Genomic DNA, 43,683 nt, shown 5'->3' with positions numbered 1-43,683 from the left:
TTTTGCTTTGATGGAGTAATACTATTATTGCTGACTTATAAATTCCAAAATTTTACTTTCCAGATCCGGAGTGTTTAATTGAAGATCCCCTCTTTTAATATTACCTTTAGAATCCATAAAGATAAGTTTGTTTAAATAATTTTTTAAAAGGTTTTCGTCTACCCTTATTCTAGTTGCTTGAAAATGCAATTTAGGATCGAATGAATTATTTTTAATAACCTCGAGCCATTTATCAGAATCGCCCATATCTAGGTTGATGCCTATAAATGCCACTTCTGGATATTTAAATTGCAGATTCTTTATAATGTCTTGTTGCCATTTATAATGAGATGGAGACGAGCTCATCCATCTGTAGGTAACCATGGGTTTTCTGGTAAAACTTTTAAGCTTAACCGTATCTTTCTTGGTGTTTATATAGATTTTATCGCCAAGTGAATTACCAGGTAAAAAATCTGATTGAATTCTGGCCATCTGAGTTATTCCATTCTGCATATTTCCGGAATAGTTCATTTTTTTTAATAAATTCAGAATCAGTTCTACATTCTCTTCTTTTTGAGAATAAATAATTCCTTGAGAAGCCAACCGGTCTAAAAATGTATTCTTAATATTTTTATTCTGGATTAAGGAATCTACCAGTTCTATGCGGAATCTTATATTTTCAAAACTATTTAAATTAGTACAGTTTTTATCTTTTGATTTTTTTTCGGCACAATTTTCTAGAGATTTTGTTCTTAAAAAATCATCTATAAAATTTAAATATACATAGGAGTCTTCTAAAGCTTCATTGTTAAAAGAAACATCTTCTCTATATGCATGAAAATCTGAAGGGATCTTATCTGCCAGGCTAGGGTTATATTTTCGAATTAAAAATGCGTAGCGTTCTCTAAGATCGTAATATTCGTAATTAATACTGGCATTTGCGATCTTGTAAAAATCCTGAGAAATCTCAAATTTTTCTTCAAGATCTATTAGCTTTTGCTTTCTATTAGCTTTTATAGAATCTGTTTTCTGAGCAAATTCAGATGGATCAGATTTGTAGTAAGATAAAACCAGATCGTTGTCCTGCTGATTAAGAAGATACAAATCGGTTAAAAAATTGCTTTTTTCGGAACCTCTTCCGCTGAAATTCAAAGATTCATCGAACTCTAGTGTATTTAACCAAACGAAGGAGCTATCTCCAGGCTCTAAATAGATTATCTGGTTTTCTGGTGGATGTCTAAAAACGTATAATCCGGCTTCAATATTTTTAAGAGTGCCCTCAAAGCGATTACTACTATCCAATTGTAGGGTATCAATAGTTGTGTTATTCTTAGAAATAACAACATATTTACTGCTAGGATTTGCTATTTGTCCCTTTATAAAAACTTCTTTTGAAGTTTTAGTATCCATGTCACAAGAGAGAAAAATTAAAGAAATAAATAGTAAAAGGGGTAATTTTAATTTCATTTGAGGTATTTATAGCTTGTTCCTTTAAAGTAATTATGCTATGTATGCAAGCAAATATAGATTTTGAGATATACGCTCCGTGTTAAGCCATCGTTAAAAGGATTATTTAAAACGTTAATGTTTTAGAACGTGGACAATAATGGCTATTTTTGCAAAAATTTACAAGAAGAAAACAATATAATATGCTATCAGTTTCTAATTTATCGGTTCAATTTGGTAAACGAATATTATTCGATGAGGTAAATACGGCCTTTACACAGGGAAATATTTACGGAATAATTGGAGCCAATGGTGCCGGAAAATCTACTTTTTTGAACATTCTTTCCGGGAAAATGGAGCCTACTAGTGGGCACGTTCATTTAGAGCCGGGAAAAAGAATGTCTGTTTTGGAACAAAATCACAACCTGTACGACGAAAACACGGTTTTGGAGACGGTTATAATGGGAAATAAACCATTGTACAAGATTAAAAACGAGATGGATGCGATTTATGCCAAAGAAGATTTTAATGATGCCGATGGGGAAAGAGTAGGAATCCTTCAAGTGGAGTTTGAAGAGATGAATGGTTGGAATGCAGATAGTGATGCCGCCGCTTTACTTTCAAATCTTGGGATCAAAGCAAATCATCATTATACGCTAATGAAGGATTTGGACGGAAAACAAAAAGTAAGGGTATTACTAGCTCAGGCTTTATTTGGAAATCCGGATGTGCTTATTATGGATGAGCCAACGAACGATTTGGATTATGAAACTATTTTATGGTTAGAGAACTTCTTAGCCAATTACGATAATACTGTAATTGTAGTTTCTCACGACAGGCATTTTTTAGATGCGGTATGTACTCATATTTCTGATATTGATTTCGGAAAAATAAATCATTTTAGTGGGAATTATACTTTTTGGTACGAGTCCTCTCAGTTAGCAGCAAGACAACGTTCACAACAAAATAAGAAAGCTGAAGAAAAGAAAAAGGAGCTTGAAGAATTTATTCGAAGATTTAGTGCAAACATGGCTAAATCTAAACAGGCAACTTCTCGTAAAAAAATGATCGATAAGCTTGATGTGGAAAACATTAAGCCTTCAAGTAGAAGGTATCCTGCAATTATATTTGAAAGAGAGCGCGAGGCGGGAGATCAAATTTTAAATATTGAAGGTCTACAAGCTTCCATCGATGGGGAAGTGGTTTTTAGAAATGTAGATATCAATCTTAAAAAAGGAGATAAAGTTGTGATTTACTCTAAAGATTCTAGAGCTTCTACGGCATTTTACGAAATCTTAAATGGAAAACAAAAGGCAGACGCCGGAACTTATAGTTGGGGTGTTACGACGAATCAATCTTATTTGCCATTAGATAATTCAGAGTTTTTTGAGAATGACTATACGTTAGTAGATTGGTTAAGACAATGGGTTAAAACCGAAGAGGAGCGTGAGGAGGTTTACATCAGAGGATTCCTTGGTAAGATGATCTTTAGTGGTGAGGAAGCCTTAAAGACATCGAGAGTGCTTTCTGGAGGAGAGAAAGTGAGATGTATGTTGAGTAGAATGATGATGATGCGTGCTAATGTTCTAATGCTAGATGAACCCACAAATCACTTAGATCTAGAGTCGATTACGACATTCAATAATTCGCTTAAGAATTTTAAAGGAACAGTATTATTTACCACCCACGATCATGAATTTGCACAAACAGTTGCAAATAGAATTATAGAACTTACTCCATCAGGTGTAATCGATAGGTATATGACCTTCGATGAATATATGGAAGATAAAAAGATAAAAGAGCAACGAGAGAAAATGTATGCCGTAGAAGCATAATTTTTTACAGCTCTCAAGATTTTAGAAAAGCCCAAAAAAACAATGTTTTTTGGGCTTTTCTTATTTCATGCCTTTGTAATATTTATAGAGATCGTAAATTCCAAAAGCTATAAAGCCAATTGCAATTACATATCCAAATGTATTATCTTCTTGATTTGTGCTTAGGCTGTACAACTTATAACATCCATAGATAAAAAATAGAATTCCTAATACTAGGTGCCAAATATTACGGTTTTTAGGGATACTATTCTCCATCCTTAAAATCTTCTGGGAATGTAGATTTTGCAATCTCTAAAGCTTCCGTAAGGTGAGAACTAATCACAAATAATTGCACTTGCCCCGGTAGTCCTCCTCCAAAACCGGCTCGAAGTCCGGAGTCGAAATCATTTTTTACCATATTAGATAAGCCTGCTTTATTAAAAAGTTCTTGTAGATATTGGACATTTGTTTCCGGTCCTGTATATACATGCTCGTAACCTTGATCTTCACTCATGATATAAGAATTAGTACGACTAAGTTAGTTATAGAAATTTAAATAAGTACCAGTTTGGACTATTTTATATACTACGCATTGTAAAATTTGCTTCTCCAGATGGCTTCACTAAAATTCTTGCCTTTTTTAAAACCAAAGAACAAGGCTAATCCAGCTACCCACTTAAACATGAAAAAAAAGATCATAATAAATTCTGCGGTAGTCGCTTTTTGGCTGAACATTCCCTGAGGAATGAGTGTAGTAAGAATTAGACTAATAGCAAGTAAAAGCACCATGAAGTTCTCTAATTGCTTAAATGGCCACATCATTAATTTTCTGAAAGGATGCAGGTCCTTCCCCCAAGAATGAATCAAGTAATAATATTGATTCCCAATGGGAGCAAATAGAAGAGGATCGTCTGCGTTTTCTAGTTTGAAGAGTTTAGCCGGCGCCATAATTTTAAAACCCTCCAGCTTGGTTTCATGAATTTTTTCTAAATGTTTTATTTTTGAAATTGCCTCGAAGGGAAGCTCTGCTTTAAAATAATTAGAGTTTAAGAATCGTAACCTATAATCTATACAGATTTTTTCTATATCTGTTAAATGATAAATTTTAGAAGTCTCTAAAAGATCGAATTTAAATAAGTTGGAATCTGCTTCAGCTCCTTCTTTAAGTTTTTTGAGAATGAGATCTTCTTTAGCTTGTTCTTTTTCGAAGATTTCTTTTACTTCTTGCAATAAGTGCTCTTCAGAAATTCTTTTATTTCTGCTTTGTAGAATCTTGTCAGGAATATGAGTGCCTTGCATTTCCATCTTCTCAATCATTAATTGTCTCTAATTTAAGTAATTGGAGCTAAACTAACAACGCATAATTAAACTTTAATCCCTCATTGAGGGTTTGATTTTTGGGAGGCTTGTAATTAACTATTTGACGTTTTTGTCTCCATGAGCGTCCCGAAAGCTTTCGGGATCGAAGGGTCAAAAAATAACATCTCGACTTTAGCTTGTATTGAACGAATCCGAATTGCTCGATGTGATTTGTTATAAAAAAGTTTTAGAGGTCAGTACTTGTGTCCATATCAAACTTATAATGCATAGTAGGGATGTCAGGTTGAGCGTCCCGATGCCTCGGGAGAAACTCTTTTTTAAGCTAAAAAGTTCTCGACTTCGCTCGAACAGACAAAACGAGATGTTTTAACTGTTTGAAAATTAATAAAATAAACAATAAAAATCGTATGTAGTTATCTGCTGACCTCTAAAAGTTTAATCAAAAAAAAAGCGCCCATTTCAATTAAGAAAAGGACGCTTTAAAAAATTATTGTATTAAAATTTATCTCAATTCTGCTTGCAGTTCTTTTTCGAAACGCTGTTGCAGTTTATTCATAATCTTGTCTACTTGTTTATCTGTAAGTGTGTTATTTTCATCTTGAAACTTGAAACTTACCGCATAACTTTTTTTTGCCTTTGGGTAAATTATCTCCTTGATACACATCAAATAAATTAACCGATTGCAATAAACGCTTTTCCGTTTGTTTGGCGATATCTTCAATTTGTTTGTAATTAACAACATTATCGATTAGCAATGCAAAATCTCTACGAACGGCAGGGAATTTTGGAATAGCGGTGAATTTTGTTTTCTGATTTTTTGCAGTTTCTTGCACTAGATCCCAGTTAAAATCGGCAAAAAGTACTTCTTGTTGGATCCCAAAATGTTTTAGAATAGATTTTTTAATCACTCCAAATTCTACCAATTTCGCTTTTCCTGAACTAATTGAAATTCCTTCAGAAAAAACATCCGATTTTGCTTCACCGGTTTTAATCGAATTTATGCCTAGTCTTTCTAAGATGCGTTCGATAGTTCCCTTTGTAAAAAAGAAATTTCCATTAGTGGTACCACTAATCCAGCTTTCAGAAAATTTATTACCTGTAACAAAAAGACTAAGATGTTTGTTTTCTATCCTTCCGCTTTCGTAATTATGATAGGTTTTACCGAATTCAAATAATTTTAGATCTGCCTGTTTTCTATTGATGTTGTAACACACAGCTTCCAACCCGGAAAATAGTAGGGATTGTCTCATTACTGAAAGGTCCTGACTCAAAGGATTAAGCATTACTACGTTTTGTTCTTCCTTTAACTGCTCAGATAATTTTATATATGCTGGCGTTGTTAAGGAATTGGCCATAGTTTCAAAGAAACCTTGTCCTACTAACTGATTGGCAATTAAATTTTGAAGTTTATAATCTTCAAACTTTCCTGAATTTGCGATGGAAGCATTCAGTTTGGTGCCAGATTCAATATTATTATATCCGTAAACACGCAATATTTCTTCAATAACATCAGACTCTCTTTGAACGTCTACCCTAAAAGAAGGAATAGTAAGTCCCATTCCGGTTTCGGTAACATTGTTCACTCGAATTTCCAAAGAAGCTAGAATAGACTTGATGGTTTCTTCTGCCAAATTCTGTCCTATAAGTTTGTTTACTTTTTCAAATGTTAGGAACACTTGAAAATCTTCAATTTTTTTAGGATATAGATCATCTATTTCACTCGTAATCTCACCGCCTGCAATCTCAGTGATTAAAACAGCAACTCTCTTCAGCGCATATTCTGTGATGTTAGGATCTACACCACGCTCAAACCTAAAAGAGGCGTCTGTATTTAATCCATGTCGCTTTGCGGTTTTACGAACGCTTATCGGATTAAAATAAGCACTTTCTATAAATAACTTGGTTGTGCTTTCTGTAACGCCACTGCTTATACCTCCAAATACACCTGCAATACACAAAGGTTTTTCTGTATCGCAAATCATTAGATCTTCAACATGAAGCTCTCTCTCTACTTCATCTAATGTGGTGAATTTTGTTCCGGCTTTTAAAGTTTTAACATGAATCTCATTCCCAATGATTTTTTCAGCATCGAAAGCATGTAGAGGTTGCCCCAGTTCATGCATTACATAGTTCGTTGCATCTACTATATTATTCTTAGGATTAATGCCTATTGCTTTTAATCTATTCTGGAGCCATTGCGGAGATTCTGAAACTTTAATCCCAGAAATAGTTACTCCACAGTACCTTGGAGCCAAATTAGAATCTTCAATATGAATGGGGATTTTTAAACTCCTACTATCTACATGAAACCCACTCACCGAAGGAGTAATAAGTTCTAAAGTTAAATCCTGTTGCTGGTAACCCGCTTTTAAATCTCTTGCAACACCCCAATGACTCATAGCATCGGCGCGGTTTGGCGTTAGTCCTATTTCAAATACCTGATCATCTTCTATTTCGAAGATTTTTGCTACCGGCATACCGGGTTTTAGGTCTTCTTTTAAAACCATGATTCCGTCATGGCTGCTACCTAGCCCCAATTCACTTTCTGAACATACCATTCCGTGGCTGGCTTCTCCTCTAATTTTACCTTTCTTGATCTCCCAAGCTTCGCCTTTGTCATCATACAAAGTAGTACCAATGGTTGCAACGGGTACATTTTGTCCTGTAGCAATATTTGGCGCACCACATACTATTTGCAAGGCTTCGCCATTTCCAACATCTATTTTACAAAGCTGAAGCCTATCTGCATTTGGGTGAGGGATACAGCTTACAACATGTCCTGTTACAATACCTTCCAATCCTCCTTTAATACTTTGAAAATTGCTGATTCCTTCTACCTCCAAACCTAAGTCTGTAAGTAAATATCCTGTTTCTTCAGGGTTTTTAGGAAGTTTAATAAATTGCTTAAGCCAGTTATATGAAATTTTCATCGAATAGGTTTTTCAAGCTGCAAAGATAGTATTACCAAAAGTATTGGCATAATTACAAAATTGTTTTTTAACAGGTTTTATACCAAAAATAATGGAGCTAAAGTGCCTCCATTAAAAATATGAATATGAGATATATAGATTATTCAGATTTGCTGTAGTTCTGTACTGTTGCTTTTTCCCATTTCTCTGAGCCATCTTCTTGCTGAAATACAACCTATTCAATAGAATTACTTGAGTTCTTCATTACTTCGTGACGCACCTTACGTTTTTCACCTTTTCTATTCACATAGGTTTCCATGAGCTCGACTTTGTTATTGCCAAGGTCTTTAACTTTTATGTGTGAAACATTTATTCCCATAGGATCTGTAGGATTAATAAATGCCATATCGTATCTATCTTCTATGGCATCATAAACCACTATTCTTTTCCCAACAGGGTTGTTTCCTTGGTTGTAATAAGTAATTGTTAGAATATTTCCATTTTCGTCATAACTAGAAGAGCTTCGAATTTTATTTTTATTAACCACTTTGTCTTCCTTGTAATTTGAAATATCTACATTAAAATCACCTTCCATAAAATCAAACATTTGATGCTTATTTTCTAATTTGGCGAGTTTCGCCTTGGAGGCTCGAAAGATTTGCTCATCAAGATCTGTACTGCTTTTCTCTGCTAGAGCGATCGATTTTTGAAGATTTTTCTTGGCTTCCTCCTTGTTTCCCATCTCTAATAAAAGATCGGCATAGGAATCGTAAGGATTCGCTTCTGTACTGTACTCTTCAATTTGAGCTTCAAATACTTTTTTTTGCAGCATCCAGATCTTGATCTTCTAGCATCAAGGTGTAACCTAATACATTCAAAGGTTCTTCAAATCCGTTATAACTTTTATCTGTATTTAGTTCCTCATACATATTGAGGCTTTGCTCTATGCCATTGGCCTTGTATTCTTTGTGCAACTTATCTGATAAATTTGGTTCAGATTTCTCTTGTCCTAGAACTAATGGACTCAGGCTTATAAGCAATATGCCTATAAACCACTTAAGGTTCAAATGTGCTCTCATAATTTTAATTTAATGTTAGTATTAAACGATTAAAATATTGTTGGGAGGAAAAATTGAATTTAAAACTTAAGATTGAGGATCTTAGAATTAATCGGGGTAAGAGTTCCGAATGCTCATTGAGGAGACTCGCAGGGATTTAAAGTTACAAAATAACTTTCAATAATCTTATAGTCAGTGATTAGGAATGAATATAAGCTGGTTTTAACTAATATAATTCCAAATATTCTTATGTTTAGCAACCTGCTGGTAGGTATATTTCACCATTTTGTGTTCGGGTTTTTCCAAGTTTGGATCATCGGATAGTAGTTTTTTAGCATAATCCCGTGCAGCTTTAAGAATCTGATTGTCTTTTACAATATCGGCGATCTTTAAATTAAGAACTCCACTTTGTTGAGTTCCCATAAGATCTCCGGGACCTCTAAGTTTGAGGTCTACTTCAGCTAATTCAAAACCATCATTGGTACTTACCATGGTTTGAAGCCTGGTTTTGCTGTCTTCAGAAAGTTTATGCCCGGACATTAGAATGCAATAACTCTGCTCGGCACCACGTCCCACACGACCCCGAAGCTGATGTAATTGGGAAAGTCCAAACCTTTCAGCACTTTCAATAATCATTACGCTCGCATTAGGAACATTCACTCCAACCTCTATTACGGTAGTAGCCACCATAATTTGAGTGTCTCCATTTATAAATCGATCCATTTCGTAATTTTTGTCTGCGGGTTTCATTTGTCCATGGACAATGGAGATTTGATATTTGGGCATCGGAAATTCTCTAGCGATACTTTCGTAGCCATCCATCAAATCTTTATAATCCATGGATTCAGATTCCTGAATTAATGGATACACGATATAAATTTGCCGGCCTTTTTCAATTTCATCTCTAATGAATCTGAAAACTTTTAGACGATTACTATCGAATCTATGAACAGTTTTTATAGACTTTCTTCCGGGTGGAAGTTCGTCGATTACAGAGACATCCAAGTCGCCATATAAACTCATGGCGAGAGTCCTTGGAATTGGTGTTGCCGTCATCACTAAAATGTGTGAAGGCAGTTCATTTTTCTTCCATAATTTAGAGCGTTGTTCTACTCCAAATCTATGTTGTTCATCTATAATTGCGAGGCCTAAATTTTTGAATTTCACCTTGTCTTCCAGCAGGGCATGAGTGCCAATTAAGATATCTAACTCGCCATTTTCAAGTTTTTCGTGAATTTCTCTTCTTTTTGAAGCTTTGGTTGAGCCAGTTAGTAGTTCTATACTGGTATTCAGATTTTTACATAAATCAATTAAGCCTGAATAGTGTTGTACTGACAAAATTTCAGTAGGCGCCATTAAACAAGCTTGAAATCCGTTGTCAAGTGCTATTAACATTGACATTAAAGCAACAATGGTCTTTCCGGATCCCACATCTCCCTGTAAAAGTCGGTTCATTTGCGCGCCGCTTCCAAGATCGCCCCTAATTTCTTTAATAACTTTCTTTTGTGCACCTGTTAATTCGAAGGGTAAATGTTCCTTATAAAAGGTTTCAAAATTTTCTCCGATGGTGTCAAAAACATATCCTTTAATTCTCTTTTTGTGGATCATATTTTTAACCAAAAGTTGCAGCTGAATGTAAAATAATTCTTCAAATTTTAGTCGGAATTGTCCCCTGGATAATAGCTCTTGACTCTTCGGAAAATGAACATTAAAAAAGTGCTTCTGCGCGAGAAATTAATTTGAGATCTGCATGAATATTTTGAGGTAAGGTATCGTAGAATTTTCCTTTGGTTTCAATAAATAATTGTTGCATTAATTTATTGATCACTCTATTTGTAATTCCCTTATTGGTGAGTTTTTCTGAAGATGGATATACGGGTTGCATTGCAGTTCGTAAACTTTTTTCATGCTCTTCCAATAATTCCATCTCTGGATGTGGCATGCTAAAAAGCCCATTAAACCAATTTGTTTTTCCGAAAATCACATAGGGAGTATTGATTTTAAGGTTTTCTCGAATCCATTTTTGGCCTCGAAACCAAACCAATTCCATTTTACCGGTTTCATCTACAAAATCGGCAACCAAACGTTTCCCCCTTTTTTGTTCAATGGTTCTAAGGCCAACAATCTTCCCAATAACTTGTACTTCTGCTGAATTTTGCTGAAGTTGTTTTATTTTATAATAATTGGTTTTGTCCAGATACCTATTTGGGAAAAAGTTAATGAGATCTTGATAGGTATGAATGCCTAGTTCTTTGCGAAGTAGCTCTGCCCGATTGGGACCAACTCCTTTTAAATAATCTATTGGGGTTTGTAATAAATTGGCAATCATGAAACGAAGATATTAAAATCCTTATTTAATCTCTTAGTAAGATTTAATTCCGTGAGATTTTTCAGAAGAAAAAAATACAAAGGAATATAGAATTCCTTTAAGCTATCAGATTTCATTAGCTCAACTTTAGAAGATTGAGTGTTTTAGATTTAGAATTTAATAAAGGGATTTTGTAATTTGCTTTACTATTGAAGTCCCAATACATGAAACAAATTTTGGTGTTGTTTGCTTTAATATTCCATTTTATGGGATATGCGCAATATGATAATTCCTTAGATCAAACTAAAAAAGTCGATTTTCTGAAGGTTGATGCTGAAATAAGCATTCTTCCGAAGAATGAAATGGTGGAGGGTGATGCAAATTATTATTTTAAAATTCTTCGCCCTCAGGATTCAATTTTTATAGATGCTAAAAACATGAATTTTTCAAACGTCCTTCTTGATGGTAAGAAGATTGCGTTTACAAATGATGGCTCAAGAATATGGATAATTTCAACTTTTTTGGCAAATAAAGAATATCAGCTTAGGTTAAAATATACAGCCAATCCAAAACAAGCTATGTATTTTATTAATTGGGACGCTCCAAAAGAAATGGTTACCAGTAGACAAGTTTGGACGCAAGGGCAAGGGAAAGATACTTCCCATTGGTTGCCGAGTTTCGATGATATGACCGAAAAAGCAATTTTTAATCTAACATTTAATTTTAACAAAGATTACAGTGTTATTTCCAATGGAGAATTAACACATAAAAAAGCGCTTAACGATTCTATCACACAATGGAAATTTCAAATGGATCAACCCATGAGCAGTTACTTGGTAGCTTTCGCTGCGGGCGATTATTCTAAACTTAGTTGGCAATCAACTAGCGCTATTCCAATCGAATTATATTTTGAGCCAAAAGATTCACTTAAGGTAGAACCCACCTATAGATACACTAAAGATGTTTTCGATTTTTTTGAAGAAGAAATTGGAGTGCCTTATCCTTGGAAGAATTACAAGCAGGTTCCAGTGCAGGAGTTTTTGTATTCAGGAATGGAAAATACAGGAGCTACAATTTTTTCAGATTCGTTTGTAATAGATTCTACGGCATTTGTAGATCAAAATTACGTTTTTGTGAATGCTCATGAGCTCGCGCATCAATGGTTTGGCAATATGGTAACCGAAACTCACGGGAAACACCATTGGTTGCATGAGGGATTCGCTACGTATTATGCATGGTTGGCTGAAAAGGAGATTTTCGGAGAAGATTATTATTACTGGAAATTATATGAGTCTGCAGAACAATTAAAAGAATTAAGCGATTCGGGGAAAGGGGAGTCTCTATTAAATCCAAAGGCAAGTTCGCTCACATTTTATCAGAAGGGAGCTTGGGCCCTGCATATTTTAAAGGAGTTGGTAGGAGAAGATAATTTTAAGAACGCAGTAAAAAGCTATGTTTTAAAGAATGCGTATTCAAATGTTACTACGGAAGATTTTGTACAAGCAGTAGAAGAAACCACTAATATGGATATTTCTACTTGGAAACAGGATTGGTTGCAACAAAGTGCTTTTCAAGGTACCGAAGCATTAGTTTCCTTGAAAAAATCTGAATTTATTACAAATTACATGGAATTAGCAGCTTTGCGAGAAACTTCAATTTTTATAAAAAAAGAATATTTAGAAAAAGCTTTAGATTTACCTGTGAATGAATATATGGGTCAGGAAGTGGTGTTTCAGCTGTCTGGAGAGAAACTTGAAGAGACGATCCCGCTCTACAAAAAGGCACTGGAAACTAATAATATAATGCTAAGACAAGCTGTTGCTGTAAGTATAGACTCAATTCCTTCAGCTTTAAAATCAGAATTTATTGGATTGCTGAAAGATGACTCGTATATAACAAAAGAAAATGCACTTTTAAAATCATGGTTACAATTTCCTGAAGAAACAGAAAGGGTGTTAGATGAAACAAAGGATATTCAAGGTTTTCAAAATAAGAATGTAAGATTACTGTGGTTGGTTATAAATTTGGTAAGTCCGGAAATAGCGTCAGACAAGAAACCTGCCTATTTCAAGGAATTATCGGGTTATACTAACAAAACCTTGCCTTTTGGATTAAGACAAAATGCTTTTGGCTATCTGTATCAGATAAACGCTTTTACAGAACAAAATCTTTTAGATCTTCTGGATGGCGCGCAGCACCACACGTATAGATTTAGAAATTATTGTAGAAGTTTACTAGATAAATTGCTACAGGAAGAAGAGTATCGATCTAAATATGTAGCTTTAAGTAGTAGCATGGAAAATCCAGACTTAGAATTTTTAACCAACAGATTACAAAATTAATGCGGGCATTAGTAATTTCTGGTGGTGGTAGTAAAGGAGCCTTTGCAGGAGGAGTTGCGCAGTATTTGATAGAAGAGATGGGGAATAAGTACGATCTCTTTTTAGGCACCTCTACAGGCAGCTTATTGATTTCTCATTTAGCGCTAAACAAGACTCAGAAAATTAAAGACGTTTATACATCGGTTAATCAAAGTAGTATTTTTAGCAATAGGCCCTTTTTAATTAAACGAAGGCACGGGCAAGACCATATATCTATAAATCATTTTAATGTGCTTCGTAATTTTATGAATGGTAAGAAAACTTTTGGAGAGAGTGGCAATCTTAAAAAATTGATCCTAGATACGATCTCCAGAGAAGATTTTGAAGAGCTAAAAGCAAGCAATAAAGAAATTGTTGTAACCGTTTCTAATATCTCGTTGAATGAAATAGAGTATAAGTCTATACATGAATATAGCTATGAGGATTTTTGCGAGTGGATCTGGATTTCTTGTAATTATGTGCCTTTTATGAGTTTAGTGCAAAAGAATGGCTGTGAATATGCCGATGGAGGTTTTGGATCTATGGTGCCTATAGAAGAAGCAATTAAACGAGGTGCTACAGAAATTGATGCGATTATTCTCCAAACAGAAGTAACTTATTTTAATAGAATGCCATCAAAAAATGTATTTTCACTTATTACTAATTTATTTAGTTTTATGTTGGATAGAATTGAAAATCAGAATATAAGGATTGGTAAATTTGCTGCAGCAAACAAAGATGTGATAATAAATTTCTATTATACCCCCACCGTGTTAACTACAAATTCTCTTATTTTTGATAAGGTGAAGATGGAAAGTTGGTGGGAGAGCGGTTTTAGTTTTGCCAAGTATAAAAATGAAGAATTAAACCAAATTGAACCTTAATGCGAGCATTGGTAATTTCAGGAGGTGGGAGTAAAGGAGCTTTCGCCGGGGGAGTGGCCCAGTATTTAATGGAAGAGGAGGGCAAGAAATATGACCTTTTTCTCGGAACTTCTACGGGTAGTTTATTAATTCCCCATTTAGCAGATGGTAATATTAAAAAGGTATATGATATTTATACCGACGTAACCCAGAAGAAAATATTCAGTATAAACCCATTTGTGGTTAAAAAGAAAGATGGTCGTGAGTATGTGACCATCAACTATTTTAATATGTTTCTTCAATTTGCAAAGAAGAAACGGACTTTTGGGGAAAGTAAAAACCTACGTAAAAACATAAAGAAAGATTTCACCAAAAAGGATTTTGAATCTGTAAAAAGTAAGGCGAAAGATGTAGTTGTAACCGTATCTAATTTGTCTAAAAATAGAGTTGAATATAAATCTATTCACGAGTTTTCTTATGAAGATTTTTGCGATTGGATTTGGATCTCTTGTAATTACATACCATTTATGAGTCTCGCTACTAAGAATGGCTATGAGTATGCCGATGGTGGTTTGGGTTGCGTAGTACCTATTAGAGAAGCTATTAAGCGCGGTGCCACCGAAGTAGATGCAATTATTCTGGAAGCCGAAAATATGGAATACAATAAGGTGCTCGGGAAAAATCCTTTTTCTTTGATGATCAATCTTTTTGGGTTTCTATTAGATCAGGTAGAATATCATGATGTAGTAGAAGGAAAGCTTGCTGCCATGAACAAACAGGTAAAATTGAACACCTATTACACGCCGGTTCAATTAACCGAAAACTCCTTGGTCTTTAACAAGAAAGCGATGACCTCCTGGTGGCAACAAGGTTTCGACTACGCGATGGAGCGCGGGATTCAAAAGAAAAACGAGCAAGTTTTATCTTTCAAAAAGATTCTTTAATCTCAATAAATTTGTGCTTTGTAATTAAATCCTCCGTAAAAGATTAAATCGTGTTTCTTACTTCTTTCTTGATGTAGTCTAATGCAGCTTCCGTAGGAGGTACTTGATCCATTAAAGCATTTAAAATATTTTGCCTTAATTCATCAGCATTAGTAACATCTTCCTTTTTTGCTGTTTTCCGAATAATACCTATAGTAGCATTCTTAGAGGTTTTAATAACATTCCAACATTCCGGCGATAGATAAATCTGCTGAGCTAAATTATGATCGAATTCCTGATCTATAGTTTGAACAAGCATATCTTCATACGCGCCTAGATCATTCGATTTTGGCTTTACTCTAAGTAACAATTTTCCCATAGAAATTCTTTCTAAAAATAGCGTCATCCGTTCAAAAGCTTGTAATTTTATTGGCAGTCCAATCTTCTGATTATCTAATCTTAAAAGATATTTCCTTCTTTTTTCTTCATTCGCTGTATGCATTTGAAAGAAATAAAACGAGATTAAACCAACAATAACAGCTGGTAATAGATAAAATAAAAGTTGAAGGAGATTAATGTCGGTCATAATTAATTAGTATGGTGTACAGATGTTTCTTCGGTTTCTGCTTCTTTAGTTTTTACTTGTTTTCCTTTAGAAAATGTTCCTCCCAAATGTGGGCAATCCATATGTTCTTGAACTGAAGTAAATGGAACTTTTGTTTTGTGATAAGCAAACGTAGAAGCTAGTGACTTTGTTATATTTTTATCGCTTAAGTTAATATCTACATCGTCCATCGTAAATTGCGAAGGATGTTCGTAACCACAGGCGTGCGTGATTTCCAGCAGCTCCTTTTTAAATTTAGCAAAGTAAAAATTCACTCTTTCTGCCTTATCTTTCACGTTAATACCCGCTTGTAGCCATTTATTGTGAGTGGTTATTCCTGTAGGGCAGGTATTGTTGTGGCAGGCTTGCGCCTGAATACATCCAATGCTCATCATTGCCTCGCGAGCAACATTTATACAATCTGCGCCCATCGCGAAGGCCATCGCAGCTTTTGCCGGAAAACCGAGTTTTCCACTGGCTATAAATACAATTCTTTCAGTAATTCCTTGTTTTTGAAATACATCATATAAATCTGTAAAGGCATTTATAAAAGGTAGAGAAACATGATCTGCAAAACTTGGAGGAGCAGCACCGGTACCGCCTTCGCCACCATCAACAGTAATGAAATCCGGGCCGCGATTGGTTTCTTTCATGATTTGTGCTAATTCTTCCCATTGCTTCAGTTGGCCAATTGCCGATTTTATACCAACCGGTAAACCAGTAGCTTCCGCTATTTTTTCAATAAAGTCTACCATTTCTGGCACAGAGCTAAACGCTGAATGCGTAGGCGGAGACAGGATGTCTTTACCTTGAGGTACATTTCTTATTTCAGCAATTTCCTTCGTAATTTTAGAAGCTGGGAGCACACCGCCTTTCCCGGGCTTAGCGCCCTGAGATAATTTAATTTCAATAGCTCTTAGCTGAGGATGCTCTTCAACCAATTTTACGAGTTTTTCCATGGAGAAGTTCCCGTCGTCCCCTCGCACTCCAAAATATCCCGTTCCAAAATGAAAAACGACATCTGCACCCATTTTATGGTATGCGGAAAGTCCACCTTCTCCCGTATTGTGATATGCATTAGCCAACAGACATCCTTTATTTAAAGATTCTACAGCCTTCGCTGAAAGGGAACCATAGCTCATTGCAGAAACATTAATTATAGATGCAGGTCTATAAGGTCTTCTCCTTTTATTGAAGGATCCCATTACTTTTGCGCAAGCTATAAAATAGGGGTGATCTGTATTTGGATGGTCCTTTTCGAGCTTGTAAGCAAGCATGGAATTATTTATAAAAATATAATTGGTTCTATAAATATCCTCATCAGTACCAAAGCCTTCGTAATTATTTTCATTTTTAGCCGATGCATAAATCCATCCACGTTCATTTCTGTTAAAAGGAAGCTCTTCCCTGTCACTGGCAACAATATATTGCCTTAACTCGGGGCCTATACTTTCCAAGAAATAACGCAAATGCCCAACAACCGGAAAGTTGTGTTTTATAATATGCTCTTTACTAAAGAAGATATCTTTAATAGCTATAACTAATAAGAATAATAGTATCCATCCCCACCAGGGAATAGTGCCTAGAATATCCAATAGTTCATTCATTCTATTTATTTAAATAATCTAAAGCTAATTGAGACATTACTTTTACACCTAACAGCATTCCGCTTTCGTCGATATAAAAATCTGGAGTGTGATGAGGTGCAGACTCCGTGTTTCCTGGGGTTTGTCCGCCTAAAAAGAAATAAAACCCTGGAACTACTTCTTGAAAGAAAGAAAAGTCTTCTCCTCCTGTGGTAGCCTTAACTAGCTCTACGTTATCCTTTCCTGCAATATTTTGCAAGGTTGGTAGCATCTGATTTGTTAGTACTGGATCGTTATAAGTAATAGCTGTATTATTTTGAAATTCTATGGTAGCATCACCGCCATAAGCTTTGGCAATTGCAGGAACCATTTCGCTCATTCTTTTAAGAATGGTAGCTTTCATGTCGGCATCCAACGTTCTAATAGTTCCAATTAATTCTGCAGATTCCGGGATTATATTGAAACGCACACCACTGGTAATTTTACCTACTGTAATCACCGCTGCGCCATCTACTAATTTAGAATCCCGACTTATAATAGTTTGTAAGCCATCGATAATTTTTGCTGAAATTAGGATTGGATCGGTACCACTCCAAGGAGCAGAACCGTGTGTTTGCTTTCCTTTTACATTTATCACAAAACGCTCTACAGCAGCCATAGTGCCTTCTGGTTTGTATCTAATTGTCCCAACAGGTGTCCCAGAATTTATGTGCAGTCCAAAAATAGCATCCACATCTGGGTTTTTGAGCACTCCTTCTTCAATCATCACTGAAGCTCCTCCTTTTTCTCCCGGGGGTGGACCTTCTTCTGCTGGTTGAAAAATGAATTTTACGGTACCATTTATCTTGTCTTTGTTCTTGGAAAGTATTTCGGCAACTCCCATTAAAATTGCGGTATGCGTATCATGACCACAGGCATGCATTACACCGGTTTCTGTTCCTAGAAATTCTGTAACAACTTCAGATTTAAAAGCCAGATCATTTCTTTCGGTTACAGGCAAAGCATCGATATCTGCTCGTAAAGCAACTACTTTTCCAGGGTTATCTCCTTTTAAAATTCCAACTACTCCGGTCTTTGCGACTCCTGTTTGCACTTCTAAACCAAGACTCTCAAGATGCTTTGCAATTTTTTCAGCAGTTTTAAACTCTCGGTTAGAAAGTTCCGGGTATTTATGAAAATCTCTTCTCCATTCTATCACTTTAGATTCAATGTCGTTAATTTGAGATTCCAGATCTGGTTTCATTTGGGCCTGAGATCCCATTGTAAGTAGTAAAGACAGGCATAGAAAAACATATTTCATAGGTGTGTTTTTTAGTTTAAAAATTAATAAGACGATATCCTTGATTTTGAAGTTGGACTAAAGCCGTCATTGCCGAAAGGGATATTTGGACCTCTGGTAATGCTTCAGATTTTGTGATGTTTCTATATGCGGCAGTTTGTCCACATAAAATCACTTGAACTCCATGACTTGCCAATTGAGAGATTAATTCCGCATTAGGATTTGTGGTGATTTCAGGAAATTTTTCTTGATAAAATTCACTCTTTAAAATTTCTGTAGAAGCGGCTCCGTGAATAACCAAAGCTACTTTTATATTTTCAGCAGGAACTCCGGCTTCTCTATGCATATTTATAAATCGTGCAGCAGTTTCAATTAGTGCATTTGGTTGCGAAGCTTGTCAAAACTTCTGCCGATATCAAAAACAACTTTGTATTGTGCCGTAGTATCGGTTTTAAAATCTGGGTTGGAAACCTCATAGATCTTTCCATACTCTTTTATAATTTCACCGGAATGAGCTTCTTGCGCAAAATTGCTGAGAGTAGCTATTAGTGCAACTATTAATACTAATTGTTTGACCATTTAGGGTTTGTTATTTATAATTCGGAAGATTTTTTCTAGAGCTAAATATATTTAAAATAATAGGCATGTCATAATTTGCGGCCTCTTTGTTCAAAAGTAAGCCTAAAAGGAGTTTTAAAGTACATCTTAATTGGTTAAATTCACAGCTTAAAAGAAAGAGTAAATTTGGAATCTTATTTAGCAGAATTAAACGATGCCCAACGGGCTCCCGTTCTTCAGAAAGACGGGGCAATGATAGTGATAGCAGGAGCAGGGTCTGGAAAAACGAGGGTGCTTACCTACAGAATTGCTTATTTAATGAGCAAGGGCGTAGATCCATTTAATATTCTTTCGCTAACCTTTACCAACAAGGCGGCAAGGGAAATGAAAAAAAGGATCTCCCAGATTGTTGGAAGTAGTGAAGCAAAGAATCTTTGGATGGGAACTTTTCACTCCATATTTGCCAGAATGTTGCGTATGGAGGCAGATAAGTTGGGATACCCTTCGAATTTCACCATTTATGATACTCAGGATTCTCAACGGCTTATTTCAGCAATCATCAAAGAGATGGGACTGGATAAGGATGTTTATAAATACAAGCAGGTATATTCGAGAATCTCGTCCTATAAAAATAGTTTGATCACTGTTAAGGCCTATTTTCAGAATCCTGAATTACGGGAGGCAGATGCGATGGCTAAAAAACCAAGGCTAGGTGATATTTATAAAAATTATGTAGAGCGTTGCTTTAAAGCAGGCGCGATGGATTTTGATGATTTATTGCTGAAGACAAACGAGTTGTTAAATAGATTTCCGGAGGTGCTTCAGAAATACCAGAATCGTTTTCGTTATATTTTAGTAGATGAGTATCAAGATACAAACCATTCACAATATTTAATTGTAAAAGCACTTTCAGATAAATTTCAGAATATATGTGTGGTAGGAGATGATGCGCAAAGTATTTATGCTTTCCGCGGAGCGAATATCAATAACATTTTGAATTTTCAGAAGGATTACGATAATGTTCAAATGTACCGATTGGAGCAAAATTACCGATCAACGAAAAACATTGTGAATGCAGCTAATTCCATTATAGATAAGAATAAAACGAAGCTTGAAAAAGTAGTTTGGACCGCAAATGACGATGGACCAAAAATAATTGTAAATAGGTTGCTCACCGATGGGGATGAAGGTAGATATGTAGCGAGTTCTATTTTCGAGAACAAGATGCAAAAGCAAATGAACAACGGGGATTTTGCGATTTTATATAGAACTAATGCCCAAAGTAGGGCGATGGAAGACGCTTTGAGAAAAAGAGAGATTCCTTATAGAATTTATGGGGGCCTATCTTTTTATCAACGTAAAGAGATCAAAGATGTTTTGGCATATTTGCGGTTGTTGGTAAATCCTAATGATGAAGAAGCCTTAAAAAGGATTATTAATTTTCCGGCTCGAGGGATAGGATCTACTACCATAGATAAATTAACTATTGCGGCGAATCAATACGGGAAATCTATTTTTGAGATCATCGAAAATATCGATCATTTGGATCTTAAGATTAATTCGGGAACCAGAAATAAGCTGGCGAACTTCGCGAATATGATCAAGAGTTTTAAGATCCTTACCGAGAATGCTGATGCCTTTGTGGTAGCAGATACGGTAGCCAAGAAAACCGGACTCGTACAAGAGCTTAAAAAAGATGGAACGCCGGAAGGGATTGCGAAGATTGAAAACATTGAAGAGCTTCTTAACGGGATTAGAGATTTTGTGGAAGGACAGCAAGAACTGGCAGACGTTACCGGATCTTTAACCGAATTCCTGGAAGATGTTGCTTTAGCAACAGATATGGATAAGGAAACCAACGAGGATCATGTTGCGCTTATGACTATACATTTAGCAAAAGGATTGGAATTTCCATTTGTTTATATTGTGGGTATGGAGGAAGATCTTTTTCCTTCTGCAATGAGTATGAATACCCGGACTGAATTAGAAGAAGAACGAAGATTGTTTTATGTGGCTTTAACCAGAGCCGAGAAACAGGCCTATTTAACTTACACACAATCCCGTTACAGATGGGGAAAATTGGTAGATGCAGAACCAAGCAGGTTTATCGAGGAAATAGATGAAGCTTATATGGATTATATGATTCCTCAGGATGATTATAAATATAAGCCGTTAATGGATCTCGATATTTTTGGGGATGTAGATAAAAGTAAATTCAGGCAAACCAAGCCAAAATCGGGTACGCCACCACCTGCCCATAAGCCTAACGAAGAGCAACTAAGAAAACTTAGAAAACTTAGGCCAACTACAGCAAATTATCCTACAGCTTCCATAAAGGATGCAGTTAAATTGGAAGCAGGGAATGAGGTGGAACATATTCGATTTGGAAAAGGAAAAGTATTGAATATCGATGGTATTGGACAAGATAAAAAAGCAGAGATCAATTTCGAAAATGGCGGCGTAAAAAAACTGTTGTTGAGATTCGCTAAATTGAAGGTACTCTCTTAATTTTCTTGTTTATTTATTGTTTTACTCTAATTTTATAAAAGATGATACGAAAAGGTACTGAAGTAAAATGGAAATGGGGCTCTGGTGAAGCTGAAGGTAAAATAATAGAAACTTTTACAGAAGAAGTGACCAAGACCATTAAAGGAAACGAAGTAACCAGAAATGGTGAAAAAGGGAATAAAGCACTGCTCATAGAACAAGAGGATGGTGGTAAAGTTCTAAAGTTAGAAAGTGAAGTAACTGCCAAAAATTAAAATTTAAAATACCCTACAGTAAGTTAGCTGATTGATTGTAACAGCTATTAGAATTCATAGTAATAAGAATTAAATCTAATTCCTTATGACATGAAATTACTGGGTAGAATTAATAATTCTTCGTATTCAATATTCTGGATCCTGCTCTTTTGGGTAGTTCTAAACATTTTTAGCGCTTATTATACAGGCATAGCTCACGATGAGGCATATTATTGGGTTTTCTCCCAACACTTAGATTGGGGCTACTTAGACCATCCACCGGCAGTTGCTGTTCTTATCTGGTTGGGACAATTACTATTAGATAATAATTTAGGGGTTCGTTCTTTTAATATCTTACTAAATGCAGGTTCCATATACTTGCTTTGGAAAATTTGCAAAATCTATGGGAAAGACATCATCCTTTTTTCTTTTCTTTATTTTGGAATTGCGGCTTTTCATGTGTACTCCTTTATTATTGTGCCGGATGCGCCACTTTTAGCAGCATCGGTATTATATTTTTGGTTCCTAAAAAAGTACTTAGCAAAAGATTCTATTCGCAATTGTTTATTGCTAGCAATGGCAATAGCTTTTATGATTTACAGTAAATATCATGGTTTCTTAATTTTGATATTTACTATAGTTGCACTTCCAAAACTGTTGTTTAAACGTAGCTTTTGGTTGGTTGCATTATTTTCAACCATATTTTTTCTTCCAAATATACTTTGGCAAGTAAATAATGAAATTCCAAGTTTAGAATATCATATAAGTGGGCGAGGAAATCTACCTTATCGAATTAAGGATACTACAAACTATTTTCTAGGTTTACTATTAATAACAGGACCCTTATTAGGATTTATTTTCTGGTTTATAATATTTAAAACTCGAGTTATAAATAGATGGGAACGGGTTTTAAAAGTCACTGTTTTTGGGTTTGTGATTTTCTTTTTTATAGCAAGCTTTAGAAGCAAAATTGAACCCAATTGGAATAGCCCGTTATTAATTCCCCTATTTATACTTTCCTATAAATATTTGATACATCACTTACAGTTAAGAAAAATAGCAATTGTTTTAGGTGCAATTACCTTAGTTTTAAGTTTGAGTTTTAGGTTTTACGCATCCAATGATGAGGTATATAATAACTTATCCCCCCTTATAGATATTAAAAATGAATTTCACTTCTGGGAAGATTGGTCGCAAAGCATAGCAGCGATTGCCGATGGAAAGCCGGTGGTGTTTTTAAGTTCTTATCAGTTGGCATCCAAATATACAAATTATACCCGTGAGCTATCGCATAGCTATAATGCTGTCTATTATCGTAAAAATCAATATGACCTTTGGGAAATAGAAAATAAGCTGCAAGGTCAAAATGTATTAGTAGTTTCTAAATACAAAAGGGAAAACTTTCAAACAGTCATAACACCTATTGGTGGTTACTATTATACTGAAATAGAAAATTTCAGGAGCTATAACAAAATAAAAATTGAGCTTCAGAATAAAATTTCAACATTAAATGCCGGAGATACTTATCCTTTGGTGGTTAGGCTGAAGAATCAATTCCTAGTCCCGGTTACTTTTACTGAAAACCCAGAATTACCGGTAAATTTAGTAGTTTCAATATTTCAGCATAAAAAACTTATACTAGAGCAAGAATTTCCTTTGCCGAAACTTTCTAAACCCTTAGAGTCAAACCAGAGTATTCGGCAGCAATTGCATTTAAAAACTCCTGAAAAACCCGGAAGTTATTACATGTACATCTCCCTGAAACCTGGCAATCTAGATCCTGGGATAAATTCAAAAAAAATAAATTTTAAAGTAAATTAAAATCCGATGGAACTGCTACTGTGGAAATTTATAAAATTCTGTCTTGTTGGCACTATTGGTTTGTTTATCGATTTTTCTAGCACCTATTTTCTAAAGGAAAAATGGTACTTCAATAAATATCTGGCAAATAGTATCGGATTTTGTCTAGCGGTTTTAAATAATTATATGCTGAATAAATATTGGACGTTTCAGGATTCCAATCCGGAATTTTTAAATCAGGGCACAAAGTTTTTAGTTATTTCAATAATTGGATTATTGCTAAATAATCAGATCATCTATCTTTTGATAAATAGAAATAAATACAATTTTTATATCTCTAAACTAATTGCAATAATCGTGGTGGTGCTTTGGAATTTTATAGCCAATTATTTTATCACTTTTTCTAATAATTATTGAAGCTTTTTTTTTATTCTGAATTCTTTCAAGTTGAAAAGATGTTCTTATGTTTTAAGAAAAAAAAAGAAAATGTAGTTAGATTAACTTTAATGATAAATGTGTTTCTGAATTATTCAATATTAAATTAAAGATTCCTTGAATAAATTTGTAATTTTTCAAATTATTAAAATGTACCACAATGGCCAAGCTTATTAGAATTTATGAAGAGAACCCAAATCCTAAAGACATCAAAAAAGTAGTTGATGTGTTAAGAAAAGGTGGTTTGATTATTTATCCAACCGATACAGTGTACGGACTTGGTTGCGACATTACTAATACGAGTGCTTTAGAACGAATTGCACAGATAAAACAGGTGAAATTAGAGAAAGCTAATTTCTCTTTTATTTGTGAGGACCTAAGCAATCTCTCCGATTATGTGAAGCAAATAGATTCTCCAACTTTTAAGTTGCTAAAACGGAATCTCCCAGGCCCTTTTACTTTCATTCTTCCGGGAAACAATAATCTTCCAAATGTTTTCAAGAAAAAGAAAACAGTAGGGATTAGAGTGCCAGATAATAATATTTGTCGGGCGATCGTGGGAGAATTGGGAAATCCTATAGTATCTACTTCTATTAAGGATGACGATGAGGTGATAGAATATACAACGGACCCAGAATTAATTCTTGAAAAGTGGGATAATTTGGTAGACCTAGTTATCGATGGTGGATATGGAGATAATGTAGCTTCTACGGTGATAGATCTTACAGGTATGGAGCCGGAAGTAGTGAGAGAAGGAAAAGGGAGTATAGAGCTTATGTAAGCAAATTATGTAACTAAAATTATTCTATTAAGTATATCAAATAAAAAAAGCCCCGCAATTGCGAGGCTTTTAATTTTTTAGAGAATGTTCAGCTTATTTAGCTTCTTTCATTCCTTGCTCTATAAGATTATAGAATTGATCTAATTTAGGTAAGATTACAATTCTTGTACGTCTATTCTTAGAACGACCCTCCGCAGAAGCGTTAGATGCTACAGGAATATAGTAACTTCTTCCCGCTGCAGTCATTCTTTCTGGAGGAACACCAAATTCATTTTGTAGAATTCTTACAACAGAAGTTGCACGTTTAACACTTAAATCCCAGTTGTCTTCGATTATTGCATTTTTAATAGCTTGATCATCTGTGTGACCTTCTACCATAAATTCAATTTCCGGCTTGTTTTTCACAACAGTTGCAACTTTTCCTAATACTTCTTTAGCACGAGAGGTTACATTGTATTTACCGCTTTCAAATAATAATTTATCTGAGATGGAAACATACACCACACCTTTTTCAACATTAATACTAATATCTTCATCGCTCATGTTTCCAAGAACACCTTTAAGACTAGTAACTAAAGCTAAAGTAACAGAATCTTTCTTAGTGATAGCATCTTGCATACGCTGGATTTTCATATCCTTTTCTTTGATGCTCTCTAAAGATTTCTCTAGGTTAGAAGCTTCTTTAGTAGAAAGAGTTGCTAAGTTTCCAACATTATTTAATAATGCAGAGTTCTGATTATTAAGGGTTTTTATTTGTTCTCCTAAACGTTCTTTTTCATCCAAACAAGAATTCAATTTAACAGTCGCAGTGTTTAATTGATCTTTTGTCTCTTGTTGTAAGGTTTCAAGCTCAGCGTATTTCTTCTGTGACACACAAGAAGAAAGTAATAAAGCGGCTGTAGCCGTAAGTAACATGATTTTCTTCATAATTTGTTGTAAATTTTATTTGTTAGAATTTCTCAAAGCTATCAAAATTAGTGCCCATATACTAGTTTTTGCCTTGAAACATTATAAATCGGGAAATTTTTTTTGCCCCAATCCATAATTTCGGCAAACAACGGAAATTTTTGAATAATAATCCTCCTTCTTAGGAAGTTTTTTCCGTTTTTTTAACATTTTATTTAAACTCTTATAAAAGCTTATATGTGCTTGAAAAACAGCAGTAAAATGGCCGAATTTCATTTCGACTAAAAATTTTATGGCAGCAATTCCATCCAACTTCATTCGTAATAATAAGGTCCAGAATAATTTATTAGCTGGAACGTTTTTTACAAGATTAAACAAGCTATTTCTGAAATTAAAAAACGTCTTTTTTGGATTCATGCTATTTAAAGTTGCTCCCCCCACATGATACACCACAGAGTTTGGAGTGTAAATCACTTTATAACCATAATTATAAAGTCTCCAGCAAATATCTATTTCTTCCTGATGCGAGAAATAATCTTCATCTAGCTTACCAACTTCGTAATACCGATCTCGTTTTATAGCTAAACATGCCCCGCTAGCCCAAAAGATCTCCACTTCATCATCATATTGTCCTAAATCTTCTTCCAGATTATCGAAAATCCTTCCTCTACAATATGGGTATCCAAACTTATCTATAAAGCCACCCGCAGCTCCGGCATACTCAAAATGCGTTGGTTTTTTATAATCTAAAATTTTTGGTTGCACCGCCGCAACTTTATTATCTTTTTCAAAAATGCCTTTTATAGGTGATAGCCAGTTGGGAGTTACTTTTACATCACTATTTAGTAAAATAAAGATATCTTCAGTTAAGCCTTCAAGAGCATCATTATATCCCTTTGCATATCCGCCATTTACTTTGTTTTGGATAATTTTTACTTCAGGAAAATTGGCTTCAACATAAGATACAGAACTATCTGTAGAAGCATTGTCTGCTACATAAATAGTGGCGTCGTTGGAATATTTTACAACATCTGGGAGAAACTCTTTTAATAGATTCAGCCCATTCCAATTTAATAGTACTACTGCAATAGTCTGATTCATTCTAAATTCTGATGTTTTATTCTCTAGCTTCAAAAGTAAACAGAATAATTTTTAAGTTAAAGCGAAGGATCTATAATCGATATTCTGGGATGGTTTGTAAAAAATGATACTTTTCCAGTTCGTAATCTAACTGGCAAAAATGATGATCTAAACCATTTGTAACCATAAGATATTTAGCATCCAGGCTCATGTTGTATCTCGCAATTTGATCGAAAGTGTCCTGAGTTATCTTTATGGACGGCGCTTTGCACTCTACAATAAGATGAATATCCCCTTTCGAATTATAAACAACTACATCATACCTTTTAATACGCTTTCCTATTTTGAGTTGTTTCTCCACATTGATAAGACTTTTTGGATAGTTTTTTTCTGAAATAAGATACTGGACGGTATGTAATCTCACCCATTCTTCAGGAGTAAGGATTATAAATTTTTTCCTAATCTCATCGAAAGCGGCTATTTTATTTTCGCTATTTTTGAAGCGAAATGTATATTGCGGAAAATTCAGTTTTTGCATCAGTTCAAATAAACAAAATTCTATAGTTATAGCTCAAGAATTATTCTATTAATAAAGTGTTTTGTCTTTAGTTTCTAATAGAAATATTCTCTTTTGAAGTAAAAAATCTTCAAATTATTTAAGCCTAACTGCCTTACACCCTTATGGAAGACGCAATTCAAATAGTTACTTCAATTAAAAACGGACAGGTAAAACCTATTTATTTTTTAATGGGAGAAGAGCCTTACTATATAGACAAAATCGCCAGTTATATTGAAGATCACTTAATGCCTGAAGAAGAAAAAGGCTTTAATCAGATGGTGATGTATGGACGTGATACTTCTATAGATGAAATAATTAGCAATTGTAAGCGATATCCTATGATGGCCGAAAGGCAGGTTATTATTGTTAAAGAGGCGCAGGATCTTTCCAGAACTATCGAAAAATTAGAAGCTTATTCAGATAATCCGCAGCTACAACAACTTTGGTCGTGTGTTACAAGTACAAAAAGATTGATAAAAGAAAAAAGCTCTATAAGTCGGTTGCTAAAACCGGAGTGATCTTTGAAAGCAAGCGGCTTTATGATAATCAGGTGTCAGATTGGATTCAGAAAACTTTAAAATCTAGCGGGTATGGGATTTCTCCAAAAGCATCGCAAATGCTCGTAGAATTTTTAGGGACAGATTTAAGCAAGATCGATAACGAATTGCAAAAATTACAATTAATTGCCCCTAAAGGAACTAATATCACGCCGGAGCTTATTGAGGAAAATATAGGAATAAGTAAGGATTTTAATAATTTCGAACTCAGAAAAGCTATTGGAATGCGGGATACGGTAAAGGCGCATAGAATTATAAATTATTTCGCACAAAACACAAAAGACAACCCGATGGTTGTAACTGTATCTTTATTGTTTGGCTATTTTTCTCAAATCTTGCAATATCATGGTACGGCAGATAAATCCAAAGGGAATATCGCAAAGGTTTTAAAAGTGAATCCCTATTTTGTAGCAGATTATGTGTTAGCAGCCAGAAATTACCCAATGAAAAAAGTGAGTCAGATTATTGCTTATTTACGTGAAACAGATGTAAAGAGTAAGGGAGTAGGCGCTACAAATATGCCTTCTGGTGATTTGCTGAAAGAATTGGTTGTAAAAATTATGAATTAAATGACAGGATTTAAAACGTGGGTTAGCGCTGCAAGATTAAGAACGCTACCATTATCTATAAGTGGCATCATCGTGGGTACCACGATTGCCGTGCATCAAGGTTATTTTAGTATTGTAATTTTTAGCCTCGCTTTGGGAACCACTTTAGGACTCCAGATCCTCTCAAATTTCGCAAATGATTACGGAGATGGAGTAAAAGGAACCGATAATGAAGATAGAGTTGGGCCGCCAAGAGCCTTGCAAAGCGGCATGATTACAGAAAAAGAGATGAAACAAGGGATTGTAGTTACTGCAATTTTGACCTTGTTCATGGCGATGCTTTTAATTTATTCGGCTTTTGGGCAAGAACACTTTTGGTACGCAATCATCTTTTTTATTTTAGGAGTGAGTGCTATTGTGGCCGCAATTAAATACACCATCGGTACAAACGCCTATGGTTATAGAGGCTTGGGAGATGTATTTGTCTTCATCTTTTTTGGACTAGTAGCAGTTTTAGGAACCTATTTTCTTTATGCCCGCGAGATATATTGGATAGCGATATTGCCGGCAATAGCAATAGGCATGCTAAGTGCAGGAGTGCTAAACCTTAATAATATGAGGGATCGGATTTCCGATGAAAAGTCTGGAAAAATAACACTTGTGGTGAAAATGGGTGCAAAACGAGCTAAAAATTATCATTATTCCTTAATTCTTGGGGCTATATTTTCCCTTGTTATTTTTAGTGTGCTTATGTCTAAGGAGCTAAATAATTTCATATATATCCTTGCCTTTATTCCTTTAGTGCTTCATTTAAAACGAGTTGTTCAAAATGAGGATCCTCAAAAATTAGATCCGGAACTTAAAATATTAGCGCTAACGACCTTCGCAATAGCTAGTTTATTTGGGATAGTTTGATTATTTAGAAGGGAGTTAAATTTTAGAGGGCAGTAGTTATCTTTATATTAAAATTATAATGTCAGGTTGAGTATTTCGACTTCGCTCAATACAGGCTAAAGTCGAAACCTACTTTTTAAGCTTGAAGAATTCTCTACTGGCTCGAGCAGATAAAGCGAGTCACATATAAATTTTAACATAGGCTTCAGGTTTAATCTTATTTCAATGTTTATTTTTATTGAAATTCAATTTATTACTAATGATTATAACATTTTACGGCCAAAATTCCTTCGGAATCAAAATAGGTGATATTAATATTATTGTAGATCCATTTATTACCGGTAATAAACTCTCCAAAGACATTATAGATATTCACGATTTAAAAGCAGATTTCATCATGCTTACGCATGCGCATCAGGATCATATTCTAGATGCTGAAGCGATTGCGAAAAATACCGGAGCTATAATTGTCAGCAATTTTGAAATTGCAACGCATTACGAAAATAAAGGCTTTGAGGTGCATCCTATGAATCATGGCGGTTCTTGGGATTTTGAATTTGGGAAGGTGAAATATGTAAATGCTATCCATACAAGTTCATTTCCTGATGGCTCTTACGGAGGACAACCCGGAGGTTTTGTGATTGAAGGGGAGCATAAGAATATTTATATAGCGGGAGATACTGCGCTAACTATGGATATGAAGCTTATCCCAATGAGTACCAAATTGGATCTGGCGATTTTACCGATTGGAGATAATTTCACGATGGGTGTAGAAGATGCAATAATAGCAAGTGATTTTGTTGAATGTGATAAAATAATAGGTTGTCACTACGACACTTTTGGATACATAGAAATAGACCACGAAGAGGCGAAACGGAAATTTTATGAAAAAGGGAAAGATCTCATGCTTTTGGAAATTGGTAAAAGTATTGAATTGTAATTTCGTTTTTTAATGCAGGCTACGTATCGCAAACACCTTCTTGAATTTAAACGTCCTAGCGGCACTTCCCGTGGTGTTCTTACCACTAAAGAAACTTGGTTTATAATTATTACTTCCGAAGGTAAAACTGGCATAGGAGAATGTGGATTATTAAGGTCTCTTAGCATAGATGATAGACCGGATTATGAAAAGAAATTAGCTTGGGTTTGTGAAAACATTTCCTTGGGTGCTGAAGCTCTTTGGGAACAACTTTTAGAATTTCCTTCATTACAATTTGGGGTAGAAATGGCTTTTAGATCTTTGGAATCTTCGTATCCTTTTATATTGCATCCTTCAGAATTCACCAACGGAAATGATTCCATACCAATAAATGGTTTGGTTTGGATGGGTGAAAAATCCTTCATGAAAGAGCAAATTCTGGATAAGATCAAAAACGGGTTTAAGTGCATTAAGCTAAAAATTGGTGCGATCGATTTTAATGAAGAATTAGACCTTTTAAAATTTATAAGAGCTGAGTTTTCTTCAGAAGAAATTGAATTAAGAGTAGATGCTAATGGAGCTTTTTCTCCCGAAGATGCTTTGCCAAAATTGCAACGACTTAGCAAATTTGATCTCCATAGTATAGAGCAGCCTATCAAACAAGGTCAGTTTTACGAAATGGCAAAACTTTGCGAGAGCACACCCGTTGCTATTGCTTTAGATGAAGAGCTAATTGGCGTTGTGGGTGTAACGAATAAGAAGAAATTACTACAAACAATTAATCCTCAATACATCATTTTTAAACCAAGTTTAATTGGAGGATATCGAGGAACAGAGGAGTGGGTTGAATTAGCGAACGAAAAGCAGATTGGCTGGTGGGTTACAAGCGCATTAGAAAGCAATGTGGGTTTAAATGCTATAAGTCAATGGACGTATACTAAAAAGTCCCAATTGCCGCAAGGTCTTGGAACCGGTGGCCTATATACAAATAATTTTGATTCTCCGTTAGAGGTGAAAAACGGAACAATAACGTACAATCCTGAAATGTCTTGGGATTTTAATCTATAATTTATTCATGTTTATTAAGCAAGCATTTAATTACCAACATAGTTTCTGGAGATATATATTAGGTGTCTCAATCATTATTTTAGCAGTATTTATTGGACAAATTCCTTTAGCGGTTGCAATGTTCATGGAAGGAGGTATGGATATCGTAGGGATGGAAGAAAACGAAATGTTGAAGATCCTGGATTCCAATTTAAATTTATTTTTATTACTCCTAACATTCGCAGTAGGGCTGTTTGCCTTATTTTTTGTGGTTAAATTTATCCACTATCAACCTATTAGAACAGTAACTACATCACGCAAAAAAAGTAGATTGGAGCAGATTTTTCTTTGGATTTGGATTGGTGGCAATTTTCTCTATTGCAGTTACCGCTTTCGATTATTTTTCCAATCCGCAGGATTATGTTCTTAATTTTCAATCCGGACCATTTTTTATAATGCTTATTATCGCTTTAATAATGATTCCGCTGCAAACAAGTTTCGAGGAATATCTTTTTAGAGGGTATTTAATGCAAGGAATAGGGGTGTTGGTTAAAAATAGATGGTTCCCTTTAATTCTGACTTCAGTAGTATTTGGAGGTTTGCATTTCTTTAATCCCGAAGTAACGAAAATGGGAAATATTATAATGATCTATTATATAGGTACAGGTTTTCTATTGGGAATTATGACGTTAATGGATGAAGGTATGGAGCTGGCTTTAGGCTTTCATGCCGGTAACAACTTATTAACAGCTGTATTGGTTACTGCAGATTGGACAGCATTTCAAACGAATTCATTATTGAAAGATATTTCAGATCCAACAGCCGGAGTAGACGTGTTAGTCCCAATATTCATAGTCTATCCCTTGTTTTTATTTATAATGGCTAAGAAATATGGCTGGAGTGATTGGAGAGAGAAATTAATTGGAAAGGTAGAGGCTCCAATTGTTGATAATTATCTTCAAAATGTAGAAAATTCATAAATATTTTTGTTAATTTTAGGTATGAATATCAATATTTTTGTTAAAAGATAAGTCTAATGGTCGATAAATTCAGTATTCCAGAAACTCATATTGATTTTAAGATCAACAAGCAGCATTATTCCAATGATGATCTGGCAAAGGTGGCTTATAATTTTATTAAGGAAGGGGAGCCGCATGAAGGAGAGATTGGAGATTTTTTATTGGAATGGTTAAGGCCTTCAAAATTTATTGAGGTAACAACTTCTGGTTCTACCGGAGTGGCAAAAAAAATAAAAGTTAGAAAAGAGCATATGGTTAATTCTGCCATAGCTACAGTAAAATTTTTCGAAATGGAAGCGGGTTGTACGGCTCTCATGTGTCTACCTGCAAAATATATCGCAGGAAAAATGATGTTGGTTCGTGCAATGGTTTTAGGCTGGGAGCTAGATTTAGTTCCGCCATCTTCAAACCCTTTAGATAATTTATATAAGACCTACGATTTCTGTGCCATGACGCCTTTTCAATTAGATAATTCCATTAGCAGATTGCATCTAATTAATAAACTAATTGTTGGAGGAGGAGCGGTATCTCCCAATTTACAGGAAATGGTTCAAGGCTTAAATACCAAGGTTTATGAAACTTTTGGGATGACAGAAACCGTTTCACATATTGCTGCTAAGCGATTAAATGGAAAAAAGAAAAAGAATTCTCCCTTTAAATTAATGCCAAATGTGCATATTTCAGTAGATAATAGAGATTGTTTGGTGATTAAAGCACCTTCCATTGCTGATGATATTTTAGTTACAAACGATGTTGTAGAAATAGATACTTATAAGCAGTTCTATTGGAAAGGCAGGTTCGATAATGTGGTAAATTCCGGTGGGATTAAATTATACCCTGAAGACATTGAAAATAGATTAACCGATGTGATTGATGGTCGGTTTTTTGTAATTGGAATGCCCGATGATGCACTTGGTGAAAAATTAGTGTTGTTTGTAGAAGCAGATTTTTCAGAAGAATTATTATCGGAGCTTCAAGTGAAAGTACAATCTGTAAAAGAGCTTCATAAGTACGAAATTCCGAAGAAAATTTATCTTATTCAAAAATTCGAAGAAACTCCAAATGGAAAGATTCACCGAAAAAATACACTTCGAAGCAAAATTAAGTAACTTCCCTTTTTAATCTTCAACAACTAGTTATATGTACAAGTTTTTATTCCTTTTCCTATGCTTTGGTTTTTCGTTAAATGCACAAATTCTTTCAGAAAAAAATAGAGCAGAGGTTATAGATAATATTCTTCAAGATAAATTCGAAAATTTACTGCCCGACTTGATGGAGAGAACGGGAATAGATATGTGGGTGTTAATTTCCAGAGAATACAATGAAGATCCAGTTTTAAAAACGATGCTACCGGCTACTTGGTTAAATGCAAGAAGGAGAACTATTTTAGTTTTTTATAAACCAAAAGATTCAAATCTTGTTGAGCGAATGGCGGTGGCGAGATATAATATTGGCGATAATATTTCTTCTGTTTGGGATAAAGAAAAAGAACCAGATCAATGGAAAGCACTTATAGATCTTATTGCTGAAAAAAATCCTTCAAAAATAGGTTTAAATTATTCTGAAAATTTCGCACTTGCAGATGGCTTGGTAAAAACAGATCATGATGAATTTCTTGCAAATTTGCCAGATGCTATGAAACAGAAAATAGTATCTGCTGAAGATCTAGCTATAGGTTGGATAGAAACCAGGACTCCTATGGAGATGGAATTATATGAAGAACTGGTAGCAACAACACATGCAATTATAGCCGAAGCTTTTAGTAGTAACGTGATAACTCCGGGAAAAACCACTTCAGAAGAAGTTATTTGGTGGATGCGACAAAAAGTTACAGATCTGGGATTGGAAACTTGGTTTCATCCAACCGTAGATATACAGCGAAAAGAAGAAAAACTAAAAGACCATATCGATGCTTTTTCCAATGGGTATGGAGAAACTGTGATCCAGCCGGGAGATTTATTGCATTGCGATTTCGGAATCACGTATTTAAGGCTGAATACAGACTGCCAACAACATGCGTATGTTTTAAAAGCAGGAGAAACAAATGCACCTGAATATTTGGTAGAAGCCTTAAGTAAAGGAAATCTCCTACAGGATATTTTAACTTCTAATTTTAAAACTGGTGACTCTGGGAATGAAATATTAAAAAGATCATTATATCAGGCTAAAGAGTCTGGGCTTAAACCTTCTATCTATACGCATCCCTTAGGTCTTTATGGGCATTCTGCCGGGACTACTATAGGAATGTGGGATTCTCAAGGCGGTGTTCCGGGAACAGGAGATTATCAGCTTTTTCCAAATACAGTTTTTGCCATAGAACTTAATACTACGATAGCAATTCCTGAATGGAATAAAGATATTCGTATTATGCTCGAAGAAGCTGGTTTTTGGGGAGAAGAAGGTTTTAAATATGTTAATGACCGCCAAACGGAATTAATGTTAATACCTTCTAATTAATATCCCATTTTTAAATAATAGTCTGCGGAATGTTTTCCGGAGCCATAAATTATAAAGAAACAGGTAAGAAGTAAAACAGCAATCGCTAAAATTAAATTCCCCGGATTCATCACTCCTATAAAATTAATTAAGATCGCACCAAGGAGTATTGGAAGTTGTGCTATTAATGCCCAGCGCGTTAGTAATCCAAAGGCTATCATGAGACCTCCCACAAGATGTGCCGGCGCTACATAGTGAATAACGAGCATGATGCCCCCAAAATCACGAAGTGGCTTAAAAAGCTCTGTAAGGATCTGGCTTTGAGAAATAAATTGGAGCCCTTTTATGAAATAGAAAACTCCTAATGCAAGCCTTAAAATATCCAAGGAATAATAAGTATGCTTATTGGCCCACTTATTAAGAGATTTTATTGTTACCATAACTCGAAATTTAATCCTCCCATCGAGGGTTTAATTAATCGTCCCGATAATTAACTGGAAACCCCGAACTTTTATTTATCATATGATTTTATAAACAGTCGGCGTGTCCGATATGCTATCTAAGTTACTTATAATTAGTGAATTAAAGAAATGTTTTCTGGTACGGTTAGATGAAAAAGCCTCCAAGTTAAATTAAAACTTGGAGGCTATCGATTAATTTTGATTCAATTTATTTTGTGAATTTCGTTTCTATATAGAACTCTTTTTCATTGACTTTAATATCATCTAGATCTTCTACATCTTTTGGAAACTCCATCCAAGAATTTGTAGGAGTGATTCGAATTTCTTTATCATTTATAAAAATATCCACCGGCATATTAAAATTAGCTACATCTGTGTTCCATCGGTAGCTAATTCTTTTCTCTGTTTCTTTGAATTCCAACACGGGAATGGTAGATTTTCTAAGATATTGATCGAATATTGGTTGAAGATCTGTTGCTACCGGAGCGTTAAAGAAATCTTCCACGGTTTTAGTATCAATAGTTTGATGCTTGTAGGTTGTAGAAAAATCTTTTAATGTCTTCCACCAAAGCTCATCGTTATTATAGATGCTTCTTATGGTATTTATTATATTGGCTCCTTTTGCATACATATCTGGCGAGCCTTCACTATTTACACCATAATCTCCAATTATTGGAGCTAGATTGCCAATGTTTTTTCTAAGTCCTTCCAGATACTTTAAAGCATCTTCTTTCCCCCATCTACATTCAATATAAACAGCTTCAGAATACGTAGTGAAACCTTCATGGATCCACAAATCTGCAATGTCATTCGCTGTGATGCTATTTCCAAACCATTCATGTCCGGATTCATGGATTATAATAAAATCCCACTTTAATCCAATCCCGGTCCCGGAAAGATCACGGCCTAAATAACCCATTTTATAATAGTTCCCATAGGCAACGGCACTTTGGTGTTCCATACCAAGATATGGAGTTTCTACAAGCTTAAATCCATCTTCCTTAAAAGGATATTCGCCAAATTTTTCATAGAAACAATCCATCATCGGTTTTACCTCTGAAAATTGTTTTTTAGCTTTTTCAAGATTGTATGGCAACACATAATAATCTAAATCGAGATCCCTGAATGTATCCTGAAAGTGGACATAATTCGCGATGTTAAAAACGATGTCGTAATTATTAATGGGATTAATCACTTTGTAACTCCATCGAGTATAGCCATTATTTAATTCGGTTCTACCAATTAATCTTCCATTAGAAACATTGGTAAGACCATTTGGAACAGCAATTTCTATTAAAGCCTCCTCCGGTTCGTCGCTTTGATGGTCTTTATTTGGATACCAAAGACTGGCACCCGTGCCTTGAACCGCTACTGCGATCCACGGATTTCCATCTTCATCTTTTTTGAAAACAAATCCGCCATCCCAAGGCGCATTTTTTGCAACGATTGGATTCCCTGAATAAAATACTTGAATTGAATCTTTTTCTGAGGCCTTTATCGATTCTTTAAATTCAACAAAAACCGCATTGAATTTTCTGGTATACGAAAGTTGATTAGCACCATGCATAATAGAATCTATCTGCATGTTTTCAAAAAGATCTATCTGCATTACGGGCAATTCTTCCTCTGCTTTAAAGGTAATTGTATTAAAACCAGAAATATATCGCTCCACTGGATCGATCTGTACTTGCAAATGATATTTCAATACATCGTAGGCACGCTCAGGTCGCAATGAGCCTCGCAAGGAATCTGCTTCGGTATATTGCTTGTTTTTATTACTTAAAACTTGGGCTTGAGATGAAGTAGTTACTAAAATAGCGACTACCAATATCAATAAAACATTTTTCATAGAAATCAGGTCTGAATTACTCCTAAATTAAAATCTTTGGTAATAGGTGAGTGGTTCGCAGCCTCAATCCCTGTAGAGATCCATTTTCTGGTATCTAAAGGATCTATAATGGCATCTGTCCATAATCTTGCCGCTGCATAATAAGGAGAAGTTTGCTTGTCGTAACGCGCTTTTATTTTATCAAAAACTTCTTTCTCTTTATCAGCATCAACTTTTTCACCTTTTTTGGCCATGGAAGCAGTTTCAATTTGCGCTAAAACTTTAGCAGCTTGTGTTCCACCCATAACTGCAAGCTCAGCACTTGGCCATGCTACAATAAATCTAGGATCATACGCTTTCCCGCACATCGCATAATTTCCAGCTCCGTAAGAATTTCCGATGACGATGGTAAATTTTGGAACTACAGAATTACTCACTGCACTTACCATTTTTGCGCCATCTTTAATAATTCCGCCATGTTCACTTTTGCTTCCTACCATGAAGCCGGTAACATCCTGTAAAAATACCAAAGGAATTTTTTTCTGATTACAATTAGAAATAAAACGAGTCGCTTTATCGGCAGAATCGGAATAGATCACACCGCCAAATTGCATTTCACCGGTTTTTGTTTTTACAATTTTACGCTGGTTGGAAACAATACCAACTGCCCAGCCATCTATCCTTGCATACCCTGTAATTATGGTTTGCCCATATTCTTTTTTATATTCTTCAAACTCAGAATCATCTACCAATCTCGAGATGATTTCACGCATGTCATACTGATCGTTTCTTTTTCTTGGTAAGATTCCGAAAATTTCTTTTGGATCTAATTTTGGCTTAATTGGATCTTTTCTACTAAAACCGGCTTTCTCATAATCCCCAATTTTATCCATAATGCTCTTGATTTTATCTAAAGCATCTTTATCGTCTTTCGCCTTATAATCTGTAACCCCACTAATTTCAGAATGTGTGGTTGCGCCACCTAGTGTTTCATTATCTATAGACTCACCAATAGCAGCCTTTACCAAATAGCTTCCTGCTAGGAAAATACTTCCCGTTTTCTCAACGATGATCGCTTCATCACTCATAATTGGTAAATAAGCACCACCTGCAACACAACTTCCCATAACCGCTGAAATCTGGGTAATTCCCATGCTACTCATTACCGCATTATTTCTGAAAATTCTTCCAAAGTGTTCTTTATCGGGGAAAATTTCATCCTGCATTGGCAAGTAAACTCCCGCGCTGTCTACCAAATAAATAATAGGAAGTCTATTTTCTATTGCGATCTCTTGCGCTCTCAAGTTCTTTTTAGCGGTAATAGGAAACCAAGCCCCAGCTTTTACAGTGGCATCATTGGCAACTACAATACATTGTTTTCCGGCAACGTGGCCAATTTTTACAACGACTCCTCCACTTGGACAACCTCCATGTTCTTCATACATTTCATCTCCAACAAAAGCACCAAGTTCTATGGCGGCGTTAGAATCGTCTAAAAGATAATTGATGCGCTCTCTGGCGGTCATTTTTCCTTTTGCATGATGTTTTTCGATACGTTTTTCTCCTCCTCCAAGCTTAACCTGAGCGAGCTTCTGTCTTAATGTAGAAAGTAATAATTTATTATGATCTTCATTTTTATTGAAGTTAAGATCCATAGAATATGTAATTTTATTTCTTCCGAATTTATTTGATTTTTACAATGCATAGAAGTTCAGAACATTTCGGAATAGTATTCAAACTTCAGTAGCCGCGCTAAAATACAAAATCGAACTATTTATTTTGATTGAAAAAGTTGAAATACTAGGAAAATATAACAGTATGACTGTAATTCTGATTTCAAACTATTTTAATTCAGAATAAATAGAAAGGAAGAAATTTAATTTTAAGATATTTGTAGCATTGAAATAAATTAAAATTGCAAGCTAAAAGCTAGTTGTTTTACTTTCAGAAAGTGTCTAAATATTTAAAAAAACATATAAAATGGCAGATGATAATAAGGTAATTTTTTCCATGTCTGGGTTAACTAAAACCTTCCCGGGAGCGAATACACCAGTACTTAAAAATATTTATTTAAGTTTCTTTTACGGAGCAAAAATTGGAATTTTAGGATTGAATGGTTCTGGAAAATCTACATTACTAAAGATTATTGCAGGAATGGAGAAGAATTATCAAGGAGATGTAGTTTTTTCTCCTGGTTATACCGTTGGTATGCTGGAGCAGGAACCACAATTAGATGATGAAAAAACAGTTTTGGAAGTTGTTAAAGAGGGAGCTGCTGAAACAGTGGCAATTTTAGATGAGTACAACAAAATAAACGATATGTTTGGCCTTCCAGAGGTTTATGAGGATGCAGATAAAATGCAAAAACTCATGGACAAGCAGGCAGCTTTACAAGATAAGATTGATGCTTCCAATGCTTGGGAATTAGATACCAAGTTGGAAATTGCAATGGACGCACTTCGTACTCCGGATCCCGATAAGAAGATTGGAGTATTGTCTGGAGGGGAGCGTAGAAGAGTTGCCTTGTGTAGATTGTTATTGCAAGAGCCGGATGTGTTGCTATTGGATGAGCCAACTAACCACTTGGATGCAGAATCTGTACATTGGTTAGAACACCATTTAGCATCTTACAAAGGGACTGTAATAGCGGTAACTCACGATAGATACTTTTTGGATAATGTTGCGGGATGGATATTAGAACTAGATAGAGGAGAAGGAATTCCTTGGAAAGGAAATTACTCTTCTTGGTTAGACCAGAAATCTAAGCGTTTGGCACAAGAGCAAAAAACGGCCAGTAAACGTCAAAAAACTTTAGAGCGAGAATTAGAATGGTCTCGTATGTCTCCAAAAGGAAGACAATCTAAGCAAAAGGCGAGATTAAATAATTACGATAAATTATTGAGTCAGGATCAAAAGAAGATGGACGAGCAATTGGAAATCTATATTCCTAATGGTCCTCGTTTGGGAACGAATGTAATTGAAGCTAAAGGCGTAAGTAAAGCTTTTGATGATAAATTGCTGTATGAAGATCTTAACTTCACTTTGCCGCAAGCCGGAATTGTGGGGGTTATTGGGCCTAACGGTGCCGGTAAAACCACAATTTTTAAAATGATCATGGGGGAAATTTCTCCGGATCAAGGTAGTTTTGAGGTTGGAGACACTGCAAAAATCGCTTATGTAGATCAGAGTCATTCTAATATGGATCCAGAGAAAACAATCTGGCAAAACTTTAGTGACGAGCAGGAACTTATTAATATGGGAGGGAAACAAGTGAATTCCAGAGCCTATTTAAGTCGTTTCAACTTTGGGGGTGGAGAGCAGAACAAAAAAGTAAGTATGCTTTCCGGTGGGGAGCGTAACCGTTTGCACCTTGCCATGACGCTAAAAGAAGAAGGGAACGTATTGCTTTTAGATGAGCCAACAAACGACTTGGACGTGAATACGCTGCGGGCGCTGGAAGAAGGTTTAGATAACTTCGCAGGCTGTGCCGTAGTGATTTCTCACGATAGATGGTTTTTGGACAGAATTTGTACTCATATCTTAGCTTTTGAAGGAGATTCGCAAGTGTATTTCTTTGAAGGTGGTTTTTCTGATTATGAAGAGAATAAAAAGAAACGTTTGGGTGGAGATTTAATGCCGAAGCGAATTAAATATAAAAAGTTGACTCGATAAATTATCGATTTATTTATAAAACAAAACCTCCGAAGAATTTTCTTCGGAGGTTTTTGTTATATAGACCTATTAGGGTTTATTTTCTTTTGAATATCAGCGTAATTTCATCATCTGCAATTTGTGGATTATCTACGTTATGCAAGAATAATTCATTATTTTCTATAGAATACTTATAGGAATAGGTTGCTCCTTCGATAGTAATTATCTTATTGGAGATTGAATATTTTCGCGATCCATCTTCAGCTATGTAATAATTTTCCCCATTTGGGTTCTTTATATTTACACGGTTTTTAGATTCAATAAATTCTAGTGTGTAGTCACTAAAATCTTTTTCAGGATCATGAAAGCAAAAGCAGCTTACTTCACTTAGAAACCAAGAGCCTTAAGTTGCGGGTCAACATCTTCTTTTGAACAAGAGTTTAAAAATAAAATACTAGTGATAAGAAGTACTAATTTTTTCATGTTATCTAATTTTTTAGGTCTAAGTTATTGAAATTATTGGGAATAGGAAATGTAGCAACAATCACACTTCGACTGCGCTATTAGATTAGCATTATTTAATAGATTTCTCCCTGCGGTCGTAATGACACACAAAAAATCTATTTATACCAACGTTTTTTATTCGCTTTAGAACCACTTCCTTTTCTCCCTTTTTTATGCTTGCTGCCTTTCTTTTTATGAACTATTGGTTCAGCATTTTTCTCCAAAGGATAAGGATGTTCTGTCTCTACAGGGATTTTATTTCCGATCAGGGTTTCAATGAATTTTACATATTGTTTTTCATCTGCACTGCAAAAAGAAATGGAGGTTCCCACACTTCCTGCGCGTCCTGTTCGCCCAATTCTATGCACATATACTTCAGACATGCTTGGGATGTCGAAATTGATCACATAATCTAAACTATCTATATCCAATCCACGGGCAGCAAGATCTGTTGCAACCAATATATTTACTTCTTTCCTTTTAAATCGTTCTAAGGCTGAAGTTCTATCTGTCTGGCTTTTATCTCCGTGAAGTTCATCGGCTTTAAAACCATTTTTCACAAGGGATTGTAAGGCTTTTTCTACTCCGAACTTGGTTCTTCTAAAGATCAAGACAGACTTATTTTTAACAACATTTCGCATTACGTAAAGCAATAACTCAATTTTATCTTGCTTCGGAACCATGTACAATTTCTGCTCAATAGATGGTGCTGCGGAAGAATTGGTGGTTAACTCAATCTTTTCGGGATTTTGAAGTAAGGATTTTGCAAGATCCTGAACTTTTGGAGGAATAGTTGCTGAAAACATCAATCGTTGCACCAAATTAGGAGCGAGCCTGATTATCTTTTGTACTTCATCTATAAAACCCATATCTAGCATTAAATCGGCTTCATCTAAAACCAAAATTTCTACTTCATCTAGGTTGATATATCCTTGTTTTCTAAGGTCTAAAAGTCTCCCGGGTGTTGCTACCAAAATATGTAACCCATTTTTTAATAAGTTAATTTGGGGTTGCATGGATGCACCACCAAAAACAACTCCCGATTTTATATTGGTGAATTTTGAATAGTCCTTAATATTCTCTGCAATTTGAACTGCAAGTTCTCTTGTAGGGCTTACAATTAGCACAGAGAGTGTACTTTTTGTTTTTTCGTCCTCAACACGTTTATTTAAGAGTTGTAATAATGGAATCGCAAAGGCACCTGTTTTCCCTGTTCCGGTTTGGGCACATGCAATAACATCATTCCGCCTTAAGATTTCCGGAATCACCTTTTCCTGAATTGGAGTAGGGCTGGTGTGTCCTATTTCAGAAATTCCCTCTTGAATAGTTTGGGATAACGGTAAGTCTTCGAAAAGCATAGTTTTATTTTAGGCTTCAAAGATACTATAATTGTGCGTTGACTTCACTAGCAAAAAATGAAGTCAGCTAAAAGATGGATTTAGTTGACATACAAAACCTGAGAGCTTACGGAACCATCTAAATTTACAGTTAGAAAAAATAAAGCACCATTTTCACTGTCCGATAGATGCTCGTATTTATTCTCTTTTAAGATGGCGTTTGCGAATTCTGGTGTGGTATTGCTATGCCCAACCACTAAAACTGTTTTTCCTTTAGTTTCCTTTTGAAATGTCTCATTGTACATCGCTCTAGGGTCGTAGTTATGAATTTCCAATCCTTTTGAAGTTGCTGTTGGCTGAGCGGTTGCCTGAGTACGTTTGTAGTTTGTGCTATAAACCATATCGAATGGAATATCTTTAAAAACCTGAGCCCAATTTTCGGCTCTTTGGATACCTGTATCATTTAACCTAGGATCTCTTTCGGTAGCATTGCTTCTGTCTTTCTCTGCATGCCGAATTAAATAATAAGTAGTTATCTCATTATGATTTTCAGTTTCAGTTTTTTCTGACGGGTTAGTATTGAAGGTGGAAAGAACGATTGTGAGGATGATTGCTATACTTTTCATAATTTATTATTTGTTAGTCCATATAAATCATAAACCGATAAAGCTTGTCCTTCTGTCCCGACGCTTCGGGAGTTTCAGAATCTCAAATATTTGTAAATCAATATTATCAATTAAGACCCTGAAATAAATTAAGGGTGACGAAATAACTTATTTATGATAAAAACGTATATAAATTTATTGTTTTATGATGACTTCCATCAAAATTACTTGATTCAGTTGTTTTCCCAAGGAATTAAAATTGTTATCTGAAATTAAAATTAAAGTTTTGTTCCCATTTGGAAGATCGGGCCCAAATGTCATTCCCTCAACATTATCTATAATGCCATCGGTTAACTTCTTTTTCACCGATTTAAAATCGAATACAAGTTGCTTGGTGGCTTTAATGTATTTTTCTTTTCTAAGGTTTTGAATTTTCAAAGTGTTCGAAGCATTTTTAGAATTTACATCGAAAATCCGAACCGTATTTCCATAGCTGCCATGACCTGCAGAGAATGCTCTTTCCAATACCAAAAATTTATGCGGTGCATATTGGATTAATTCGGTAAGT

The 43,683-nt window shown here is 35.1% G+C and carries 36 protein-coding genes and 3 pseudogenes (1 of these 39 cut by a window edge); 17 read left to right on the top strand and 22 right to left on the bottom strand.

Features of this window, described 5'->3' with window-relative positions; genetic code table 11:
* Positions 1–24: 24 nt before the first annotated feature.
* The gene (locus ON07_RS08040) at positions 25–1,446 is read right to left on the bottom strand and encodes a hypothetical protein (RefSeq protein ID WP_010229857.1); all 1,422 of its coding nucleotides are present in this window, start codon (positions 1,444–1,446) and stop codon (positions 25–27) included.
* A 182-nt stretch (positions 1,447–1,628) separates the two neighbouring features.
* Between ON07_RS08040 and ON07_RS08035 the strand changes: the two genes are divergently transcribed.
* On the top strand, positions 1,629–3,260 hold the full coding sequence (locus tag ON07_RS08035) for an ABC-F family ATP-binding cassette domain-containing protein (protein WP_010229855.1): 1,632 nt from the start codon (positions 1,629–1,631) through the stop codon (positions 3,258–3,260).
* 60 nt (positions 3,261–3,320) lie between these two features.
* On the opposite strand, the gene ON07_RS08030 is transcribed toward ON07_RS08035, so the two are convergent.
* The 7 genes and pseudogenes from ON07_RS08030 to recG all read right to left on the bottom strand — a co-directional run bounded on the left by ON07_RS08030 (position 3,321) and on the right by recG (position 10,855).
* The gene (locus ON07_RS08030) at positions 3,321–3,515 is read right to left on the bottom strand and encodes a hypothetical protein (RefSeq protein ID WP_010229853.1); all 195 of its coding nucleotides are present in this window, start codon (positions 3,513–3,515) and stop codon (positions 3,321–3,323) included.
* Entirely contained in the window at positions 3,505–3,753 is a 249-nt protein-coding gene (locus tag ON07_RS08025; RefSeq protein ID WP_010229850.1) for a DUF2007 domain-containing protein, read from the bottom strand. Before ON07_RS08025 ends, ON07_RS08030 begins: the two co-directional genes overlap by 11 nt.
* Positions 3,754–3,824: 71 nt before the next feature.
* Entirely contained in the window at positions 3,825–4,556 is a 732-nt protein-coding gene (locus ON07_RS08020) for a hypothetical protein (protein WP_010229845.1), read from the bottom strand.
* A gap of 505 nt (positions 4,557–5,061) precedes the next feature.
* Positions 5,062–7,489, bottom strand: a pseudogene (gene pheT, locus ON07_RS14915) (phenylalanine--tRNA ligase subunit beta).
* A gap of 214 nt (positions 7,490–7,703) precedes the next feature.
* Complete coding sequence (locus ON07_RS08010) at positions 7,704–8,300, bottom strand: PspA/IM30 family protein (RefSeq protein ID WP_010229840.1); 597 nt, start codon at positions 8,298–8,300, stop codon at positions 7,704–7,706.
* On the bottom strand, positions 8,278–8,547 hold the full coding sequence (locus ON07_RS08005; RefSeq protein WP_010229838.1) for a hypothetical protein: 270 nt from the start codon (positions 8,545–8,547) through the stop codon (positions 8,278–8,280). The genes ON07_RS08010 and ON07_RS08005 overlap by 23 nt, the downstream gene beginning before the upstream one ends.
* A gap of 201 nt (positions 8,548–8,748) precedes the next feature.
* Positions 8,749–10,855 (bottom strand): annotated as a pseudogene (gene recG, locus ON07_RS14910) (ATP-dependent DNA helicase RecG).
* 203 nt (positions 10,856–11,058) lie between these two features.
* On the opposite strand from recG, the gene ON07_RS07995 reads away from it, so the two are divergent.
* The 3 genes from ON07_RS07995 to ON07_RS07985 are packed head-to-tail and all read left to right on the top strand — an operon-like array spanning position 11,059 to position 15,001.
* Positions 11,059–13,176, top strand: a complete 2,118-nt coding sequence (locus ON07_RS07995) for a M1 family metallopeptidase (protein WP_033445055.1) — start codon at positions 11,059–11,061, stop codon at positions 13,174–13,176.
* On the top strand, positions 13,176–14,078 hold the full coding sequence (locus ON07_RS07990; RefSeq protein WP_010229833.1) for a patatin-like phospholipase family protein: 903 nt from the start codon (positions 13,176–13,178) through the stop codon (positions 14,076–14,078). Before ON07_RS07995 ends, ON07_RS07990 begins: the two co-directional genes overlap by 1 nt.
* Positions 14,078–15,001, top strand: coding sequence for a patatin-like phospholipase family protein (locus ON07_RS07985; RefSeq protein WP_010229832.1), 924 nt, complete (start codon positions 14,078–14,080; stop codon positions 14,999–15,001). The genes ON07_RS07990 and ON07_RS07985 overlap by 1 nt, the downstream gene beginning before the upstream one ends.
* A gap of 43 nt (positions 15,002–15,044) precedes the next feature.
* Here the strand turns inward: ON07_RS07985 and ON07_RS07980 are convergent, their stop codons facing one another.
* The 5 genes from ON07_RS07980 to ON07_RS15950 are packed head-to-tail and all read right to left on the bottom strand — an operon-like array spanning position 15,045 to position 19,028.
* Positions 15,045–15,566, bottom strand: a complete 522-nt coding sequence (locus ON07_RS07980) for a DUF7935 family protein (protein WP_010229829.1) — start codon at positions 15,564–15,566, stop codon at positions 15,045–15,047.
* A gap of 2 nt (positions 15,567–15,568) precedes the next feature.
* Positions 15,569–17,191 carry an FMN-binding glutamate synthase family protein gene (locus ON07_RS07975; RefSeq protein ID WP_010229826.1) on the bottom strand — a complete coding sequence of 541 codons (1,623 nt, stop codon included), beginning with the start codon at positions 17,189–17,191 and terminating at the stop codon, positions 15,569–15,571.
* Position 17,192: 1 nt separating this feature from the next.
* Positions 17,193–18,470 (bottom strand): amidohydrolase, encoded by a 1,278-nt coding sequence (locus tag ON07_RS07970; RefSeq protein WP_029331688.1) that lies wholly within the window; start codon positions 18,468–18,470, stop codon positions 17,193–17,195.
* Between the two features lie 16 nt (positions 18,471–18,486).
* Positions 18,487–18,795, bottom strand: a complete 309-nt coding sequence (locus tag ON07_RS15955) for a DsrE family protein (RefSeq protein WP_050915869.1) — start codon at positions 18,793–18,795, stop codon at positions 18,487–18,489.
* 26 nt (positions 18,796–18,821) lie between these two features.
* On the bottom strand, positions 18,822–19,028 hold the full coding sequence (locus ON07_RS15950; protein ID WP_050915868.1) for a hypothetical protein: 207 nt from the start codon (positions 19,026–19,028) through the stop codon (positions 18,822–18,824).
* A gap of 165 nt (positions 19,029–19,193) precedes the next feature.
* Here ON07_RS15950 and ON07_RS07960 point away from each other — a divergent pair, with 165 nt between their 5' ends.
* From ON07_RS07960 to ON07_RS07940, 5 genes are all read left to right on the top strand, one after another.
* On the top strand, positions 19,194–21,515 hold the full coding sequence (locus tag ON07_RS07960; RefSeq protein WP_010229819.1) for an ATP-dependent helicase: 2,322 nt from the start codon (positions 19,194–19,196) through the stop codon (positions 21,513–21,515).
* 41 nt (positions 21,516–21,556) lie between these two features.
* Entirely contained in the window at positions 21,557–21,769 is a 213-nt protein-coding gene (locus tag ON07_RS07955) for a hypervirulence associated TUDOR domain-containing protein (RefSeq protein WP_010229816.1), read from the top strand.
* Positions 21,770–21,859: 90 nt separating this feature from the next.
* A complete protein-coding gene (locus tag ON07_RS07950; RefSeq protein WP_010229813.1) occupies positions 21,860–23,569 on the top strand; it encodes an ArnT family glycosyltransferase in 1,710 nt (569 codons plus the stop codon).
* A 6-nt stretch (positions 23,570–23,575) separates the two neighbouring features.
* Positions 23,576–23,965: a GtrA family protein gene (locus ON07_RS07945; protein ID WP_010229811.1), complete on the top strand. Its 390-nt coding sequence runs from the start codon at positions 23,576–23,578 to the stop codon at positions 23,963–23,965.
* 178 nt (positions 23,966–24,143) lie between these two features.
* Positions 24,144–24,764, top strand: coding sequence for an L-threonylcarbamoyladenylate synthase (locus tag ON07_RS07940; protein WP_010229807.1), 621 nt, complete (start codon positions 24,144–24,146; stop codon positions 24,762–24,764).
* A 93-nt stretch (positions 24,765–24,857) separates the two neighbouring features.
* Here the strand turns inward: ON07_RS07940 and ON07_RS07935 are convergent, their stop codons facing one another.
* The 3 genes from ON07_RS07935 to ON07_RS07925 all read right to left on the bottom strand — a co-directional run bounded on the left by ON07_RS07935 (position 24,858) and on the right by ON07_RS07925 (position 27,288).
* Complete coding sequence (locus ON07_RS07935) at positions 24,858–25,691, bottom strand: OmpA/MotB family protein (protein ID WP_010229804.1); 834 nt, start codon at positions 25,689–25,691, stop codon at positions 24,858–24,860.
* A gap of 81 nt (positions 25,692–25,772) precedes the next feature.
* Positions 25,773–26,771 (bottom strand): glycosyltransferase family 2 protein, encoded by a 999-nt coding sequence (locus tag ON07_RS07930; protein WP_029331687.1) that lies wholly within the window; start codon positions 26,769–26,771, stop codon positions 25,773–25,775.
* A 70-nt stretch (positions 26,772–26,841) separates the two neighbouring features.
* Complete coding sequence (locus ON07_RS07925) at positions 26,842–27,288, bottom strand: type I restriction enzyme HsdR N-terminal domain-containing protein (protein WP_010229801.1); 447 nt, start codon at positions 27,286–27,288, stop codon at positions 26,842–26,844.
* A gap of 143 nt (positions 27,289–27,431) precedes the next feature.
* Between ON07_RS07925 and holA the strand changes: the two are divergent.
* From holA to ON07_RS07890, 7 genes and pseudogenes are all read left to right on the top strand, one after another.
* Positions 27,432–28,435 (top strand): annotated as a pseudogene (holA, locus tag ON07_RS14900) (DNA polymerase III subunit delta).
* Positions 28,436–29,329 (top strand): 1,4-dihydroxy-2-naphthoate octaprenyltransferase, encoded by an 894-nt coding sequence (gene menA, locus ON07_RS07915; RefSeq protein ID WP_010229800.1) that lies wholly within the window; start codon positions 28,436–28,438, stop codon positions 29,327–29,329.
* A gap of 238 nt (positions 29,330–29,567) precedes the next feature.
* A complete protein-coding gene (locus ON07_RS07910; protein ID WP_010229798.1) occupies positions 29,568–30,248 on the top strand; it encodes a metal-dependent hydrolase in 681 nt (226 codons plus the stop codon).
* 12 nt (positions 30,249–30,260) lie between these two features.
* A complete protein-coding gene (locus ON07_RS07905; protein ID WP_010229796.1) occupies positions 30,261–31,295 on the top strand; it encodes an o-succinylbenzoate synthase in 1,035 nt (344 codons plus the stop codon).
* Between the two features lie 341 nt (positions 31,296–31,636).
* Positions 31,637–32,254 carry a CPBP family intramembrane glutamic endopeptidase gene (locus ON07_RS17755; protein WP_316928115.1) on the top strand — a complete coding sequence of 206 codons (618 nt, stop codon included), beginning with the start codon at positions 31,637–31,639 and terminating at the stop codon, positions 32,252–32,254.
* 56 nt (positions 32,255–32,310) lie between these two features.
* A complete protein-coding gene (locus ON07_RS07895; RefSeq protein WP_010229794.1) occupies positions 32,311–33,402 on the top strand; it encodes an AMP-binding protein in 1,092 nt (363 codons plus the stop codon).
* A gap of 31 nt (positions 33,403–33,433) precedes the next feature.
* Positions 33,434–34,750, top strand: a complete 1,317-nt coding sequence (locus ON07_RS07890) for a M24 family metallopeptidase (RefSeq protein WP_010229792.1) — start codon at positions 33,434–33,436, stop codon at positions 34,748–34,750.
* Here the strand turns inward: ON07_RS07890 and ON07_RS07885 are convergent.
* The 3 genes from ON07_RS07885 to ON07_RS07875 form a co-directional block, all read right to left on the bottom strand.
* Positions 34,747–35,169, bottom strand: coding sequence for a DoxX family protein (locus ON07_RS07885; protein WP_010229790.1), 423 nt, complete (start codon positions 35,167–35,169; stop codon positions 34,747–34,749). The genes ON07_RS07890 and ON07_RS07885 overlap by 4 nt on opposite strands.
* Before the next feature lie 229 nt (positions 35,170–35,398).
* Complete coding sequence (locus ON07_RS07880) at positions 35,399–37,039, bottom strand: M1 family metallopeptidase (protein WP_010229788.1); 1,641 nt, start codon at positions 37,037–37,039, stop codon at positions 35,399–35,401.
* 5 nt (positions 37,040–37,044) lie between these two features.
* Positions 37,045–38,673 (bottom strand): acyl-CoA carboxylase subunit beta, encoded by a 1,629-nt coding sequence (locus tag ON07_RS07875; protein ID WP_010229786.1) that lies wholly within the window; start codon positions 38,671–38,673, stop codon positions 37,045–37,047.
* Between the two features lie 325 nt (positions 38,674–38,998).
* Between ON07_RS07875 and ettA the strand changes: the two genes are divergently transcribed.
* Positions 38,999–40,690 (top strand): energy-dependent translational throttle protein EttA, encoded by a 1,692-nt coding sequence (ettA, locus tag ON07_RS07870; protein ID WP_010229785.1) that lies wholly within the window; start codon positions 38,999–39,001, stop codon positions 40,688–40,690.
* 599 nt (positions 40,691–41,289) lie between these two features.
* Here the strand turns inward: ettA and ON07_RS07865 are convergent.
* From ON07_RS07865 to ON07_RS07855, 3 genes are all read right to left on the bottom strand, one after another.
* Positions 41,290–42,531 carry a DEAD/DEAH box helicase gene (locus tag ON07_RS07865; RefSeq protein ID WP_010229783.1) on the bottom strand — a complete coding sequence of 414 codons (1,242 nt, stop codon included), beginning with the start codon at positions 42,529–42,531 and terminating at the stop codon, positions 41,290–41,292.
* An 80-nt stretch (positions 42,532–42,611) separates the two neighbouring features.
* The gene (locus ON07_RS07860; RefSeq protein WP_010229780.1) at positions 42,612–43,136 is read right to left on the bottom strand and encodes a SixA phosphatase family protein; all 525 of its coding nucleotides are present in this window, start codon (positions 43,134–43,136) and stop codon (positions 42,612–42,614) included.
* Between the two features lie 174 nt (positions 43,137–43,310).
* A protein-coding gene (locus ON07_RS07855) for an esterase-like activity of phytase family protein (protein WP_155807183.1) crosses the window boundary here: on the bottom strand, positions 43,311–43,683 show its final stretch. The gene runs 725 nt beyond the window's last position; 373 of the gene's 1,098 nt are visible here — the last part of the coding sequence; its start codon lies off the right edge, out of view — the gene reads right to left on this strand; it ends in the stop codon at positions 43,311–43,313.

The sequence above is a fragment of the Gillisia marina genome (assembly GCF_000258765.1).
GTDB classification, from domain to species: domain Bacteria; phylum Bacteroidota; class Bacteroidia; order Flavobacteriales; family Flavobacteriaceae; genus Gillisia; species Gillisia marina.
Note: the sequence above shows the minus strand (reverse complement) of the source record. Positions and strands in the feature narration are given on the sequence as shown.

Bases quoted from the DNA above. Each gene is read 5' to 3' on its own strand.
- ON07_RS08040 (WP_010229857.1), bottom strand. From the start codon at position 1,446: ATGAAATTAAAATTACCCCTTTTACTATTTATTTCTTTAATTTTTCTC.
- ON07_RS08035 (WP_010229855.1), top strand. From the start codon at position 1,629: ATGCTATCAGTTTCTAATTTATCGGTTCAATTTGGTAAACGAATATTA.
- ON07_RS08030 (WP_010229853.1), bottom strand. From the start codon at position 3,515: ATGGAGAATAGTATCCCTAAAAACCGTAATATTTGGCACCTAGTATTA.
- ON07_RS08025 (WP_010229850.1), bottom strand. From the start codon at position 3,753: ATGAGTGAAGATCAAGGTTACGAGCATGTATATACAGGACCGGAAACA.
- ON07_RS08020 (WP_010229845.1), bottom strand. From the start codon at position 4,556: ATGATTGAGAAGATGGAAATGCAAGGCACTCATATTCCTGACAAGATT.
- ON07_RS08010 (WP_010229840.1), bottom strand. From the start codon at position 8,300: ATGCTGCAAAAAAAAGTATTTGAAGCTCAAATTGAAGAGTACAGTACA.
- ON07_RS08005 (WP_010229838.1), bottom strand. From the start codon at position 8,547: ATGAGAGCACATTTGAACCTTAAGTGGTTTATAGGCATATTGCTTATA.
- ON07_RS07995 (WP_033445055.1), top strand. From the start codon at position 11,059: ATGAAACAAATTTTGGTGTTGTTTGCTTTAATATTCCATTTTATGGGA.
- ON07_RS07990 (WP_010229833.1), top strand. From the start codon at position 13,176: ATGCGGGCATTAGTAATTTCTGGTGGTGGTAGTAAAGGAGCCTTTGCA.
- ON07_RS07985 (WP_010229832.1), top strand. From the start codon at position 14,078: ATGCGAGCATTGGTAATTTCAGGAGGTGGGAGTAAAGGAGCTTTCGCC.
- ON07_RS07980 (WP_010229829.1), bottom strand. From the start codon at position 15,566: ATGACCGACATTAATCTCCTTCAACTTTTATTTTATCTATTACCAGCT.
- ON07_RS07975 (WP_010229826.1), bottom strand. From the start codon at position 17,191: ATGAATGAACTATTGGATATTCTAGGCACTATTCCCTGGTGGGGATGG.
- ON07_RS07970 (WP_029331688.1), bottom strand. From the start codon at position 18,470: ATGAAATATGTTTTTCTATGCCTGTCTTTACTACTTACAATGGGATCT.
- ON07_RS15955 (WP_050915869.1), bottom strand. From the start codon at position 18,795: ATGCATAGAGAAGCCGGAGTTCCTGCTGAAAATATAAAAGTAGCTTTG.
- ON07_RS15950 (WP_050915868.1), bottom strand. From the start codon at position 19,028: ATGGTCAAACAATTAGTATTAATAGTTGCACTAATAGCTACTCTCAGC.
- ON07_RS07955 (WP_010229816.1), top strand. From the start codon at position 21,557: ATGATACGAAAAGGTACTGAAGTAAAATGGAAATGGGGCTCTGGTGAA.
- ON07_RS07950 (WP_010229813.1), top strand. From the start codon at position 21,860: ATGAAATTACTGGGTAGAATTAATAATTCTTCGTATTCAATATTCTGG.
- ON07_RS07945 (WP_010229811.1), top strand. From the start codon at position 23,576: ATGGAACTGCTACTGTGGAAATTTATAAAATTCTGTCTTGTTGGCACT.
- ON07_RS07940 (WP_010229807.1), top strand. From the start codon at position 24,144: ATGGCCAAGCTTATTAGAATTTATGAAGAGAACCCAAATCCTAAAGAC.
- ON07_RS07935 (WP_010229804.1), bottom strand. From the start codon at position 25,691: ATGAAGAAAATCATGTTACTTACGGCTACAGCCGCTTTATTACTTTCT.
- ON07_RS07930 (WP_029331687.1), bottom strand. From the start codon at position 26,771: ATGAATCAGACTATTGCAGTAGTACTATTAAATTGGAATGGGCTGAAT.
- ON07_RS07925 (WP_010229801.1), bottom strand. From the start codon at position 27,288: ATGCAAAAACTGAATTTTCCGCAATATACATTTCGCTTCAAAAATAGC.
- menA (WP_010229800.1), top strand. From the start codon at position 28,436: ATGACAGGATTTAAAACGTGGGTTAGCGCTGCAAGATTAAGAACGCTA.
- ON07_RS07910 (WP_010229798.1), top strand. From the start codon at position 29,568: ATGATTATAACATTTTACGGCCAAAATTCCTTCGGAATCAAAATAGGT.
- ON07_RS07905 (WP_010229796.1), top strand. From the start codon at position 30,261: ATGCAGGCTACGTATCGCAAACACCTTCTTGAATTTAAACGTCCTAGC.
- ON07_RS07895 (WP_010229794.1), top strand. From the start codon at position 32,311: ATGGTCGATAAATTCAGTATTCCAGAAACTCATATTGATTTTAAGATC.
- ON07_RS07890 (WP_010229792.1), top strand. From the start codon at position 33,434: ATGTACAAGTTTTTATTCCTTTTCCTATGCTTTGGTTTTTCGTTAAAT.
- ON07_RS07885 (WP_010229790.1), bottom strand. From the start codon at position 35,169: ATGGTAACAATAAAATCTCTTAATAAGTGGGCCAATAAGCATACTTAT.
- ON07_RS07880 (WP_010229788.1), bottom strand. From the start codon at position 37,039: ATGAAAAATGTTTTATTGATATTGGTAGTCGCTATTTTAGTAACTACT.
- ON07_RS07875 (WP_010229786.1), bottom strand. From the start codon at position 38,673: ATGGATCTTAACTTCAATAAAAATGAAGATCATAATAAATTATTACTT.
- ettA (WP_010229785.1), top strand. From the start codon at position 38,999: ATGGCAGATGATAATAAGGTAATTTTTTCCATGTCTGGGTTAACTAAA.
- ON07_RS07865 (WP_010229783.1), bottom strand. From the start codon at position 42,531: ATGCTTTTCGAAGACTTACCGTTATCCCAAACTATTCAAGAGGGAATT.
- ON07_RS07860 (WP_010229780.1), bottom strand. From the start codon at position 43,136: ATGAAAAGTATAGCAATCATCCTCACAATCGTTCTTTCCACCTTCAAT.